56 protein-coding genes and 1 pseudogene (2 of these 57 running past the window's edge) are annotated in these 54,916 nt (G+C 69.8%); 32 read left to right on the top strand and 25 right to left on the bottom strand.

Annotated features, from left to right (window positions below; all coding sequences use genetic code 11):
* Both ABD164_RS01625 and ABD164_RS01620 read right to left on the bottom strand, forming a co-directional pair.
* A protein-coding gene (locus ABD164_RS01625; protein ID WP_425545880.1) for an MFS transporter crosses the window boundary here: on the bottom strand, positions 1 to 297 show its 5' end (the start). The gene continues 1,137 nt to the left of window position 1, outside the view; the window shows 297 of its 1,434 coding nt (coding positions 1-297); it begins with the start codon at positions 295 to 297; the stop codon falls past the left edge of the window.
* Between the two features lie 233 nt (positions 298 to 530).
* Positions 531 to 1,424, bottom strand: a complete 894-nt coding sequence (locus tag ABD164_RS01620; protein ID WP_344292733.1) for a serine protein kinase RIO — start codon at positions 1,422 to 1,424, stop codon at positions 531 to 533.
* A 289-nt stretch (positions 1,425 to 1,713) separates the two neighbouring features.
* Here ABD164_RS01620 and ABD164_RS01615 point away from each other — a divergent pair, with 289 nt between their 5' ends.
* From ABD164_RS01615 to pdxY, 4 genes and pseudogenes are all read left to right on the top strand, one after another.
* Positions 1,714 to 3,297 (top strand): MFS transporter, encoded by a 1,584-nt coding sequence (locus tag ABD164_RS01615; protein ID WP_344292731.1) that lies wholly within the window; start codon positions 1,714 to 1,716, stop codon positions 3,295 to 3,297.
* Positions 3,298 to 3,346: 49 nt separating this feature from the next.
* Positions 3,347 to 3,598, top strand: a complete 252-nt coding sequence (locus ABD164_RS01610; protein WP_344292729.1) for a type II toxin-antitoxin system Phd/YefM family antitoxin — start codon at positions 3,347 to 3,349, stop codon at positions 3,596 to 3,598.
* Entirely contained in the window at positions 3,583 to 3,990 is a 408-nt protein-coding gene (locus ABD164_RS01605; protein WP_344292727.1) for a PIN domain-containing protein, read from the top strand. The genes ABD164_RS01610 and ABD164_RS01605 overlap by 16 nt, the downstream gene beginning before the upstream one ends.
* A 26-nt stretch (positions 3,991 to 4,016) precedes the next feature.
* Positions 4,017 to 4,866, top strand: a pseudogene (gene pdxY, locus ABD164_RS01600) (pyridoxal kinase PdxY).
* Positions 4,867 to 4,982: 116 nt separating this feature from the next.
* Here the strand turns inward: pdxY and ABD164_RS01595 are convergent.
* Positions 4,983 to 5,489, bottom strand: a complete 507-nt coding sequence (locus ABD164_RS01595) for a MarR family winged helix-turn-helix transcriptional regulator (protein WP_344292725.1) — start codon at positions 5,487 to 5,489, stop codon at positions 4,983 to 4,985.
* Between the two features lie 143 nt (positions 5,490 to 5,632).
* Between ABD164_RS01595 and ABD164_RS01590 the strand changes: the two genes are divergently transcribed.
* Complete coding sequence (locus ABD164_RS01590; protein ID WP_344292723.1) at positions 5,633 to 7,018, top strand: MFS transporter; 1,386 nt, start codon at positions 5,633 to 5,635, stop codon at positions 7,016 to 7,018.
* A gap of 57 nt (positions 7,019 to 7,075) precedes the next feature.
* On the opposite strand, the gene ABD164_RS01585 is transcribed toward ABD164_RS01590, so the two are convergent.
* Positions 7,076 to 7,630, bottom strand: coding sequence for a hypothetical protein (locus ABD164_RS01585; protein ID WP_344292721.1), 555 nt, complete (start codon positions 7,628 to 7,630; stop codon positions 7,076 to 7,078).
* Between the two features lie 284 nt (positions 7,631 to 7,914).
* Between ABD164_RS01585 and dnaK the strand changes: the two genes are divergently transcribed.
* The 5 genes from dnaK to ABD164_RS01560 all read left to right on the top strand — a co-directional run bounded on the left by dnaK (position 7,915) and on the right by ABD164_RS01560 (position 13,691).
* Positions 7,915 to 9,795, top strand: a complete 1,881-nt coding sequence (gene dnaK / locus ABD164_RS01580) for a molecular chaperone DnaK (protein ID WP_344292719.1) — start codon at positions 7,915 to 7,917, stop codon at positions 9,793 to 9,795.
* Positions 9,792 to 10,481, top strand: a complete 690-nt coding sequence (locus tag ABD164_RS01575; protein WP_344292717.1) for a nucleotide exchange factor GrpE — start codon at positions 9,792 to 9,794, stop codon at positions 10,479 to 10,481. Before dnaK ends, ABD164_RS01575 begins: the two co-directional genes overlap by 4 nt.
* A 122-nt stretch (positions 10,482 to 10,603) precedes the next feature.
* A complete protein-coding gene (locus ABD164_RS01570) occupies positions 10,604 to 11,596 on the top strand; it encodes a DnaJ C-terminal domain-containing protein (RefSeq protein WP_344292715.1) in 993 nt (330 codons plus the stop codon).
* Positions 11,597 to 11,605: 9 nt separating this feature from the next.
* Positions 11,606 to 12,019 (top strand): heat shock protein transcriptional repressor HspR, encoded by a 414-nt coding sequence (locus tag ABD164_RS01565; RefSeq protein ID WP_231045547.1) that lies wholly within the window; start codon positions 11,606 to 11,608, stop codon positions 12,017 to 12,019.
* Positions 12,020 to 12,233: 214 nt separating this feature from the next.
* Positions 12,234 to 13,691: an HNH endonuclease signature motif containing protein gene (locus ABD164_RS01560; RefSeq protein WP_344292712.1), complete on the top strand. Its 1,458-nt coding sequence runs from the start codon at positions 12,234 to 12,236 to the stop codon at positions 13,689 to 13,691.
* 65 nt (positions 13,692 to 13,756) lie between these two features.
* Here the strand turns inward: ABD164_RS01560 and ABD164_RS01555 are convergent, their stop codons facing one another.
* Together ABD164_RS01555 and ABD164_RS01550 are read right to left on the bottom strand one after the other, a co-directional pair.
* The gene (locus ABD164_RS01555) at positions 13,757 to 14,485 is read right to left on the bottom strand and encodes a DUF4232 domain-containing protein (protein ID WP_344292710.1); all 729 of its coding nucleotides are present in this window, start codon (positions 14,483 to 14,485) and stop codon (positions 13,757 to 13,759) included.
* A 123-nt stretch (positions 14,486 to 14,608) separates the two neighbouring features.
* On the bottom strand, positions 14,609 to 15,286 hold the full coding sequence (locus ABD164_RS01550) for a hypothetical protein (protein WP_344292708.1): 678 nt from the start codon (positions 15,284 to 15,286) through the stop codon (positions 14,609 to 14,611).
* 201 nt (positions 15,287 to 15,487) lie between these two features.
* Here ABD164_RS01550 and ABD164_RS01545 point away from each other — a divergent pair, with 201 nt between their 5' ends.
* The 4 genes from ABD164_RS01545 to ABD164_RS01530 all read left to right on the top strand — a co-directional run bounded on the left by ABD164_RS01545 (position 15,488) and on the right by ABD164_RS01530 (position 18,805).
* A complete protein-coding gene (locus ABD164_RS01545) occupies positions 15,488 to 16,687 on the top strand; it encodes a class I SAM-dependent methyltransferase (RefSeq protein WP_344292706.1) in 1,200 nt (399 codons plus the stop codon).
* Positions 16,688 to 16,732: 45 nt separating this feature from the next.
* A complete protein-coding gene (clpS, locus tag ABD164_RS01540; protein WP_425545879.1) occupies positions 16,733 to 17,026 on the top strand; it encodes an ATP-dependent Clp protease adapter ClpS in 294 nt (97 codons plus the stop codon).
* The gene (locus ABD164_RS01535) at positions 17,023 to 17,517 is read left to right on the top strand and encodes a DUF2017 family protein (RefSeq protein WP_344292704.1); all 495 of its coding nucleotides are present in this window, start codon (positions 17,023 to 17,025) and stop codon (positions 17,515 to 17,517) included. The genes clpS and ABD164_RS01535 overlap by 4 nt, the downstream gene beginning before the upstream one ends.
* Before the next feature lie 139 nt (positions 17,518 to 17,656).
* Positions 17,657 to 18,805, top strand: coding sequence for a DUF998 domain-containing protein (locus ABD164_RS01530; RefSeq protein ID WP_344292702.1), 1,149 nt, complete (start codon positions 17,657 to 17,659; stop codon positions 18,803 to 18,805).
* A 68-nt stretch (positions 18,806 to 18,873) separates the two neighbouring features.
* Here ABD164_RS01530 and ABD164_RS01525 read toward each other — a convergent pair whose 3' ends face one another.
* A complete protein-coding gene (locus ABD164_RS01525; RefSeq protein WP_344292700.1) occupies positions 18,874 to 19,272 on the bottom strand; it encodes an SHOCT domain-containing protein in 399 nt (132 codons plus the stop codon).
* A gap of 197 nt (positions 19,273 to 19,469) precedes the next feature.
* On the opposite strand from ABD164_RS01525, the gene ABD164_RS01520 reads away from it, so the two are divergent.
* Genes ABD164_RS01520 through ABD164_RS01485 form a run of 8 tightly spaced genes read left to right on the top strand, consistent with a single transcriptional unit; the run spans position 19,470 to position 26,423 of the window.
* Positions 19,470 to 20,768: an ion channel protein gene (locus ABD164_RS01520; protein ID WP_344292698.1), complete on the top strand. Its 1,299-nt coding sequence runs from the start codon at positions 19,470 to 19,472 to the stop codon at positions 20,766 to 20,768.
* A 7-nt stretch (positions 20,769 to 20,775) separates the two neighbouring features.
* Positions 20,776 to 21,447, top strand: coding sequence for a GAP family protein (locus tag ABD164_RS01515; protein ID WP_344292696.1), 672 nt, complete (start codon positions 20,776 to 20,778; stop codon positions 21,445 to 21,447).
* Positions 21,447 to 22,535 (top strand): AI-2E family transporter, encoded by a 1,089-nt coding sequence (locus tag ABD164_RS01510; RefSeq protein WP_344292695.1) that lies wholly within the window; start codon positions 21,447 to 21,449, stop codon positions 22,533 to 22,535. The genes ABD164_RS01515 and ABD164_RS01510 overlap by 1 nt, the downstream gene beginning before the upstream one ends.
* A 31-nt stretch (positions 22,536 to 22,566) precedes the next feature.
* Positions 22,567 to 22,995: a DUF6325 family protein gene (locus tag ABD164_RS01505; protein ID WP_344292692.1), complete on the top strand. Its 429-nt coding sequence runs from the start codon at positions 22,567 to 22,569 to the stop codon at positions 22,993 to 22,995.
* Positions 22,996 to 22,999: 4 nt separating this feature from the next.
* Complete coding sequence (locus ABD164_RS01500) at positions 23,000 to 23,365, top strand: SHOCT domain-containing protein (RefSeq protein ID WP_344292690.1); 366 nt, start codon at positions 23,000 to 23,002, stop codon at positions 23,363 to 23,365.
* 20 nt (positions 23,366 to 23,385) lie between these two features.
* Positions 23,386 to 24,528: a type III polyketide synthase gene (locus ABD164_RS01495; protein WP_344292688.1), complete on the top strand. Its 1,143-nt coding sequence runs from the start codon at positions 23,386 to 23,388 to the stop codon at positions 24,526 to 24,528.
* Position 24,529: 1 nt separating this feature from the next.
* Entirely contained in the window at positions 24,530 to 25,255 is a 726-nt protein-coding gene (locus tag ABD164_RS01490; RefSeq protein ID WP_344292686.1) for a methyltransferase domain-containing protein, read from the top strand.
* A complete protein-coding gene (locus ABD164_RS01485; protein ID WP_344292684.1) occupies positions 25,248 to 26,423 on the top strand; it encodes an FAD-dependent oxidoreductase in 1,176 nt (391 codons plus the stop codon). Before ABD164_RS01490 ends, ABD164_RS01485 begins: the two co-directional genes overlap by 8 nt.
* Before the next feature lie 21 nt (positions 26,424 to 26,444).
* Here the strand turns inward: ABD164_RS01485 and ABD164_RS01480 are convergent, their stop codons facing one another.
* Positions 26,445 to 26,885, bottom strand: coding sequence for a nitroreductase family deazaflavin-dependent oxidoreductase (locus ABD164_RS01480; protein WP_344292683.1), 441 nt, complete (start codon positions 26,883 to 26,885; stop codon positions 26,445 to 26,447).
* Positions 26,886 to 27,040: 155 nt separating this feature from the next.
* On the opposite strand from ABD164_RS01480, the gene ABD164_RS01475 reads away from it, so the two are divergent.
* On the top strand, positions 27,041 to 29,257 hold the full coding sequence (locus ABD164_RS01475) for an ATP-dependent Clp protease ATP-binding subunit (RefSeq protein WP_344293367.1): 2,217 nt from the start codon (positions 27,041 to 27,043) through the stop codon (positions 29,255 to 29,257).
* Positions 29,258 to 29,344: 87 nt separating this feature from the next.
* Here ABD164_RS01475 and ABD164_RS01470 read toward each other — a convergent pair whose 3' ends face one another.
* From ABD164_RS01470 to ABD164_RS01460, 3 genes are all read right to left on the bottom strand, one after another.
* Positions 29,345 to 30,634 (bottom strand): MFS transporter, encoded by a 1,290-nt coding sequence (locus ABD164_RS01470; protein ID WP_344293365.1) that lies wholly within the window; start codon positions 30,632 to 30,634, stop codon positions 29,345 to 29,347.
* Positions 30,635 to 30,754: 120 nt separating this feature from the next.
* Positions 30,755 to 31,159 carry a PIN domain-containing protein gene (locus tag ABD164_RS01465; RefSeq protein ID WP_344292681.1) on the bottom strand — a complete coding sequence of 135 codons (405 nt, stop codon included), beginning with the start codon at positions 31,157 to 31,159 and terminating at the stop codon, positions 30,755 to 30,757.
* Positions 31,156 to 31,434, bottom strand: coding sequence for a type II toxin-antitoxin system Phd/YefM family antitoxin (locus ABD164_RS01460; protein WP_344292679.1), 279 nt, complete (start codon positions 31,432 to 31,434; stop codon positions 31,156 to 31,158). Before ABD164_RS01460 ends, ABD164_RS01465 begins: the two co-directional genes overlap by 4 nt.
* Before the next feature lie 75 nt (positions 31,435 to 31,509).
* On the opposite strand from ABD164_RS01460, the gene ABD164_RS01455 reads away from it, so the two are divergent.
* A complete protein-coding gene (locus ABD164_RS01455) occupies positions 31,510 to 32,559 on the top strand; it encodes a zinc-dependent alcohol dehydrogenase family protein (RefSeq protein WP_344292676.1) in 1,050 nt (349 codons plus the stop codon).
* 15 nt (positions 32,560 to 32,574) lie between these two features.
* Here ABD164_RS01455 and ABD164_RS01450 read toward each other — a convergent pair whose 3' ends face one another.
* The 6 genes from ABD164_RS01450 to ABD164_RS01425 form a co-directional block, all read right to left on the bottom strand.
* Complete coding sequence (locus tag ABD164_RS01450; RefSeq protein ID WP_344292674.1) at positions 32,575 to 33,651, bottom strand: threonine aldolase family protein; 1,077 nt, start codon at positions 33,649 to 33,651, stop codon at positions 32,575 to 32,577.
* A 131-nt stretch (positions 33,652 to 33,782) separates the two neighbouring features.
* The gene (locus ABD164_RS01445) at positions 33,783 to 34,973 is read right to left on the bottom strand and encodes an ABC transporter permease (RefSeq protein ID WP_344292672.1); all 1,191 of its coding nucleotides are present in this window, start codon (positions 34,971 to 34,973) and stop codon (positions 33,783 to 33,785) included.
* The gene (locus tag ABD164_RS01440) at positions 34,970 to 35,854 is read right to left on the bottom strand and encodes an ABC transporter ATP-binding protein (protein ID WP_344292670.1); all 885 of its coding nucleotides are present in this window, start codon (positions 35,852 to 35,854) and stop codon (positions 34,970 to 34,972) included. Before ABD164_RS01440 ends, ABD164_RS01445 begins: the two co-directional genes overlap by 4 nt.
* 107 nt (positions 35,855 to 35,961) lie before the next feature.
* Complete coding sequence (locus tag ABD164_RS01435; protein ID WP_344292667.1) at positions 35,962 to 36,540, bottom strand: dihydrofolate reductase family protein; 579 nt, start codon at positions 36,538 to 36,540, stop codon at positions 35,962 to 35,964.
* Complete coding sequence (locus ABD164_RS01430) at positions 36,540 to 37,025, bottom strand: SRPBCC family protein (RefSeq protein ID WP_344292666.1); 486 nt, start codon at positions 37,023 to 37,025, stop codon at positions 36,540 to 36,542. Before ABD164_RS01430 ends, ABD164_RS01435 begins: the two co-directional genes overlap by 1 nt.
* Positions 37,022 to 37,393, bottom strand: a complete 372-nt coding sequence (locus tag ABD164_RS01425) for an ArsR/SmtB family transcription factor (protein ID WP_344292664.1) — start codon at positions 37,391 to 37,393, stop codon at positions 37,022 to 37,024. Before ABD164_RS01425 ends, ABD164_RS01430 begins: the two co-directional genes overlap by 4 nt.
* A 140-nt stretch (positions 37,394 to 37,533) precedes the next feature.
* Here ABD164_RS01425 and ABD164_RS01420 point away from each other — a divergent pair, with 140 nt between their 5' ends.
* The gene (locus ABD164_RS01420) at positions 37,534 to 37,911 is read left to right on the top strand and encodes a cupin domain-containing protein (protein ID WP_344292662.1); all 378 of its coding nucleotides are present in this window, start codon (positions 37,534 to 37,536) and stop codon (positions 37,909 to 37,911) included.
* 123 nt (positions 37,912 to 38,034) lie between these two features.
* On the opposite strand, the gene ABD164_RS01415 is transcribed toward ABD164_RS01420, so the two are convergent.
* The 3 genes from ABD164_RS01415 to ABD164_RS01405 all read right to left on the bottom strand — a co-directional run bounded on the left by ABD164_RS01415 (position 38,035) and on the right by ABD164_RS01405 (position 41,666).
* Positions 38,035 to 39,297, bottom strand: coding sequence for an HNH endonuclease signature motif containing protein (locus ABD164_RS01415; RefSeq protein ID WP_344292660.1), 1,263 nt, complete (start codon positions 39,295 to 39,297; stop codon positions 38,035 to 38,037).
* Between the two features lie 186 nt (positions 39,298 to 39,483).
* Positions 39,484 to 40,281, bottom strand: coding sequence for a response regulator (locus tag ABD164_RS01410; RefSeq protein ID WP_344292658.1), 798 nt, complete (start codon positions 40,279 to 40,281; stop codon positions 39,484 to 39,486).
* Complete coding sequence (locus tag ABD164_RS01405; protein WP_344292656.1) at positions 40,278 to 41,666, bottom strand: histidine kinase; 1,389 nt, start codon at positions 41,664 to 41,666, stop codon at positions 40,278 to 40,280. The genes ABD164_RS01410 and ABD164_RS01405 overlap by 4 nt, the downstream gene beginning before the upstream one ends.
* 123 nt (positions 41,667 to 41,789) lie before the next feature.
* On the opposite strand from ABD164_RS01405, the gene ABD164_RS01400 reads away from it, so the two are divergent.
* A complete protein-coding gene (locus ABD164_RS01400) occupies positions 41,790 to 43,499 on the top strand; it encodes a SulP family inorganic anion transporter (RefSeq protein ID WP_344292654.1) in 1,710 nt (569 codons plus the stop codon).
* A gap of 38 nt (positions 43,500 to 43,537) precedes the next feature.
* Here ABD164_RS01400 and ABD164_RS01395 read toward each other — a convergent pair whose 3' ends face one another.
* Both ABD164_RS01395 and ABD164_RS01390 read right to left on the bottom strand, forming a co-directional pair.
* A complete protein-coding gene (locus ABD164_RS01395) occupies positions 43,538 to 44,392 on the bottom strand; it encodes a PIG-L deacetylase family protein (RefSeq protein WP_344292652.1) in 855 nt (284 codons plus the stop codon).
* Between the two features lie 148 nt (positions 44,393 to 44,540).
* Positions 44,541 to 44,924: a hypothetical protein gene (locus ABD164_RS01390; RefSeq protein WP_344292650.1), complete on the bottom strand. Its 384-nt coding sequence runs from the start codon at positions 44,922 to 44,924 to the stop codon at positions 44,541 to 44,543.
* Positions 44,925 to 45,059: 135 nt separating this feature from the next.
* Here ABD164_RS01390 and ABD164_RS01385 point away from each other — a divergent pair, with 135 nt between their 5' ends.
* Together ABD164_RS01385 and ABD164_RS01380 are read left to right on the top strand one after the other, a co-directional pair.
* A complete protein-coding gene (locus tag ABD164_RS01385) occupies positions 45,060 to 46,358 on the top strand; it encodes an MFS transporter (RefSeq protein WP_425545894.1) in 1,299 nt (432 codons plus the stop codon).
* A 50-nt stretch (positions 46,359 to 46,408) separates the two neighbouring features.
* Positions 46,409 to 47,104 carry a hypothetical protein gene (locus ABD164_RS01380; RefSeq protein ID WP_344292646.1) on the top strand — a complete coding sequence of 232 codons (696 nt, stop codon included), beginning with the start codon at positions 46,409 to 46,411 and terminating at the stop codon, positions 47,102 to 47,104.
* A 163-nt stretch (positions 47,105 to 47,267) separates the two neighbouring features.
* Here ABD164_RS01380 and ABD164_RS01375 read toward each other — a convergent pair whose 3' ends face one another.
* Both ABD164_RS01375 and ABD164_RS01370 read right to left on the bottom strand, forming a co-directional pair.
* Positions 47,268 to 47,921 (bottom strand): SDR family NAD(P)-dependent oxidoreductase, encoded by a 654-nt coding sequence (locus tag ABD164_RS01375; protein WP_344292644.1) that lies wholly within the window; start codon positions 47,919 to 47,921, stop codon positions 47,268 to 47,270.
* Positions 47,922 to 48,050: 129 nt separating this feature from the next.
* The gene (locus ABD164_RS01370) at positions 48,051 to 49,532 is read right to left on the bottom strand and encodes a DUF6421 family protein (RefSeq protein WP_344292642.1); all 1,482 of its coding nucleotides are present in this window, start codon (positions 49,530 to 49,532) and stop codon (positions 48,051 to 48,053) included.
* Between the two features lie 357 nt (positions 49,533 to 49,889).
* Between ABD164_RS01370 and ABD164_RS01365 the strand changes: the two genes are divergently transcribed.
* Together ABD164_RS01365 and ABD164_RS01360 are read left to right on the top strand one after the other, a co-directional pair.
* Entirely contained in the window at positions 49,890 to 50,435 is a 546-nt protein-coding gene (locus tag ABD164_RS01365) for a hypothetical protein (protein ID WP_344292640.1), read from the top strand.
* A gap of 106 nt (positions 50,436 to 50,541) precedes the next feature.
* Complete coding sequence (locus ABD164_RS01360; protein WP_344292638.1) at positions 50,542 to 51,306, top strand: DNA alkylation repair protein; 765 nt, start codon at positions 50,542 to 50,544, stop codon at positions 51,304 to 51,306.
* Between the two features lie 3 nt (positions 51,307 to 51,309).
* On the opposite strand, the gene ABD164_RS01355 is transcribed toward ABD164_RS01360, so the two are convergent.
* Complete coding sequence (locus ABD164_RS01355; protein ID WP_344292636.1) at positions 51,310 to 52,827, bottom strand: DHA2 family efflux MFS transporter permease subunit; 1,518 nt, start codon at positions 52,825 to 52,827, stop codon at positions 51,310 to 51,312.
* Between the two features lie 58 nt (positions 52,828 to 52,885).
* On the opposite strand from ABD164_RS01355, the gene ABD164_RS01350 reads away from it, so the two are divergent.
* On the top strand, positions 52,886 to 53,506 hold the full coding sequence (locus ABD164_RS01350) for a TetR/AcrR family transcriptional regulator (protein ID WP_344292634.1): 621 nt from the start codon (positions 52,886 to 52,888) through the stop codon (positions 53,504 to 53,506).
* 216 nt (positions 53,507 to 53,722) lie between these two features.
* A protein-coding gene (locus ABD164_RS01345) for a polysaccharide deacetylase family protein (protein ID WP_344292632.1) crosses the window boundary here: on the top strand, positions 53,723 to 54,916 show its 5' portion. The gene runs 264 nt beyond the window's last position; 1,194 of the gene's 1,458 nt are visible here — the first part of the coding sequence; its start codon is at positions 53,723 to 53,725; the stop codon falls past the right edge of the window.

Here is a 54,916-nt window from a genome sequence, read left to right as displayed (position 1 = left end):
GAGTGCGCGCTCGTACGCCGGGTCCCCTTCGCCGAGGGCGGCGACAGCCGGGTCGAGGAACGTGTCGCTCGTCAGGTAGAGCGCCGTGAAGACGAACGTGAGGATGACCGAGTTGAACGGCTGCGTCGCCCAGTCCCATAGCGCCCACGAGAACACCTGCCGCCTCGGGATGACCCGACCACCCTGCAACTGCAGGCCCATCACCCTGATGGCGCCGCTGTGGGCGGTGGGCGGAGGCGTGGGCACGCCGCTGCCCTCGGCGGAGGTTTCGGCGGGCGGCCGAGGGGGAACGGTCATGTGGCAAGCCTCGTTCGGTCGGGTGAACGGAAAGTGACGAGTACGACCGGGGCGGGACATCCGCTCGATCGTCGCTGATCTTGGGTGCACTGTAGCGCCGAATCGCGCACCCGGAGGACTCTTCGTGCCATTGCCCCGCCCGACTCCGACACTGATGCCAGAAACGCATCAGTGCCGGAGCCGCCAGATCGCAGGGGTCGCGTGGTCACCACCAGGTCGCATGGGTGGCGTGGTCACCACCCGACCACGCCCACCAACTCGCCGAAGAGCTGCTCGGCGTCGCACTCGAGCCGCTGCCGGGTGAACCAGTCGCACACGTTGACACAATCGCGGTGCAGCAGGTCGAACCCCTGCGGGTTCGCCACAACATCGACGACCTGCGGCAGGTCGATCGCGACGACGCGGCCCCGATGCACGAGCAGGTTATAGGGCGAGAGGTCGCCGTGCGCGAGTCCGGCGCACGCGAGGGTGTGCATGAAATCGACGACCTGCTGGAACAGTTCGCGCAGCTCGTCGGGCGTCGCCCGCACCTGCGCGAGCCGGGGCGCCGCCACGCGCCCGTCGCCGATGAACTCCATCAGCACCTCGGTCTCGCTCACCTGCACGGGATAAGGAACGGATGCTCCGAGCTCGGTCAGCCTGGCGAGGGCCTCGAACTCGGCGCTCGCCCACTGCACCCGGGCGACGGCGCGGCCGAAGGTCGACCGGTTGTCGACCGCGCGCTGGTCGCGGCTGCGCCGGGTGCCGCGGCCCTCGGTGTAGATCGTCGAACGATGGAAATCGGAATGCTCGCCCGACCGGTATCGCTTCGCTGCGAGCAGCACGTGGTTGCCCGGCACGTCGGTCGGAGCATCCGGAATCGCGCGCTCGATGAGGTACAGATCGGCCTCCTTTCCGGTCTTCACGACACCGAGTTCGGTGTCGATGGCTGCGGCCGAGGTCACGAGCCAGTCGGGGCGCGGCTGCGGGCCGCGCTCCGAGGGAAGGGTCGCCGGCCAGGTCGACCAGCGTTGGTCGTCGCCGGGCTCTGCCGCCTGGAAGGCGAGGTGGGCGACGTCAGCGCCGAACAGCGCGACGGAGGTGTCGTCGATCGCGTCGGGCGAGTCGAGTGACGAGAGGAAATGCACGGTGGTTTCTCCGAGAGATCACGGAGGCCACCGAACGCCGGCGCCGATGCGCTACGGGCGGGCGGCCTCACAGGGAAGGGTGTCTGCGATGCGCGCGACAATGACGGTGTTCATCGTTCTCTCCCTTCGTCTCGGCATTCAGTGCGAGCGGATGCCGCGTGGTGCGGTCCGCCCGTGAGCATACGCCCTGTGCGGCGTGGTGTCCATGGGTGGGCGCGGTGGTAGGGGCGAAGTGACTTCACGCGATCTGGGTGTATCGCCCCGGCGCCGCAGTGTGATTGGCTGAGCCATGAGCACGGACAGGGGTGCTGCGGCGCCGTTCAACGGGCGCCTTGCGATGCTGCTCGCGATGGCCATGTTCGTGCTCGTCGTCGACACGTCGCTGATGAACGTGTCGATCTCGGCCGTGGTGCGTGACCTCGACACGACCGTGAGCGGCGTGCAGGGCGCGATCGCGCTCGAGGCGCTCGTCTCGGCGGCGTTCATCCTCATCGGTGGCAAGGCGGGCGACCTCATCGGGCGCAAGCTCGCCTACGTGCTCGGCTTGCTCGGCTACGCGATCGGCGCGATCGCGATGGTGTTCGCGCAGGACCTCGGGGCGATCATCCTGTTCTGGGCGGTGATCGGCGGCATCGGCGCCTCGCTCCTGCTGCCGGCGATGCAATCGCTCATCCACGGCAACTTCGAGGGGGCCCAGCAGAAGCGGGTCTACGCCCTCGTCGGGGCATCCGCTGCCATCGCGGCCGCCGTGGGCCCCCTTCTCGGCGGATTCATCACCACCTTCCTCTCATGGCGGGTCGGCTTCGCACTCGAAGCCGTCATCATCGCGCTCGTGCTCTTGGGCATCGGCCTCGTCAAGGACGTGCCGTACCACGGCGAGCGGTCGATCGACCTCGTCGGAGGGCTGCTGTCGATCGTCGGTATGGGCGGTGTCGTGACCGGCATCCTCGTGTGGCAGGAGGGCGGCGGGTACGTCGGCCTGATCATTGCAATCGGTGTGCTCGGACTCGGCCTGCTCGTGTTCTGGCTGCGCGGCCGCAAGCGTCGCGGAAAGCCCACGCTGCTCGACCCGACGCTGTTCGAGTCGAAGATGTTCCGAGCCGGGGCCAGCGGCCAGCTGCTGCAGCAGGTCGCGCTCGGCGGCACCATGATCGTGCTGCCGATCTACCTGCAGATGGTGTTCGAGTACAACGCGCTTCAGGCCGGCCTCTCGATCGCGCCGCTGTCGCTGAGCATGTTCGTCGTCGCGCTGCTGGCCGGCCGCGGCCTGAAACGCCGCCCCGCGAACATCATCATGTGGGGGTTCGTGGCCACACTGGCCGGCCTGGTGATCCTCGTGCCGCTCGTGCCGATCGCCGACTCGGGCTGGTACCTGCTGGTGCCGCTCATCATCTCGGGCTGCGGCCTCGGCCTGCTCGTCTCGCAGCTGAACAACTACACCCTCTCGCCGATCTCCGATGAGCGGGTCAGCGAGGCGGCCGGCGTCAACTCGGCCGCGGGCTCGTTCGGCCTCTCGTTCGGGCTCGCGTTCGCTGGGGCCATCATGCTCGCGACGCTCGCCTTCACCTTCACCGCGAGCGCCGATGCGAGCACGGTGCTCTCACCCGAAGAGCAGCAGCAGGTCGCGACCGTGCTCGAGGAGGACGCCGAGATCATGACCAACACCGGTCTCGAGGAGCTGCTCGCCGACGAGACGCCCGAGGTGCAGGCCGAGGTCATCCGCATCAACACCGATTCCCGCGTCATCGCGCTGCAGGTCGCGCTGCTCGTGCCGATCCTCGCCGGCCTGCTCGGCGTGCTCAATGCACTGCGCATGCGACGTCTGCCCGATCCGAAGCCGTCGGCAGCGGCCGAGGGCACGATGCTGGGCTGAGCGCGGTTCGCAGCCCAGCTGGGGGGATGATATCTGATAATCTGATTCCATGCGAACCATGACCGCGACCGAGGCGAGCCGGGCGTTCGCCGCGCTGCTCGACGGCGCCGAGCGCGGCGAGACGGTCATCATCACACGCGGCGGGCGGCGCATCGCCGAGATCGGTCCTGCGGCGGCCGGCAACGGGCGCGCCTTCGCCGACCTCATCGTTCCGGGCATCGTCGATGTCGAGTTCGGTGACGACGTGCGGGCGGCTCGATCGGCCGTCGAACTCGGTGGGCCGGCATGGCCCGCCGTCTGATCGTCGACACCGGCGTGCTCGTCGCCTCCGAGCGCGAGCGCAGGGCGGTCGGCACCGACATCCGCCCTGACGACGACCTCGTGATCGCCGCGGCGACCGTCGCCGAGTTGCGCACCGGCATCGAGCTCGCGAGCGACGCGCTGCGCGCGGCACGCGCCGAGTTCCTCGTCGGCGTGCTCGAGACACTGCCCGTGGTGCCGTACGACATCCCGGTGGCCGAGGCGCACGGGCGCCTGCTCGCTCACGTGCACCGTGAAGGTCGGCCGCGCGGCGCGCACGACCTCATCATCGCCGCGACCGCGGTCGCAACCGACCGCACCGTGCTCACGACCGACCGTGCCGCACGGTTCGACGAACTCCCGGGAGTGCGTGCGCATCTCATCAGCGTGTGAGCCGCCGCGCATGCGAGGATTCCGGGGTGAAGGTCCTCAGCATCCAGTCGTCGGTCGCCTACGGCCACGTCGGCAACTCGGCCGCCGTGTTCCCCCTGCAGCGCCTCGGCGTCGAGGTGTGGCCCGTGTTCACCGTGCACTTCTCGAACCACACGGGCTACGGCGCGTGGCGGGGCCCGATGTTCTCGGCCGACGACGTGCGCGAGGTCATCACCGGCATCGACGAGCGCGGAGTGCTCGGCGAGGTCGACGCCGTGCTCTCGGGCTACCAGGGCGGCGAGCAGATCGGCGGCGTCATCCTCGATGCGGTCGCGCGGGTGAAGGCCGCGAACCCTGCGGCAACCTACACGTGCGATCCGGTGATGGGCAATGCGAAATCCGGATGCTTCGTGCACGAGGCCATTCCGCCGTTGCTGCGCGAGCGCGTGGTTCCGGCGGCCGACCTGATCACGCCGAACCAGTTCGAGCTCGGCTTTCTCACCGGCACCGAACCGCACCCTCGACGAGACCCTCGCCTCGGTCGACCTCGCGCGGGCGATGGGCCCGTCGACCGTGCTCGTCACGAGCGTCGAGCGGCCCGACGCCCCGGCCGACACGATCGAGATGCTCGCCGTCGACGACGAGGGCGCGTGGATCGTGCAGACCCCGCGGTTGCCGATCAAGGCCAACGGTTCGGGCGACGTGACGGCGGCGCTCTTCACGGCGCACCGCCACCTCACGGGCTCGAGCGAAGGCGCGCTCGCCCGCACCGCGAGCAGCGTCTTCGACCTGCTCGCGAACACGCTCGAGTCGGGCGATCGCGAGCTCGCCCTCGTCTCGTCGCAGCAGGCGTTCGCGCACCCCCGGATGCAGTTCGAGGTCACGCGCGTGCGCTGATCGCCGCCCAACCTCTGCGCCATTTCGCCGCCCTCCGCGCCATCCGAACTGGCGCAGTTGCCGCCCAAGTGGCGCAGTGCCGTGATGGACGCGGCGGTCGCCGCAGCGAGCGGAGCTCAGGCGTCGATGTCGTCGAGGCGGGCGATGACGACCTCGAGCAGGCGCGCGAGTTCGCCGCGCTCGGCGTCGCTCAGGTCTTGCAGCACATCGGACTCGACGACGTCTGAGCCGCGGATCGCCACGCTGAACAGCTGCCACCCCGCGTCGGTGAGACTCACGAAGATGCGGGTGCGGTTCTCGGCGTCGGGGGAGCGTTCGACGAGCCCTCGTTCGGCGAGCTTGTCGAGCCGATGCGTCATCGACGACGGGGCGACGTTCGTGAGCTCAGCGAGCTGGGTGGGCGTGAGCGACTCGCCGGCCTTCGCGAGCGAGGTGACGACGGCCCACTCGCCGGCGGTCAACTCGAGGTCGACGAGCTGGCGCGCGTACCACTGGTCGAGCTTCTTCGTGAGGCCCTGCACGGCCGTGATCACCCGCTGCACCGACTCTTCGCCGCCGGCCTTGACGTAGGTCGCGACGGCGCGCCGATGGAGCTCCTGCGCGCTCGGGGTGCGTTCAGCCATATGGGAATTGTCGCACGCATCTTTCGGTTGCTAATATTTCGATATCGAATACTTCGCATTCGAAGGGTAGCGGATGCCTCGCGGCCGGCTTCGGCCGCGAGGCATCCCTCTGCTCGTCGAGACCTCGGGAGGAGGACACAATCATGCGTGCACGACTGCTCATCCTGGCCAGTGCCATCGGTTCGCTCGGGTGGGGGGCGGTGCTGCCCTACCAGTACGCCTACGCCGCCGACACCCGCGACTGGGGCGCCCTCGTCGCCGCGGGCGCGTCGTCGCTGTTCTCGATCGGGGCCCTCGTCGCCGCGCCGCTCGCCGGTCGCCTCGCCGACCGCTTCGACCCCGTGCACGTGGCGGTCATCGCCCAGCTGCTGGGTGCGGCCGGCGTCGCCTCGCTCGTGTTCGCCGACGTTCCGGGGCTGTTCCTCGCCGGCATGCTCGTGTTCGGACTCGGCCTCTCGGCCGCGGTGCCCGCCAAGCAGGTGCTCGCGCTCAATTGGTCGTCGAGCGACGACCGTCGCAAGGTGTTCGCCTACAAGTTCACGGGCGAGGCTCTCGGCATGGCGGCGGGTGCGTTCCTCGCGGGGCTCGTCGTCGACCTCGACCGCGCCGACGGGCTCGACATCGGCTTCGTCATGGCCGCCGGCGGGTTCGTGCTGTCGTCGGCGATCATCGCGCTCGCCGGGCGGTTGCGGCTTCCGGCGCGCGTCGCCCCGGCCGACGTCTCGGGCGGCCGGGCCATGTCGACCGCGACCGGCGCGTTCGGTGCCGTCGACGCCGCGACCGGGGCGATCGCCGTGGTCGACCTCGACGGCGATGGGCGCCCCGACGGAGCTGCAGGCTCGCGCGGCGCGCTTCGGGTGATCTTCGCCCAGCCTGCCATGCGCTGGACGGTCGTCGTCACGATCGCCCTCGCGCTCGGCTTCTACGCCCAGTTCGAGTCGGGCCTGCCGGCGTACGGCATCACCGTGCTCGACGTCGACCCAGCCGCCATCGGCATCGCTGCGGCGATCAACTGCGTCGTCATCGTGGCGCTGCAGGTCATCGTCGTGAAGCTCACCGCGAAGCGCAGCGCCCCGGCCCTGCTCATGGCGGTCGGCTCGATCTGGGTGGTGTCCTGGCTCATCCTCTCGGCGGCGCAGTTCTCACCGGGCATCGCCACGGCGCTGTTCGTCATGACCTACGGCATCTTCGCCGTCGGCGAGACGATCTACAGCCCGGTGCTGAACCCGCTGACGGCGCAGCTCGCGCCCAAGGGCATGGTCGGGCAGACCCTCGGCACGATCGCCGCGCTACAGACCGCATTCTCGGCGGCCGGCCCCCTCGTCGCGGGGGTGCTGCTCGGCGCCGGCCTCACCGACGTGTTCCTCGGCATGCACGTCGCGGTGAGCGTCATCGCCGTGTTCGCGGCCTGGCGCATCAAGCGGGCGCTCGCCGCATCGGGCTCGCCCGCGAGGGCGGACGCAGTGGAACCGACACCGGCGCCGCGCGTCCGCGAGGAGCCGCCGACGGCCTCGGTGCCGATCACCTGAGCGAGCGAGGGCCGCTGGGTGAGGCGGGGCGAGGCTGAACGCCCCGCCCCGCGCTCGTCATTGCAGGTCGGCGACCGACTCGAGCAGGTCTGCGTAACTCACGAAGATGGTGACGCCATCGGCGTGGTACATCGACGGCTGGTAGTTCGCGTCGTAGTCGGCAGGTGCGAGCAGGGTGCCGGCCAGAGGGTCGTCGGAGACGGTCCAACCGGCGGCCGTCAACTCGGCGCTTCGGGCGGCCCAGGCGGTGTCGTCTTCAGGAAGCCGGGCGAACCAGACCGCGACGTCGCTGGTCGGCTTCGACCACTGGCAGGTGAGGGCGCCGTCGGCGGCGAGGTCGGTGAAGGCGGGCCCGAGGTCGAAGGTGCTGTCGGTGTTGAGCGTCAATCCGTCTTCAGCGAACGACGCGTACTCGGTGTCGGTGAACACCTCGTCGCACGTCGGGTCGTCAGCGGTCGACTCCTCCGTCGGCTCGGCACCGGTGTCGGAGGTCGCGGTCGGCGCGGCCGACGGCTCCGTCGTCTGGGCTGGCACGGCGGCGGTGCAGCCGCTGAGGAACAGGATGGCTAGGGTGCTTGCGGCGATGGCGCCGAACAAGGGACGTTTGGTCATTCTCCGCACACTACCGCCTGAGAACGGGCGGCTTATCGGGGTTGTCCCCGATGTGCTCCGCCCCGGAATACTGGGCGCATGCTGTGAGTTGAGCCAAGTGCACTCAAGTTTCGCCCGCTCAACTTGACACGAAAAGTCGGCACTGCGAAGCTTGAGTCGGCGAGGCTCAAGTCTCGTCACCCCGTACTTCGGTTGCGGGCCAGAACGGCCGAACCGGTATCCCGGCAATGGTCTCGATACGCGCTGCGCGCTACTCGACCGGCGAGGGGAAGAAGGAGAAACACATGTCACGTGCAGTAGGAATCGACCTCGGCACGACCAACTCGGTCGTCTCGGTCCTCGAGGGCGGCGAGCCCACCGTCATCGCCAACGCCGAGGGCTTTCGCACGACCCCGTCGGTCGTCGCGTTCACGAAAGACGGCGAGGTGCTCGTCGGCGAGACCGCGAAGCGTCAGGCCGTCACCAACGTCGACCGCACCATCGCGTCGGTCAAGCGCCACATGGGCACCGACTGGAAGTCGCCTGAGGTCGACGGCAAGCAGTACACGCCGCAAGAGATCTCGGCGCGCATCCTGCAGAAGCTGAAGCGCGACGCCGAGCAGTACCTCGGCGATACCGTCACCGACGCGGTCATCACCGTTCCCGCGTACTTCAACGACGCCGAGCGCCAGGCCACCAAAGAGGCGGGTGAGATCGCGGGCCTCAACGTGCTGCGCATCATCAACGAGCCCACGGCGGCCGCGCTCGCGTACGGCCTTGACAAGGGCAAGGAAGACGAGCTCATCCTGGTCTTCGACCTCGGTGGCGGCACGTTCGACGTCTCGCTGCTCGAGGTGGGCAAAGACGACGACTTCTCGACCATCCAGGTGCGCGCCACCTCGGGCGACAACCGCCTCGGCGGCGACGACTGGGACCAGCGCGTCGTCGACTGGCTCATCAAGCGCTTCAAGAACTCGACGGGCGTCGACGTCTCGAACGACAAGATCGCCCTGCAGCGCCTCAAGGAGGCCGCCGAGCAGGCGAAGAAGGAGCTCTCGTCGGGTCTGAAGGCCTCGATCCAGCTGCCCTACCTCTCGCTCACCGAGAACGGCCCGGCCAACCTCGACGAGACGCTCACGCGCGCAGAGTTCGAGAACATGACGAGCGACCTGCTCGACCGCACGAAGAAGCCCTTCGAAGACGTCATCCGCGAGGCGGGCATCAAGCTGTCGGATGTCGCGCACGTCGTGCTCGTCGGCGGCTCGACCCGCATGCCCTCCGTCAGCGACCTCGTGAAGCAAGAGACGGGGCAGGAGCCCAACAAGGGCGTCAACCCCGACGAGGTCGTCGCCGTCGGCGCAGCCCTGCAGGCCGGCGTGCTCAAGGGCGAGCGCAAGGACGTGCTGCTCATCGACGTGACCCCCCTCAGCCTCGGCATCGAGACCAAGGGCGGCATCATGACGAAGCTCATCGAGCGCAACACGGCGATCCCCACCAAGCGCAGCGAGACCTTCACGACCGCCGACGACAACCAGCCGTCGGTCGCCATCCAGGTCTTCCAGGGCGAGCGCGAGTTCACGCGCGACAACAAGCCGCTCGGCACGTTCGAGCTCACCGGCATCGCGCCGGCTCCCCGCGGCATCCCCCAGATCGAGGTCACGTTCGACATCGACGCCAACGGCATCGTGCACGTGTCGGCGAAAGACAAGGGCACCGGCAAAGAGCAGCGCATGACGATCTCGGGCGGCTCGTCGCTGCCCAAGGACGACATCGAGCGCATGGTGCGCGAGGCCGAAGAGCACGCAGCCGAAGACAAGGCGCGCCGTGAGTCGGCCGAGACGCGCAACCAGGCCGAGCAGCTCGCCTACTCGATCGAGAAGCTCATCAAGGACAACGACGACAAGCTGCCTGCCGACGTCAAGTCCGAGGTGCAGGGCGACGTCGACGCGCTCAAGTCGGCGCTCGCCGGCGACGACGACGCGGCCGTGAAGACCGCGTTCGAGAAGCTCACGCAGTCGCAGGGCAAGCTCGGCGAGGCGATCTACGCCCAGTCGCAGCAGGCCGACGCCGCTGCCGCCGGTGGCGAAGACGCTTCGGCGTCGGGCCCCGCCGCAGATGACTCGTCCGATGAGGACGTGGTCGACGCCGAAGTGGTCGACGACGAGGACGAGAAGAAGACGTCATGACCGACGAGCAGAACCAGAACCACGAGGAGCCGGTGATCCGCGACAAACGCCGCATCGACCCCGAGACCGGCGAGGTTCGGCACGCCCACGCCTCCGATGCCGACGGGGCGCCCGCCGAGGGCGCCCCCGAGGCGGCCGGTGCCGAGGCGGGTGCCGGTTCCGACACCGACGCAGCGGGCGAAGCCGGTGCCGAGGCATCCGACCTCGCCGAAGACGAGTACGAGCTCACGGTCGACGACATCCTGAACGCGGCCAACGCCGAGGTGCAGGAGCCGAGCGACGAGCACCTCGCCGACCTCAAGCGGGTCACCGCCGAGTATGCGAACTACCGCAAGCGCACCGAGGCCAACCGCGAGCTCGAGCGCGAGCGTGCGGTCGGTGCCGCCGTCGCGGTGCTGCTGCCCGTGCTCGACGACCTCGACCGGGCTGAGAAGCACGGCGACCTCGAGGGCGACACGCCCTTCGCGACGATCGCGGCGAAGCTTCGCGCTCAGGTCGAGAAGCTCGGGCTCACCTCGTTCGGCGAGGTCGGCGAGCCGTTCGACCCGCAGCATCACGAGGCGATCTTCCAGCAGCAGAGCGACGAGGTCGAGGTCGACACGGTCGCCGACGTCGTCGAGACCGGCTACAACCTGGGCAGCGTGCAGCTGCGCCCGGCGAAGGTCGTCGTCAAGACGCCGCAGTAGCCCATCGTCGGTCGAGTAGGCGCGCCAGCGCCGTATCGAGACCACCCAGAAGTCTCGATACGGCCTCCGGCCTACTCGACCGACGATCCCGCTTCAGACAGACTCAGACAGAGGAGGTGCCGGTGGCCAGTCAGGATTGGTTCGACAAGGACTTCTACCAGGTGCTCGGCGTCTCCAAAGACGCGAGCGACGCCGACATCAAGAAGGCGTACCGCAAGCTCGCGCGCAAGTTCCACCCCGACCAGAACCCGGGCGACTCAGCCGCAGAGGCGAAGTTCAAGGACATCAGCGAGGCGAACTCGGTGCTCTCCGACGCCGAGCAGCGCAAAGAGTACGACGCGATCCGCGCCATGGGATCGGGTGCCCGATTCACCGCGCCCGGCGGCGGCGGTGCCGGTGGCGGCTTCGAAGACGTCTTCGGCGGCATGTTCGGCCAGGGCGGCGGGCGTCAGTCGTACACGTTCCAGCAGGGCGGCGGCGAGTACGACGATCTACTCGGCGGCCTCTTCGGCGGTGGCCGGTTCGGCCAGCCCAGCGGCGGCTACCGAGGGTTCGGCGGTCCCTCGCGCGGCCGCGACGTCACGGCGACGACCACGCTCGACTTCATCACCGCGACCAAGGGCGAGCAGATCACGCTGCAGACGGCCGAGGGCAAGCCGATCACCGTGCGCATTCCCGCGGGCGTGGCCGACGGCCAGAAGATCCGGCTGCGTGGCAAAGGGCATCCCTCGCCCGACGGCGGCGAGTCCGGCGACATCATCCTCACCGTCAATGTGCGCAAGCACCCCGTGTTCGAGCGCGACGGGCTCAACCTGCGTGTCACCGTTCCGGTCACGTTCGCCGAGGCGGCGCTCGGCGCGACCATCCAGGTGCCCACCCTCGGCGGCGATCCCGTGAAGCTGCGGGTCGCGCCCGGCACGCCCAGCGGTCGCGTGCTGCGGGTCAAGGGCCGCGGCGTCGTGACGTCGAAGGGCACGGGCGACCTGCTCGCGGTCGTGCAGATCGCCGTACCGTCGCACCTGTCGGGCGACGCCGAAGAGAAGCTCAAGGCGTTCGCGGCCGAGCTGCCCGACGAGAACCCGCGCGACGACCTCATCGCCAAGGCGCGAGGCTAGGCGATGGACATGAACGAGATGAGCCCGCTGTTCGTCATCTCGGTCGCCGCCGAACTCGCCGGCATGCACCCGCAGACGCTGCGCCAGTACGACCGCATGGGCCTCGTGTCGCCGACTCGTACGGCCGGTAAGTCGCGCCGGTACTCGATGCGCGATGTGGCGCAGCTGCGCGAGATCGCCCAGCTCTCGAGCGAGGGCGTGAGCCTCGAGGGCATCCGCCGGGTGCTCGGCCTCGAAGACGAGGTGGCGACGCTGCGGGCGAGAGTGCGCGAACTCGAGGCGGCGCTCGCCGACGAGATGCTCAACCGGCCCGGTCGGCGCGTGTTCGCGGCCGGGTCTGCCGGCGAGGTCGTCACATTGCGTGCCGGCACCCGCGTGCGTCGCGAGAACGCCGTCGTCGTCTGGCGGCCGCTCGAGCGCTGATCGAGGGTCGCTCCGACCCTGCGACCTCACGCTCACCCTCGGCTCCCGCTATTCGCCGCCGAGCGTGCATTCGATGCCCGCTGGGGGGCGTTGAGTGCACGTTCGGCCGCGTCCGATTCCCGCTGTCGCGATCGACCGTGCATGGTGGGTTTGCAGTGCTGACCGGATGTTTCGTGCGCGGTCCGATGTCGGTGGGTCACGGCAGAATCGGGGTATGGCCAGCCTCCACGAGACCTTCGAGCAACTCCGCTCGCAGGTCGCGGGTGTGCTCTCGTTCGACGATGCAACGCCGCTCGGCGACGACGATCTGCTGCTGGCGATGGGCGCGCTCGAAGGGCTCGGCAGGGTCGTCGACGGCTATCGGGTCGTGCTCGCGGGCGAGGTCGCCGAGCGCAGCTCGCTCGAGTCGGGTCGCGAGCGTCGCTTGTCGGTCATGAAAGGGTGCAGGTCGGCGTCAGAGCTCATCGAGCGGGTCACCCAGGCTTCGGGTGCAGAGGCGCGCCGTCGGGTTTCGCTCGGCGAGGCGACGCGTGCGCGCGCGCCGTTGACCGGTGAGCCCCTGTGCGCCGAGTTCCCCCGTGTCGCCGAAGCGCTCGCGGCCGGCGAACTGGGTGTCGATGCGGCCGGTGTGATCGTGCATGCGCTGAGCCGGGCACGCCACGTGGCCGATCCCGCGAAATTCGACACGGCCGAGCGCGGGCTGGTTGCGCAGGCCGTGGGCGCCGACGAGGCAGCTCCGGTGCGGTGCAGCTCCGATGAGGTCGCCGTGCAGGCGCGAGCATGGGCGCTCTTCCTCGACCAAGACGGGCCAGAGCCCGACGACGAGCGAGCGATGCGCAGGCGGGGCCTGCGACTCGGGCAAGCACGTGACGGGCTGATCCCGGTGCAGGGCGCACTGATGCCCGAGGTGGCCGCGAAACTGACGCGGCTGTTCGACGCGCACCTCTCGCCGCGCAGCGGCGACGTGTTCGGCGCCGGCGACGACCTCGCCGAGCACGCAGTGCCCGCCGAGACGCGCACGAGCGGTCAGCAGCGTCACGACGTGCTCGCGGCGATCATCGACACTGCCGCGCGGTCGGGTGAGCACCCGAGCATCGGCGGCGCGGCTCCGACCGTGCTCGTCAGCGTGCGAGAGTCCGATCTGGTGGCCGGTCGCGGCGTGGGCCACGCCGACGGCGTCGAGGTGCCGGTCGCGCTGCGTGCGGTACAGCACATGATCTGCACCGGCGGCACCCAGCGGGTCGTGTTCGACGATCGCGGACGAATCATCGAGCTCGGCTCGCCTGAGCGGTGCTTCACGCCGCACCAGCGACGCGCGATCACGCTGCGCGATGGTGGATGCCTCATCCCAGGCTGCACGGTGCCTGCAGCCTGGTGTGAAATCCATCATGTGATCCCCGACGTCGACGGCGGGCCGACCCATCCCGACAACGGAGTGCTCGTCTGCTGGTTCCACCACCGCACGATCGACACGTCGGGTTGGGGCATCCGAATGCGGCACGGCGTGCCCGAGGTGCGCCCGCCGAAGTGGCTCGATCCCAGCGGCACCTGGCGGCGCCCCACGACGTCACCGACCCGAATCGCCGATCGCATCGACCGTCGCGAGCGCAGCAGACGACGGTCGAGTCGACCCGCAGGGCGCAGCGATCCTCCCGAACGCCGAACTGGTTGAGGTGTCGCGATGCGAGCGTGCGATCACGGCAGCCGAAAGGGCGCGCAGTCGGCGCGCAGAGGGCGTCAGCCCGCGACGAGCGACCCGATTCCGAGCGTCGCCGTGCGGTCGGAGCACACGGGAATCGCCTGTGTCACCGCGATGCCCGGTCCGGCGCCGTCAGACGTGATGTAGGCGCGCAGCGTCGCCGATGTCGTCGCCGGGCAGTCGAACACGCCCGGGTTGTTGCCGTGCAGGTTCGCCGTGGCGACGCCCCCGCCGGCCGACAGCACGACGGTCTGGGATGTCGCACCCTCGGCGCGTGCCGGGGCCCCGAGTTGCACACCGTCGGCATTCTGGGCGATCAGCCCGGGCCACCCGTCGAACGAGCAGTCGGTCGCCGACACGTTCGTGAAGACAAGATCCCCGTAGAAGCTGCCCGCACCGGAATCCTGCGGTCGGGCCTGATAGGTCAGAACCAGTTGCTCGTCGACGCAGTGCGGTGCCGTCACCGGTGCCGTCACCGGTGCCGTCACCGGTGCCGTCACTGGAGCAGCACCGCTCGACCCGCTCGCCGTACCCGTCGGCGGCTCGACGATCTCACCGAGCCGAAGGTTCGTCGACTCCGCGTCTGAGTTCGAGGCTCCCTGAGCAGTGCTGCCGGGCGTCGGCGTCGGCGGCGTCGTCGCCGTGCGCGTGTGCGTCGTCGGGGTGGGCGTCGCGTCGCGACTCGCGAGGGCAGCGGGCGCGCAGCCGGCGAGGGCGATGGCGCAGACCACCGCCACGATCAGTGCGCCGTGTTCGGCCTTGCTCATGGCGAGCCTCTCTCCTCCATGCGCCATGCACGGTTCGACACATGTTAGCGAGGCGGGTCGGCCCCGTCACGAGGGTCTGCCCTGATCTGTCGAACACCACTGGGCCGACAACGCGGCGGTGTCTCACCAGGCCGAGGCGGGCGCATCGACCACGGGAACCGGCGAGGTCGACCAGTGCGCGCCGTTGCCGTAGTGGCTCGTCGCCCATGGCGACTGCCAGATCGCGGCCGCGGTCGTCGCGGCGGGTGCGCTGGCGTCGAGCCCGGCCTCGATCGCGTCGTAGAACGACAGGCGCCGCAGGCTGTCGGCCGCGTACTCGGCGCCGACCTGCAGGGTGGCATAGCTGCCGAGCCCCGAGCCGCCTCCCGACCCGTTGCCGTTGTTGAGCGGGTTGTTGCGGTTCCACCAGTTGTCGGGGCCGTTCTCCTCGCGCATCCACTGCGTGATGACCACCACGTTCTCGTCGGTGACGGGGAATCCGCCGAAGACGAGCACGAGCTTCGCCCAGTCGTGGTTCGTGCCGCCGGCGACGAGCGTCTGCGGCCCCGTGGCGGCGGTATACGACTCGTGCGAGATGGCGGGGGCAGCGACATCCGCTGCGACTTCGACCCGTTGCGTGTCACCGGCGTGCGGCGAATCCGCCGACGCCGCGTACGCCGGCTCCCCGGCGTCAGGACGCGTGAGCGGTGCCAGCGCGAGCGTGGCGATCAGGCCCAGCACGGCCGTGACCGAGAGCACGCCGGCGAAGCGGCGAACGAATCGCTCGCCGCTTCTCGCTCCCCCGTGCCGTGCGTGCCGCATGCGGCACCGAGGGTAGCAAAGTCGCATGGGCGCCGCACCCAGGTTTCGCGGGTCGCGCCTGTCGCGCCTGTCGCGCCGAACGTAGGAACTTCTGACACCGGTGCGGGGTGTTGCGCGGCGACACGCCGCGACTGCGAAGGTTCTTCCTGCAGAGCCCGGCGTCCGCACCCGGTACGCGCCCCCCGCGCGTACGCTTGGCGAATGCCCTTCGACTTCGGTGCGTTGCGCCGCTCCCCCGACGTCGAGGGGCCGGGTCTCGAAGCATCGGATGCCGCTGACCGGCTGATTCTCGACGAAGCGGCCGCACTCATCGCGGCGGCCGGGCCGGGCGAGGTCGTCGTCATCGACGATGCCTATGGCGCGATCGCGCTGGGGGCGGCCTCGCTCGGTGCAGCGCATGCGGGGGCACGCGACATCCGGGTGCACCAGGATCTCGTGACCGGCGAGCGCGCGCTCGCCGAGAACGCCTCGCGCATGCACTTCGGCGGCACGGTGCGGTCGATGCCGCTCGTGCCCGGGCTGGTTGCGGGCGCTCGGCTCGTGCTGATGCGCCTGCCGCGCTCGCTCGACCGGCTCGACGAGGTGGCCGCGCTCGTCTCCGCGCACGCGCACCCCGAGGTCGTGCTCGTCGCGGGCGGGCGCATCAAGCACATGTCGCTCGCGATGAACGACGTGCTGCGCCTTCACTTCGAGAGGCTCGACGTGTCGCATGCGCGGCAGAAGTCGCGGGTGCTGACGGCGCAAGGTCTCGAGACGCGTCCTCCTTCGTCGGGCGCTCCTCGACCAGCAGTGTGGGGTCCTCCTTCGTCGGGCGCTCCTCGACCAGCAGGTCCGTGGCCGCGGCGCGAGCGGCACGACGACCTCGGCCTCACTGTCGTCGCCCACGGCGGCGTCTTCGCCGGCACGGGCGTCGACATCGGCACGCGGTTCCTGCTGGCCCACCTCGCCGACGCGGTTCCAGATGCCGCGACGGCCGTCGACCTCGCCTGCGGCTCCGGCGTCGTGGCGACGTGGCTCGCGCGCGAGCGCGCCGGGCTGCGGGTCACCGCGACCGATCGCTCGGCCTCGGCAGCGGCATCCGCTCGACTGACAGCCGACGCGAACGGCGTCGCCGACCGCGTGCGCGTGGCACAGGCCGACGGGCTCGAGCTGCTCACCGACGCCAGCGAGCGGCTGGTGGTGCTGAATCCGCCGTTCCATTCCGACGCCGCGCTGCACACCGGCATCGCCGCGCACCTGTTCGCCGATGCATCCCGGGTGCTCGCGCCGGGCGGCGAGCTGTGGTGCGTGTGGAACTCGCATCTGCGCTACCGACCGCTGCTCGAACGCACGATCGGGCCGACCCGGCAGATCGCGCGCAACGCGAAGTTCACCGTGACCGCCTCGACGAAAGCGGCGTGACGGTTCGAGGTTCCGTCGCGCGCGAGGTCGTGTCAGGCTTGGAGCGTGAGCACGTCGACCCTCGAGCAGCACGACACCGAACTCCGCGACCGTGTCGCGGCCGACGTGCCGTGGCAGGCGATCGTGTGGGACGACCCGGTGAACCTCATGACCTACGTGACCTACGTGTTCCGCAGCTACTTCGGGTTTCCGCGCGACAAGGCCGAGCGTCTCATGATGCAGGTGCACACCGAGGGTCGGGCTGTCGTCGCCAGCGGCAGACGCGAGCAGATGGAACACCATGTGCAGGCCATGCACGGCTACGGTCTGCAGGCCACCGTCGCGAGGGCCGAGACGTGATCGTCGCCGGACTCGGCGGGGGCGAGGGCATCCGCATCGTGCTCGAGACCGAAGAGGCGATGCTGCTCTCAGAACTCGCCGACCAGGTCGACTCGGTACTGCTGCTCGGCGAGGCCGACGACCCCGCGCTCGGCCGGCTGCTGCCGAACGCCTACCCCGAAGACCTCGAGGCGTCAGAGGAGTTCACCCGCTACACCCGCGAGAGCCTCGTCGACGGCAAGCGTCAGGCCGCGCAATCGGTGCGCGACGCGACCGCGGTCGAGCATCCCGACGAGGGCGTCGTTCAGATCGAGCTCGATCAGGCGCAGGCGTGGGGGTGGCTGACATTCCTCACCGACCTGCGACTCATCCTCGCCGAGCGGGTCGGCCTCGACGACGACGAGGCCGACGCCGACGTCGAGACCCGCGACGACTACCTGCGTGCCGCCTACGAGTGGGCCGGGTTCGTGCAGGGGTCGATGCTCGAGGTGCTCGACCCGATCAAGCCCTGAGCGCGACGGTTCGTGAGGCGTCGAAGCGGCGATCGGATGCCCCGTCCGCGCGCCGCGCCCGCGTGCGCGCACCCGGTGCTGGCATGCTGATGCCGAACACCGACGCCGGCGCCGGCGCCGCACGACGACAGGAGAGCCAGTGAGTCGAACCGCCACCGCACCTGCGACGGACGCCGCAGCGTCGGTCGCCCGCGAGCCATCGTCGATCCTGCGGGTGCTTCGCAATCCGGCCGCCACGGCCGAGTCGCTGGAGTCCGCCGCACTCGTCCTCGGCGCAGCCGTGTTCGTCGTCGGCGGGGTGGTCGCGTGGATCTCGTTCCTCGGTCGTGACCTGCCGATCGCGGGGGAGGGGTCGCTCGGCCAGTACGTGGCCATCGGCGCGGTCGTCGTGACCTTCGTCGCGTTCGTCATCGGGCGCATCGCGCTGCGCCGTCGCGCGCACGAGCGGGAGGCATCGCCTGAGGCGCTCCCAGGCCTCGAGTCGCCGGGCGTGAGGGTGCACTGGTTCGACCTCACGGCCATCGCCGTCGCCCACGCGGTCATCGCGCTGCTCGGCTGGATCGGCCTCTCGGACCTGCTCGAGCAGAGCTTCCAGGGCGCCGTGGTGTTCACCCTGCCGGGCGCGGTGCTCGCGGGCGTCGGCTTCGCCGTCACCGCGTACGCGGTGTTCCTGTCGTCGGCCCACCTCACTCCGATGCTGCTCTCGTTCGTGCTCGCGCTGTTCCTCGTCGTCGGCGCGCTCGCGAGCATGCTGAGTGCGAGCGACCCGCAGTGGTGGCAGGAGAACCTGAGCGCGCTCGGCATGACCGACGACATCTCGGCGCTCGCCTTCAACCTCACCCTGATCATCGCCGGCGCCATCGTGACGACCATCGCCCGTTACGCGACCGCGTCGGTGCCGGTCACCACCGCGGCCGAGGTGAGGGGCCGCAATGTCGTGCGCGTCGGCCTCATCCTCATCGGGATCTTCCTCGCCTGCGTCGGCGTCTTCCCGGTCGATCGGTTCTTCCTCGTGCACAACACCGTCGCGACCGGCATGGCCGTGGTCTTCGCCGTCGTTGTCATCGGCCTGCGCTGGTTCATCCCGTCGATGCCGCGCGTCTTCATCCTGCTCGGATACGTCTACGTTGGCGTCATCGTGATGCTCGGCGTGTTCTTCGCGACGGGCTACTACAACCTGACCGCCGTCGAACTCGTCGCGGGAGTGCTGATCTTCAGCTGGATCATCGTGTTCCTGCGAAGCTCGGGCGCGATGCACGCACCGCGACCTGACGTCGTCGCGCCCTGAGTGCGCCACGACCTGAACGAAACGAGGGGCGGATGTCGCGACATCCGCCCCTCGTTTCTCGTGCCTGACTACGCGCTGTGCGAGAGCGCCTTCGCCTTGAGCTGGTCGTACTCGGCCTGGCTGATGGTGCCCGAGTCGAGCAGCGCCTTGGCCTTCGCGATCTCGTCGGAGGGGCTCGATGCCCCCGCGGTCTGACGGATGTACTCGTCGGTGGCCGCCTGGTACTGCTTCGCCTCTTTCTGCGAACGCTCGGCCATGCCGTTGCCGCGCGCGATCAGGTACACCAGTGCCGTCAGGAACGGCACGAAGATCAGGAAGAGGATCCACACCGCCTTCCACCAGCCGTTGAGCTTGTGGTCGCGGAACAGGTCGCCGATGATCGCGAACAACGCGAACAGGTAGGCGATGAAGACGAACGCCCAGAGGAACCACCAGATCAGGTCCCAGAAGTTGTTCCAGAAGGTCATGTGGAGCCTTTCGCTGTGTGAGCGCTCCCCCATAGAGCGCCGCTGAGGTGAACCTATCGCGCGGCATGCGGGGACGTCCACATTCACACGCCGCGCCAGCGCTACTCTCGACGCGGGCGGGCGCATTCGGCAGAGTGGCTGCACGCCCTCGTGTTCGACGGCGCATCCGCCCACGAACTCGGCAGACGGGACCTGAGATGACGCTCGCGATACCACCGAGAGATGCGGATGTCACACCGCGCCGCCTGATTCTGCTGTCGGTGCCTGCACTGCTCATCGGCGTGGTGGCGGCGCTCGTGCTCTGGGCGCTGAGCGCCCTGTCGGAGGCGTTCTCGTCGGTGCTCTACGACCTGCTCCCCGATGCGCTCGGGGTCGATTCGGCGGGGTGGTGGACCGTGCTGGTGCTCACGGTCACCGGTCTCGCCGTGGGGTTCGTGCTCGTGATCGCACCGGGCCACGGGGGGCCCGACTCGGCGACGACCGAGTTCGCCGAACCGCCCCAGCCGCTGCGCAACCTGCCCGGCCTCGCTATCGTGACCCTGCTCTCGCTCGCAGGTGGCGTCAGCCTCGGGCCCGAGAACCCGATCATCGCGATCAACGTCGCCCTGGTCGTCGCCGCCATCGCCCGGTTCATGCCGGGGGTGCCGCCGCAGCTGTCGGCCGCGCTCGCCGTGGCCGCGACCATCGGAGCGCTCTTCGACACGCCGGTCGCCGCGGCGCTGCTGTTCACCGGCATCGTCGCGGCGCTGAAGACGGGCGGGGCGCTCTGGGACCGCCTCTTCCTTCCGCTGGTCGCGGCGGGCACGGGCGCCGTCACGATGCACCTGCTGGGAGCGCAATCATTCGCGTTCGGCCTGCCCGCGTACGAAGGGCCGCGACCCATCGACCTGTTGACGGGTGTGATCGTCGCGGTCGGCGCGACGGTCATCGCGCTGGCGATGCTCGCGGCGTTCCCCCTCGTCTACCGCGCGATGCACGCGCTGAAGAACCGGGTGCTCATCGCGACCGCGGGCGGCCTGCTGCTCGGCCTGCTCGGATGGCTCGGCGGGCCGATCACGATGTTCAAGGGGCTCGACCAGACCGGCGAGTTGATCGCGAACGTGGATGAATACGACCCTGCGCAACTCGCCGCGCTCGCCGGAATCAAGATCGTCGCCCTGCTCATCGCCGCGAGTTCGCTGTTCCGCGGCGGCCGCGTCTTCCCTTCGGTGTTCATCGGCGTCGCACTCGGGCTGCTCGGCGCCGCGCTCATCCCCGGAATGCCGGTTGCGCTCGCCGTCGCCGCCGCGGTGCTCGGGGTCGTGCTCGTCGTCACCCGCGACGGCTGGATGGCGATCTTCGTCGCCGTGGCCGTCGCCGGCGATGTCGCGGTGCTGCCGGTGCTCTGCGCGATCGTTCTGCCCGCCTGGCTGCTCGTGACCGGCGCGCCAGAGTTCCGCATCGCGCCACCGGCGCCGAAGATCGAATCGAACGCGGTACACACCGCAGAGAGCTGAGGCACACATGGGTTCAGTCATCGGGGACGTCCTCCCCCTCGCGCTCGGCATCGCGATCAGCCCGATCCCGATCATCGCCGCGATCCTGATGCTGCTCTCGCCGAAGGCGAAGGGCACGAGCCTGGGCTTCCTGCTCGGCTGGGTGCTCGGCATCGTCGTCGCGGTCGTCGTGTTCACGCTGCTCGGGTCGATCATCCCCGAGCAGGATCCCGACGCGTCGAAGCCGATCGCCGGGGTGATCAAGATCCTGCTCGGCGCAGGGCTGCTGTTCCTCGCCCTGCGGCAGTGGCGCAGTCGTCCGGGGCCCGGTGAGACTGCGGCGCTGCCGAAGTGGATGGCCGCGATCGACACCATGACCGCCGGTAAGGGACTCGTGCTCGGCTTCCTGCTCTCGGCGGTGAACCCGAAGAACCTGCTCATGGCAGCGGGCGCCGGAGTCGTCATCGGCACGTCCGGCCTCACGGGTGGCGAGATCACCCTCGCGATCGTCGTCTTCGTGATCATCGCGGCGTGCTCGGTGGCGGTGCCCGTGATCGCCTACCTGGTCGCGTCGAAGCGCATGGCCGGCCCCCTCGAGTCGCTTCGGGGCTGGCTCGTGCACAACAACGCGACGGTCATGGCGGTGCTGCTGCTCGTGATCGGCGTCGTACTGGTCGGCAAGGGCATCGGCAGCTTCTGATGACGGATGCCGCGGGCTCGGGTTCGAGGGCACCGCTCGGCCACGGCACGCGAGTGCTGCTGACGCTCGCGGCCGCGGTCGTCGTCTTCGTCGGCATCTGGCTCGCTCGCGACATCGTCGCACCCGCCGCGCTCGCCGCCGTGGTGGTGATCATCGCGAACCCCGTTCGCCGGCCGCTCGAGAACCGGGGATGGCCGAAGTGGCTCGCGACGACCGCGGTCATCGCGGTGGCCTACCTCATTCTGCTGGCGGTCGCGGCGCTCGTCGTCGTGGCGTTCGCGCAGTTCATCGCGATGCTGCCCGATTACGCCGACGAGCTACAGGCCACCGCACGCAGCGTGGCCGCCTGGATCGAGTCACTCGGGCTCAGCCAGGCGACGGCCGACGCCACGAGCGCCGCCCTCGACCCGGCGACGATCGTGCCGATCGTGACCGCGCTCGGTGAATCGGTGCTCGGCATCGCGACCGCGTTCTTCTTCGTGCTCGCCTACGCGATCTTCATGGCGGCCGACGCCGCACGCGTGGCGCGCTCGGGCCTGATGTTCGGCTCGGCGGCGGCCGACGCGATCGGCCTGCGCTACTTCAGCGGGGTTCGCCGGTACTACGTCGTGAACGCCACGTTCGGCGCCATCGTCGCGGTGATCGACGGTCTGCTGCTGTGGGCGCTCGGTGTGCCCGTGCCCGTCGTCTGGGCCATTCTGGCGTTCGTGACGAACTTCGTGCCGAACATCGGGTTCGTGCTCGGGCTCATTCCGCCCGCAGTGCTCGCCCTCGTGGTCGGGGGCTGGCAGCTCGCCCTGGTCGTCGTGCTCGCGTACAGCGTCATCAACGTCGTGCTGCAGGTGCTGGTGCAGCCGAAGTTCGTGAGCGACGCGGTGTCGCTCAGCCTCACGATCACGTTCGTGTCGGTCGTCTTCTGGACGCTCGTGATCGGGCCCGTGGGCGCGATCCTCTCGATCCCGCTGACCCTGCTCGTGCGGGCGCTCGTGCTCGAGCCGGATGACCGGGCGGTGACCCTTCGTCGACTATCCGGCGAATCCCCTGAATCACGCGAATCGCGTGTAGCGCCGCCACTCGCTCGGGGATAGTCTGCAGACACACACGTGAAGGGGAACCACGATGGCGGAATTCGAGTACGGTCCGGTCGATCTCTATCTCGTCGGATTCGAGGGCGATCGCCCCGACGAGGGTACGCTCGAGGCGATCAGGGAGCTCGTCGCAGGCGGTGAGATCAGGCTGCTCGACTTCCTCGTGGTGTCGAGAGAGTCAGACGGCTCGCTGCAGGTCTCGGAGTTCGAGGAGATCGCCGACGACTACGGGTTCGGGGTCACCGAGCTCGAGACCATCGGTCTCGTGGGCGATGAAGACGTCGAGGAGTTCGCCGAACAGATCCCGCTCGGAACGTCGGCGGCGCTGCTCGCGATCGAGCTCGTCTGGGCCAAGAGGCTCGCCTCCCGATTCGCCCAGTCGGGCGGCGTCGTGCTGTCGGCCGAGCGCATTCCCGCCACGGTCGTGAACGCCGTGCTCGAAGAAGCTGAAGAGGAGTAGGAACATGCCGTTCAGAAGAATGGGACGCCCCGGGCTGGTCGGCATGGCCGCCCGCACCGCCGTCGTCGCGGGAACCGCCACCGCGGTCAGCGGCGGCATGCAGCGCCGCCAGCAAGACAAGGCCAACCAGCAGTACGAGGCCCAGCAGTTCGAGGCGCAGCAACAGCAGGCGCAGATCGACGCGGCTGCCCAGCAGGCGGTGGCGCAGCAGCAGGCGGCAGCCGCCGCCGCTGCAGCTCCGGCCCCCGCAGCAGCACCCGCCGCCGGCGTCGACGTCGTCGCCGAGCTGCAGAAGCTCGCCGCCCTCAAAGAGCAGGGCATTCTCGACGACGCCGAGTTCGCGGCGGCGAAGGCGAAGCTGCTCGGCTGACGCCCGGCCGCCACCACGTCATGGCCGTCACCCTACGAGCGGTTGCGACCGCTGTTCCGCCGACCGTGCTGGTGCAGGCAGAAGTGCGCGACGTGTTCGCGGCGCAGCCGGGTCTCAGCCGCCTCGCGCAGCGCATCATCGGCACAGCCTTCGACGTATCGGGCATCGCAACGCGCCACACCGTGCTCGATGAGCTGAGCTGGGGGGCGCGCCCCGACGAGCCCGTGTTCTTCGACATCGAGTCGCGAGAGCTGTTGCTGCCGGGCACCAAGGCCCGCAACGAGATCTACGCGGTCGAGGCGACGCGCCTGTACCTCGAGGCCGCGCGGGCCGCGCTCGCGGCGTGTGCGGGGGTCGAGGCATCCGATATCACGCACGTCGTGACCGTCTCGTGCACCGGGTTCTACGCACCCGGCCCCGACTTCATGCTCGCCCGCGACCTCGGGCTCGACCCGGGCGTCGAGCGTTACCACCTGGGGTTCATGGGCTGTTACGCGTCGATTCCGGCGCTGCGCATCGCGAAGCAGTTGTGCGAAGCCGATGACTCGTCGGTCGTGCTCGTGGTCAGCGCCGAACTGTGCACCCTGCACCTGCGGTCGTCGAACGACCCCGACACGATCGTCGCGTCGTCGTTGTTCGCCGATGGTGCCGCCGCGGGAATCGTGTCTTCGCGACCGGCCGAGCCGGGCGAGAAGGCGTTCGACCTCGACGGGTTCGCCACCCGTGTGACACCCGAGGGCGAGGGCGACATGGCGTGGAAGATCGGCGACCACGGCTTCGAGATGGTGCTCTCGAATGCCATTCCGGCGATCATCGACGACCACATCACGGGTGCGCTCGAACCGCTGTTCGCCACCGAGCCCGAGCTCGCCGCGGCACTGGCCGACGACACCGCCTCGGCCGCGGTCGAGCACTGGGCGATCCACCCGGGCGGGCGCAGCATTCTCGACAAGGTCGAGTCGCGGCTCGTGCTCACCGAGGCGCAGCTCGTGCCGGCGCGCGAGACGTTGCACGACTTCGGCAACATGTCGAGCGCCACGGTGCTGTTCGTGCTGAAGCGCATTCTCGAGTCGCAGGCGGCCGTCGACGGCGACCGGGTGGCCGCGATGGCGTTCGGACCGGGACTCACGGTCGAATCGGCGCTGCTGACCGTGCGGGCGTAGCGTGCGACATCCGTTCGCCGCGCTCGCGACCCGCGACGAACGGGCGCGCGAACAGATGGACGCGCCCGACGCCGACCCGCGCGTGCTGGCGAAGACCTACGCGCGGTTCCGGCTCGTGAACGCGATCGTGTCGGGCGAACGCGCGGTGTACCGGCGCTGGGTTCGGCCGCGCCTCTCGCCGGTGTGGGGCACGCGGCTGCTCGACGTGGGCACGGGCAGCGCCGACCTGCCCCGCCGCATGCTGCGCTGGGCGCACGCCGACGGGCTGCGGCTCGACATCACGGCCATCGACCCCGACGCCCGGGCGATCGCCTGGGCGATGGCTCAGCCCCACGCTCGCGGACTGGCGGTTCGGCAGGTCGCCACCCGCGACCTCGTCGCGGCCGGCGAGCGGTTCCAGATCGTGCTGTCGAACCACGTGCTGCACCACCTCGACGGTCGCGAGACGGGCGCGCTGCTCGCCGACTGCGAGCGGCTGGTCGGGCCGGGCGGCATCGCGGTGCTCGGCGACATCGAGCGCAGTCGCTGGGGCTACGCGGGGTTCTGGCTCGGCACGCTGCCGTTCGCCGGCAACCTGCTCGCCGGTACGTACATTCGCGGTGACGGGCTCGCATCGATCCGACGCAGCCATACCGCGGCCGAGCTCGCCGCGGTGTTGCCGCCCGGGTGGCGGGTACGGCGGGCGTTCCCCTCGCGACTCGAGGTGGCGTGGGGGTCGGATGCCTGAGTCACGGGCCGTCGCGGTCAGGCCCATCCACGACGTGGTCGTCGTGGGCGGCGGCCCCGTGGGCATGCTGCTCGGTTGCCTGATCGCGTTGCGCGGGCGAGACGTCGTGGTGCTCGAACGGCGGCGTGAGCGGTCGGGGCGGTCGCGCGCGATCGGCATCCACCCGCCCGGGCTGAAGGCACTCGCCCACGTCGGGCTCGAACCTGCCGTGCGTGCGGCCGCGGCCGAGATCTCGGGCGGGCGGGTCATCTGCGAAGGCCGTGTGCTCGGCGGGATGTCGTTCACGGGCGCGGGCGCCGTGCTCTCGCTGCCGCAACTCGAGACCGAGCGACTGCTCGAAGCGCGGCTCGACGAGCTTCGGCCGGGCGCGCTGCGGCGCGGCGTCGAGGTGCGCAACGTGCGCGATCGCGGCACCCACGTCGTGGTCGACGCGGTCGATGTCGGTGAGGGCGGCCGCGCCACGGGGCTGGTCTCGGTGCGCGCGCGGTATGCGATTGCGGCCGACGGGGTGCGCAGCGCGCTGCGCGACCAGCTCGGCATCGACTGGTTGCGCCACGCCGGCCACGCCCACTACATGATGGGCGACACCCGCGACGACACCGGCGAGTCCGATCAGGCGCTGTTGCACTTCGAGCCCGCGGGCGTCGTGGAGTCGTTCCCCATGCCGGGCGGCCTGCGGCGCTGGGTCGCGTGGGTGCGGCGCCCGCCCGCCACGACGACGGCCGAACAACTCGCGACGATCGTGCGGTCGCGCACGTCGGGCGCGTTCGACGTCGACGTCGCCTCCGAGCCGAGCGCGTTCGAGGCGCGGCAGCACCTCGCCTCGCGCCTCGCGCACGGCCGGGTCGCGCTCGTCGGCGATGCCGCGCATGAGATCAGCCCCATCGGCGGGCAGGGCATGAACCTCGGCTGGCTCGACGCCATGCGGCTCGACCACGATCTCGAGTCCGCGCTCACGGTAGGGGCACCCTTCGAGGCGTTCGAGGCCTACGACCGGTTGCGTCGCGCGGCCGCGGCACGGGCCATCCGTCAGGCGGCGTTCAACATGGCGATGGGCGCACCCGCGTCGGGCGTGCGACTGCGGCTGCGCAACGGCGCCGTGCGCGTGCTCGCGGTGCCGCCGTTCAAGGTGCTGCTCGCACGCGCGTTCACCATGCGGTGGTTGTGACGCCGGCGTGCCGCGGTCGGCTCAGAGCACGATGCGTTTGAGCGCGAACACCGGGATCAGGCGGTCGGTCCTCAGCTGGTAGTCGGCATACGGCGGATACGCCTCGACCGCGCGCGCCCACCAGGTCGCCCGCTCGTCGCCCTCGAGCTCACGGGCCTCGTAGTCGTGCTTCTCGGCGCCGTCCTGCAGTTCGACGTGCGGGTGGGCGACGATGTTGTAGTACCAGAGCGGGTGCTTCGGGGCGCCGCCGATCGACGCGACGACGGCGTATTCGCCGTCGTGCTCGACGCGCATCAGGGCGGTCTTGCGCAGCTTGCCCGACTTCGCGCCGACGGTCGTGAGCACGATGATCGGCATGCCGCGCAGCGTGTTCGACGTCGCGCCGGCCGACGCCTCGAAGGCCTCGGCCTGCTTGCGCGCCCAGCCCGACGTGCCCGGTGCGTATTCGCCCTCGAGTGGCATGCGGTCTCCACCTTCTTCTGCTTGTGCCTGTTTCGGCCCCTCCTTCGACCGTACCCCGCCGGGGAGGTCGGTGGATCGCCCGGGAATACGGGCTACCACTTGAAAGTTGAGTTGGTTAGACTCAAGTTTGAACGAAGGGAGTGCCTGTGGCCAACATGCAGGGCGCGCCGAGCTCGCAGGAAGAGCAGAAGTCGGCGCTCGAACAGTTCGGTATCAACCTCACCGAGATCGCGAAAGCAGGAAAGCTCGACCCCGTCATCGGGCGCGACGCCGAGATCCGCCGAGTCAGCCAGGTGCTCACTCGGCGCACGAAGAACAACCCCGTGCTCATCGGCGAGCCCGGTGTCGGCAAGACCGCCGTCGTCGAGGGGCTCGCGCAGCGCATCGTCGCTGGCGACGTCGCCGAGTCGTTGAAGAACAAGCAGCTCATCACGCTCGACATCTCGGCGCTCGTCGCGGGCGCGATGTACCGCGGGCAGTTCGAGGAACGCCTGAAGGCCGTGCTCAAAGAGATCAACGACGCCGAGGGGCGCATCATCACGTTCGTCGACGAGCTTCACCTGCTCATGGGTGCGGGCGGCGGCGAGGGTTCGGTCGCGGCATCCAACATGCTGAAGCCGATGCTCGCCCGCGGCGAGCTGCGGCTCATCGGCGCGACCACGCTCAACGAGTACCGCGAGTACATCGAGAAAGATGCCGCGCTCGAGCGCCGCTTCCAGCAGGTGTACGTCGGCGAGCCGTCGGTCGAAGACACCGTCGCGATCCTGCGCGGACTCAAGGGTCGCTACGAGGCGCACCACGGGGTCACCATCAGCGACGCGGCGCTCGTCGCCGCGGCATCCCTCTCGAATCGATACATCTCGGCCCGGCAACTGCCCGACAAGGCCATCGACCTCGTCGACGAGGCCATGTCGCGACTCAAGATGGAGATCGACTCGAGCCCCGTCGAGATCGACCAGCTCAAGCGGCAGGTCGACCGGCTCAAGCTCGAGGAGCTCGCGCTCAAGAAGGAGAAGGACGACGCGTCGAAAGAACGGCTCGCCAAGCTTCGCGAGACGCTGGTCGACCATGAGCGCGAGCTCGCCCAGCTGGAAGAGCGCTGGGCACGCGAACGGATGTCACTGAATCGCGTCGGCGACCTGAAGAAGCAGCTCGACGAGGCGATCACCCAGCGCGACCGTGCGATGCGCGAGGCGGATTACGCACGTGCCTCGAAGCTCGAATACGAGACGATCAAGCGGCTCGAGCGAGACCTCGCCGAGGCCGAGCAGGCCGAGGCCGCACCCGACGAGCCGCGCATGGTGAACGAGCAGGTCACCGAAGAGGACATCGCGCAGGTCATCGCCGCGTGGACGGGCATTCCCGTCGGCCGGCTGCTGCAGGGCGAGACCGAGAAGCTGCTGCACCTCGAGACCGAGCTCGGCAAGCGGCTCATCGGGCAGAAGCGCGCCGTCGCCGCGGTCGCCGACTCGGTTCGCCGCTCGCGCGCCGGCATCAGCGACCCGAACCGGCCGACCGGCTCGTTCCTGTTCCTCGGTCCGACCGGTGTCGGCAAGACCGAGCTCGCCAAGGCCCTCGCCGAGTTCCTGTTCGACGACGAGCACGCCATGGTGCGCATCGACATGTCGGAGTACGGCGAGAAGTTCTCGGTCTCGCGGCTCGTCGGCGCCCCTCCGGGGTATGTCGGCTACGACCAGGGCGGCCAGCTCACCGAAGCGGTGCGACGCCGGCCCTACTCGGTGATCCTCTTCGACGAGGTCGAGAAGGCGCACCCCGAGGTGTTCGACGTGTTGCTGCAGGTGCTCGACGACGGCCGCCTGACCGACGGCCAGGGCCGCACGGTCGACTTCCGCAACACGATCCTCATCCTCACGTCGAACCTCGGGTCGCAGTACCTGATCGACCCGTCGCTCAGCTGGGACGAGAAGGAGCAGGCCGTGCTCGCCGCCGTGCGGCAGGCGTTCAAGCCCGAGTTCGTGAACCGGCTCGACGACATCGTCGTCTTCTCTTCGCTCTCGCAAGAGGAGCTCGCCGAGATCGTGAACCTCTACATCGACCGGCTGTCGCTGCGCTTGCACGAGCGCCGGCTCGAACTCGGGGTCACGCCCGACGCGCGGGCCTGGCTCGCCGAGCGCGGCCACGACCCGCTCTACGGGGCGCGGCCGCTGCGCCGGCTCATGCAGCACGAGATCGACGACCGCCTCGCGCGCGCGCTGCTCACCGGCGCCGTGCGCGACGGCGACACGGTCGTCGTGGGGCTCGACGCCGACGGCGAGTCGCTCACGGTCGCACGGGCCGATGCCCCTGTCCCCGGTGGGGCTGGGTTCGACGACGACGTGATCGACGCCGAGATCATCGACGACGAGCAGTAGCACCAGTCTGACTCCGACACTGATGCTGTGTGGCATCAGTGTCGGAGTCATGGCCAGCCACGCACCGGGTAGCCGGCGGTGACGCTGTCAGTCGTCGACGGGCTCGGACGCGGGTTCGGACCCCGACACGGGCTCGGGTTCGTGCTCGCGCACGCCGTTGGCGCTCGCCGGAATGCGGCGCTCGAGCGCGGCGGCGAGCACCCCGATGCCGAGGCAGCCCGCCACCATCACGGCGATGTACAGTACCGACAGCCCCTGGTCGAGCAATAGGCCCGCGGCGATCGGCCCGGCGATCGCGCCACCCTGGAAGGCAGCCGAGTTGATGGCGTTGTAGCGGCCCCGGTTGTGATCGGAGGCGAGGTCGTTGTAGATCGCCGGCACGGTGGGCTGCAGCAGGGTCTCGCCGAATGCGAACACCCCCATGAACGCGAGCACGCCGATCGCCGCGGCGAGCGTGTCGGGCAGCAGCCCTGCGGCGCCGAGGATGAGCCACGAGCCGGCCCACACGAGCGCCATGACCCACATGACGCGGGTGCGACGTCGACCGCTGATGCGGGCGAGCACGGCGAACTGCAGCAGCACGATGACCGCGGTGTTGACGGCGAACGACAGGCCGATGACGCGCGTCGAGACCTCGGCGACCTGGCGGGCGTAGGCCGGGAACCCCGCCTCCATCTGGCCGTAGCCGATGAACATCGCGAGGAAGGTGAGCAGGGTCAGCCACAGCACCGCGGGCTGGCGCAGGATCTGGCGATAGCCGACGCCCGTCGCGGCGTCGTCGGAGGGCTCGGACTGCGTGCGCACGTGCCGCAGCGGCCCGAGCAGCAATGCCACCGGGATGAGGCAGCTGATGGCGTCGACGAGGAAGATGACCGTGAAGGTCTCGGGGGAGTCGACGTCGACGTAGAACCCGCCGATGATGCCGCCGATGCCGATTCCGAGGTTGACGAGCGCGAAGTTGACGCCGAAGTACTGCTGGCGCAGGTCGCCCTCGACGACCGCGGCGATGAGGGCGTTGAACCCCGGCCACGAGACGCCGAAGTTGACGCCGATGAGCACGAGCGCCACGGCCGCGACCGCCGGGTGCGTCGCGTAGGCGAGCAGGGTGCAGCCGGCGATCATGCACGCGAGCCCCGCGAGCAGGATCTTGCGGGCACCGAAGCGGTCGATGAGCGTGCCGCCCGGGCCTGTCACCACGAGCCCGACGATGGCGATCAGGCTCATCAGGGCGCCCGAGAGCCCGAGGTCGAAGCCACGCACCTCGTGCAGGTAGATGATCGTGAACGGCAGGGTCAGCCCGCGGCCGAGGGTCTGGATGGCGACCGTCGACAGCAGCCAACGCCCCTCGACGGGGAGCGCGCCCCAGAACCCTCTCATGCCACTCACCAGAGAATCTTGGCGTACGCCACCGACATCGCGCGACCCGGAGTTCACCTCCTGGCCCTACGCTGCCGTCATGCCGGTGCGCGGCGACATCACGCGACCTCGTGGTCGGGGCTATCGCTCGCCGGCCACCCGACCGGGGTCGATGATCTGCACGATGCTCGAGATCGGCGCGAAGTCGGCGATCTTGCGGGTCAGCAGGGGTACGCCGGCCGCATACGCCTGGGCGGCGATGAACGTGTCGGTCTTGCGGGCACGCACCTTGGCGCCGTCGCGATGCATGGCTGCCGCGAGGTACCCGTAGGCGCGCGAGGCGTCGGCATCGAACGGCAACCAGTCGATGAAGCGGTCGAGCGCGGCGAGATACTGCTCGCGCGCGAGTGCGACGGCGTCGTTCTTCGCGGTCCTCACCCCGAACTCGAGCTCTGCCCGGCTGAGGATGCTCGCCCCGAGGGTCTCGTCGCCGAGCGTGTCGTCGTCGGGCAGGTCGATGAGCACGTTCGTGTCGAGCAGCATCATTCGGCGTCGTCCCACGGGTCGTGAAGCGGCTCTGCGTCGCGCAGCGCGTCGAGATCGCGCAGCAGGTCGTCGACATTCTCGCGAGGCAACCGGGGGACTGCGGCGCGCAGTGCGGCTGCTGGCACCCACCGGCGTGGGCCGGGGTGGTCGGGCACGAGCTTCACGCCGACGCTCGCGCCGTGGGAGGTGATGACATGCTCTTCACCGCTCGCGAGCACGCGGCGGTACACCTCACCGGGGTTCTGCTTGAGCTCACGCGACGTGATGGTTCGCATGCGTCCAGTCTCGCACCTGATGTAGACGTGCGTCTACAGCATCGTCGGGTGGGCCCGCGCGCGTAGGCTCGAAACATGCTCGCCACCGTCATCCACGCCGCCCGCGACATCCGCGTCGAGAACGTGCCCGATCCGGTGCTGTCGACCGGCGGCGACGCGATCGTGCGGGTTGTCGCGGCGTGCGTGTGCGGCTCCGACCTGTGGCCCTATCGCGGCGTCACGCCGACGCACGCGCCGCACCGCATCGGGCACGAGTTCGTGGGCGTGGTCGAGGCCGTCGGCGATGCAGTGGCGAAGGTCGCAGTGGGCGACTTCGTGATCGCCCCGTTCTACGTGTGCGACAACACGTGCATCAACTGCCGCAACGGGGTTTCGACGTCATGCCTGCACGGCGGCTGGTGGGGCAGCGACGACCGGTTCGGCGGCTTCGCCGACGGCGGGCAGGGCGAGCTCGTGCGCGCGCCGCTCGCCGACGGCGGCCTCGCCGTCGTTCCCGGCGCGGTCACCGACGACGAGATCCCCGGGCTGCTCACGCTCTCCGACGTCATGGGCACCGGACACCACGCCGCCGTCTCGGCCGGAGTCGGCCCCGGTGACTCGGTCGCGGTCGTCGGCGACGGAGCGGTCGGACTCTGCGCGATCATCGCGGCGCGACGGCTCGGCGCGTCGACGATCATCGCGATGTCGCGGCATCCGCAGCGTCAAGAACTCGCCCGCGACTTCGGCGCGACGCACATCGTCGCCGAGCGCGGCGACATCGGCGTGAAGGCCGTGCAGGAGATCACCGGCGGAGTCGGCGCCGACCGGGTGCTCGAGTGCGTCGGCACGAAGCAGTCGATGGACCAGGCGATCCGCTCGACCCGTCCGGGCGGCATGGTCGGGTACGTGGGGGCGCCGAACGGCGGGCCCGAGCTTCCGGTGCGACCGCTCTTCAACCGCAATGTCGGGGTCAACGGCGGCGTCGCGCCCGTGCGCGGGTACATCGAGCGGCTGCTGCCCGACGTGCGGTCGGGTGCGATCGCGCCGGGCCGCGTGTTCGATCTCGAGCTGCCGCTGCGCGAGGCCGCCGCGGCGTACGCCGCCATGGACGAGCGGCGCGCAGTCAAGGTGCTGCTGCGCCCCTGAACGCCGCTGGGCCCGCTACGCCGCCGCGAGCTCGTCGCGGATGCCGGCGACGAACGCGTCGATGTCGGCCTCGCTCGTGTCGAACGAGCACATCCAGCGCACCTCGCCCTTGGCGGCGTCCCAGTCGTAGAACTTGAAGCCGCGATCGCGCAGCCGGTCGGCGACACCCATGGGAAGCACCGCGAAGACTCCGTTCGACTGCGTGGGCTGCGAGAACCCGAGGCCGGGCAGCTCGCTCGCGGCGATGCCCGCGTCGAGCGCGCCGCGCAGCCGTGCGGCCATCTGGTTCGCGTGCGCGGCGTTGCGCAGCCACAGGTCGCCCTCGTAGAGCGCGATGAGCTGCGCAGACACGAAGCGCATCTTCGATGCGAGCTGCATGTTGAGCTTGCGCAGGTACTTCAGGCCTTCGGATGCCTCGGGGTTCAGCACCACGATCGCCTCGGCGCCGAGGCATCCGTTCTTGGTGCCACCGACGCTCAGCAGGTCGACGCCGGCGTCGCGCGTGAACGCACGCAGCGGCAGGCCGAGCGACGCGCCGGCGTTGCCCAGACGCGCGCCGTCGAGGTGCAGCTTCATGCCGTGCCCGTGAGCGTGGTCGGCAATGGCGCGGATCTCGTCTGCCGTGTACGCCGTGCCGAGCTCGGTGGTCTGCGTGATCGACACGACGAGCGGCTGCGCGCGGTGCTCGTCGCCCCAGCCCCACGCCTCGCGGTCGATGAGTTCGGGGGTGAGCTTGCCGTCGGGCGCGTCGACCGTGAGCAGCTTGATGCCGCCGACCCGCTCGGGCGCCCCGCCCTCGTCGGAGTTGATGTGCGCGGTCTTCGCCGAGATCACGGCACCCCAGCGCGGCAGCATCGACTGCAGCGCGGTGACGTTCGCCCCCGTGCCGTTGAACACCGGGTAGGCCTCGATGCCCTCGCCGAAGTGCTGGGCGAACACGTGCTGCAGGCGGTCGGTGTAGACGTCTTCGCCGTAGGCGACCTGGTGGCCGTCGTTCGCGGCGCTGATCGCGGCGAGGATCTCGGGGTGCACGCCCGAGTAGTTGTCTGAGGCGAAGCCGCGGAAGGAGGTGTCGTGGAGCTGCTGGGTCACCGCACCATCTTGCCACCCCTCAGCGGCGCAGCGCCGGTCGAGTAGCGCGTCGCGAAGCGGCACGCGTATCGAGACCTCCGCACCGGATCTCGATACGCGGCTTCGCCGCTACTCGATCGACGAGGTGAGCCTCAGCCCCGCAGCGCCTCCCCGAGCGGCACCCTCGCACCGGTCATCAGCAGCGAGTTGCGGTAGATGCGCTCGCCGACCAGCACCGCGAGCGCGGTCGTCGTCAGCAGGATCGCGAGCGAGACGAACGGCTCCCACCACTCGGCGGTTCCGAGGAACACCCGCATCGGCATGCCGACCGGCGCCGAGAACGGCACGTAGCTCATGATCGCGAGCACCGTGGGGTTGTCATTGAAGAAGATCACCAAGAAGTAGGGGATCATCACGAGCATCGTCACCGGGGTCGTGACCGAGCCGATGTCTTCGGCACGCGACACCATGGCCGCCGTCGCCGCGAACAGCGCGGCGAGCATCACGAACCCGATGGCGAAGAACACGATGAACCAGATCACCGAGCTGCCGAGCCCCCCGAGCAGCACCCGCTGTCCGGTGAGCATGAGCCCCAGAATCGCGAGCGCGGCGATCGCGAGGATCTGGCCGAACGCGAGCACGCTGTTGCCGATCACCTTGCCCGTGAGCAGCGCGCGGGCCGTCGTGGTCGAGAGCAGGATCTCGACCACGCGCGTCTGCTTCTCTTCGACGACCGACTGGGCGATGGTCGTGCCGAACGTGAGCGCCGACATGAAGAACACGATGCCGAACCCGAAGGCCACGAGGTAGGCGAGCGTCGGGTCGACCGCGGCGGGTTCGAGCAGCTCGATGGTGGGCTGCACCGACAGCGCCCGCGCCACATCGGTCGGCGGGGAGTCGAGGCCGGTCACGATGATGCCGAGCGGTTCGGATGCCGCGGGCGCGACGATCGCGTCGACCTCGCCGTCGCGCAACAGCTGCTCGGCGGCAGTTTCGTCGGCGACAGGCACTGCCTCGAGCGCCTCGTTGCCGTCGACGACCGCGGTCGCGCCGGCGACCACCGCGACCTTGGTCGTCTCGGTCTGCCCGCCGAAGATGCTGCCGAGCACCACCGATGCGAGCACGGCGAGCATGAGCACGCCCGTCGAGATGACGAACGCCTTGCTGCGCAGCCGCATCGTGATCTCGCGCCCGGCGATCAGCGACACGCTGTCGACGAAGCTCGGCTCGGTCGGTCGAGGAGCACCCGACGAAGGAGGGCGCGTATCGAGACCACGCGACGGGTCTCGATACGGCGCTGGCGCGCCTACTCGACCGGCGGACTTGTCGGATGTGGTGCTCATCGCACGACCTCCTTGAAGATCTGGGCGAGCGTCGTGTGCTCACGGGTGAAGCTGACGACCTCGCCGCGGGCGACCGCCTCGGCGAGCACCGCCTGGCGAGCGGCATCCGATTGGGCCTCGAAGACGGCCCACCCACCGTCGAACTCGACCACCTCGATTCCGGGCTGCTGGCGCAGCCAGCCGGCGTCACCCGCGGTGAGCAGCTCCCAGCGCTCGGAGCCGTGCTCGGCGCGTAGGGCGTCGCCCGCGCCGGCGGCGGCGATGCGCCCGCCGGCGATGATGACGAGGTCGTCGCAGAGCCGCTCGACGATGTCGAGCTGGTGCGACGAGAACAGCACGGGGGAGCCCGCGGCGGCGACGTCGGCGAGCACGCCCTGCACCGTCTCGACGGCCATCGGGTCGAGGCCCGAGAACGGCTCGTCGAGCACGAGCACCTCGGGTTTGTGCACGAGCGCGGCCGCGATCTGGGCCCGCTGCTGGTTGCCGAGCGAGAGCGACTCGATCGTGTCGTTCGTGCGCTCGCCGAGGCCCAGGCGCTCGAGCAGTTCGAGCGCGTTGCGGTGTGCGGCGGCGGGTGCCCAGCCGTGCAGGCGCGCCAGGTAGACGGTCTGTTCGAGCACCTTCATCTTGGGGTAGAGGCCCCGCTCCTCGGGCATGTACCCCATGCGGCGGCGATCGCCCTCGGTGATCGGCGCGCCGCCGAGTGTGACCGTGCCGCCGTCGGCGGCCAGCACACCCAGGATGATGCGCATCGTGGTGGTCTTGCCGGCGCCGTTGCCGCCGACGAAGCCCGTGAGGCGGCCGTCGCCGACGGTGAAGCTCACCTGATCGAGCGCGAGGCGGTCGCCGTAGCGTTTGCTGACGTTGCTGAGTTCGAGCATGCCCTCACGCTACGGATGTCGCGTGCCAGGGTCATCCGTCGCACGAGGGGTCTTCGCGCTCCGCCGTGCGGGGGAGGGAGTTGGGGAGGTCGGAGGTTCTCGCCGGCTCAGGCGACGGAGTACCGCAGACTGACGACGCCGCCCGCCTTGGGCGTGATGCCGGCGAGTTCGAGCTGACGGTCGCCGAGGTCGCTCGGGGTGAACGAGCGGCCGGCGCCGAGCAGCACGGGAACGACGCGCAGATGCAGTTCGTCGACGAGGCCGGCCGTGAACAGCGCGTCGGTGAGCACAAGACTGCCCCAGACGATGACCGTGCCGAAGCGCTCCTTCAGGGCGGCGGCCTGTTCGGCGCCATCACCCGGGAGGATCTCGATGCGGCCGTCGCCCCAGGGCGCCTCGGTGAGCGTGTTCGACACGACGAACTTCGGCAGTCGGTTGACGAGCTCACCGACGTGCTCGACCTCGGGGTCGACGCCGGGCCAGTAGTCGGCGAACATCCGATAGGTCGTGGCGCCGAAGAGGATGGCGTCGGCCTGCGAGACGTAGGCGAGCTGCTCGGCGTCGTTGAGGTCGACGTGGCCGTGCTCGTCGGGTCGCAGGAGTGCCTCGAAGAATCCGATGCCACCGTCGGGGTCGGCCGCATAACCGTCGGCCGTCACCACTTGCTCGACGATGAGGCGGCCCATCAGCGAGCCCCGCTCGCAGTGCCGGTCGTCGCCAGCTGCTCGGCGAGCATGTCGAACGCGGAGTACCACCCGTCGTAGACGTTCTCGTCGCCGGGCGCGCCGTCGATGCCCACGAGGTGGAACAGCATCTCGGTGCGGTCGTCGGGCAGCTCGCGCAGCTCGACCGTGATCACCGGCGCCTGGTCGTCAGCGTCGCCGGGAGACCCCCAGGTGTACACGAGCCGCTCGGGAGGGGTGACCTCGCGGTAGACGCCGGCCGTCGGGTACTCCTGCCCGTCGGCGGGGTTCACCATCGTGTAGGCGTAGCGGCCGCCGACGCGGGCGTCGACCGAGACGCTGCCCGGCTTGATCTCGATGCCGCGCGGGTGCCACCATTCGGCGGCGTCGGCCTCGGTCGTCCATGCTTGCCACACGAGGTCGCGGGGAGCGTCGAAGACGCGGGTGATCGTGAACTGCTTGCGTGTGGTGGCGGTCTGCTCAGTCATCGGTCTGTCCTTTCAGTTCGCGGAGTTGACGCAGTCGGCGCCGTCTTCAGTTGACGCAGTCGCTGATCGAGCAGGTCGAAGCGCTGGTTCCACTCGTTGCGGTGCCGGTCGACCCAGGCGGATGCCTCGTCGAGCGGTTCGGTGCGAAGGGTGCAGCGGCGCCATTGCGCGTCGGCGGTGCGCTCGATGAGCCCGGCGCGCTCGAGCACCTTGAGGTGCTGCGAGATCGCGGGTCGGCTCATCGCGAACGGCTCGGCCAGCTCTCCGACAGTCGTCGGACCGCTGCGCAGGCGCGAGATGATCGCGCGTCGCGTCGGGTCGGCGAGCGCCTGGAACACGAGGCTGAGCTCGTCCGGGGCATCCGTCAAGGTAAGTAACTCCTTAATTAATGATGTGCTTAACTGTAGGTCGGATGCGCCGTCGCGTCAACCCTTGATCGCGCAATGCAGGAATCTCGGTCCGCCACGTCGCCCTCGGCTTCGGCCGCGACATCCGGAATGATCGGAACATGGCAGATCCGGTCCGCAACATCTACGCCGCCCTCGATTCGTTCTCTCAGCCCTGGTCGCCGCGCCGCCTGGCCAGTGTGAACGACTACGACGTGAAGCTCTTCAAGGCGCAAGGCGAGTTCACCTGGCACAGCCACCCCGACACCGACGAGCTGTTCCTGGTGATCTCGGGCCGGCTCGTGATCCAGATGCACGACGCCGACGGTGGCGACATGGAACTTGGGCCGGGCGACGTCTATGTCGTCCCGCGTGGCGTGGAGCACTGCCCGCGCGCCGACGGTGAGGTGTCGGCGCTGCTCATCGAGCCGCAGGGAACCGTGAACACGGGTGACACCCCCAGTGAGCGCACCGCCGACCTGCGCGAGCTCGAGGGCTGATTCGCGGGAGGACTGATTCTCGGGACGGCTGAGTCTCGGGATTACTGATTCGCGAGAGGACTCTGATTCTCGGGACGGCTGATTCTCGGGATTACTGATTCGCGAGAGGCTCCGGCGAAGCTGTCAGAACGGCGCCGCTTCGGGAAGGGCGGCCGGCTCGGCGATCGCGGTGAATCCTGTCGGTGTGGTGATCGAGACCCTTCGCTTGGGCAGCTTCTTGTATGCGACGCGGCTGAGGTTCTTGCGGCGGTTGCCGTTCTCGCAGAGGGGGAACAGGTTGTCGGCATCGGTGCGCCCGTTGTCGCGCACCCACTCCTCGAGGTGGTCGACGTCGGAGTCGTAGGCCGAGCGCGAGCATGTGGGATCGATGCACTCCTCGAACCGCATCGCGATCCAGTCGCGTTGCGCCTTCGTGGGCCGATACCGCGTGCGGTCGTATTCGAGGATCTCGCCGGTGAACGGGTCGGTGGCGACGCGCCGGAACGATGGTGCCTTCGCGAACAGGCTCGCGGCCGACACGCGATCGATGGTGCCGTAGCCGGGCAGTTCGACCGGCTGGTCGCTTTTGCCGATCAGGGAGAGCAGCGGAACGAGCAGCACCGGTCGAACCTTCGCGGCGGTCGGAGTGCCGTCGCCCGCGAGCCAGGCGACGGCGAGGTCGGCACGGATCTGATCGCGCGAACGCCAACCGGGCTCACCCGACGGGGTCCGCTTCTGTTCGGCCCGGGCGGTGGCGTTCAGCCGCTCGATGATGCGAACGGCATCGGGCGCGGCAACGAGCGCGTGGATATAGGTCATTCCGTCGTCGGCCGGCTCGACCCATATGCGCCGATCGGCGAAGGCTCGTGCGTGGCGGACCTCGGCGGATTCGTGCAGCAACCGCTGCTTCAGGCGGCGCGCCCGCCCTCGGAACGCCGCGACCGTCGTGTTCGCCGCCGCCTGCGCCAGCTTCTCGTCGAACTCGCGCAGGCCCTCGTCATCGTCGTTCCATGCGAAGACGAGGTCGACCGCTGCACCGACATGATCGACCGTTGCCTGGCCGGCTGCGAATGCGGCATGCAGCGCAGGCAGGCGGTCTTCGAGAACCTGCGCGCTGTGCGCGATCGAGCGCACCTGGTTGGTCGAGAGTCGCAGACGCAGCCCGACGTCGAACGCTGCCGCATCTTCAGCGAACTCCAGTGCGTCGGCCCTGGCCATGCCCTCGGGGCGCAGGTACACATGGGGGTTCGCGCGAGCGAGTCGCATCAGTTCGGCCAACGCGGTCCACTGCCGAGCATGAGCCCGGTTGATCTCGATCTGCGCGGCCTCGACTTCGCGCAATCGATCGAAGATGAGGTCGAGCCCGGTCGCCAACGTCTTGCCCGGCGTGGTCGTGCCCGGCGTCATCGTGGTCGCGAGGTTTCGTGCGGGAATGGGTGCATGACTGTCTCCAGTTCGTTCACTCCGGCACGAGGTACCCACAAGTGTAGCACATATATACGAATGTGAGCGCACTACAGATCAACAACCATAGAAGAAAATCACGAGTATTGCGGGGACCGCAGAGAGAGGCGTGATGGTGCGAGAGGAGGGTCAGCCTTGCGGCCGCACGACTCCGTTCTCGTACGCGTAGACCACCGCGTGCACGCGGTCGCGCAGGCCGAGCTTCATGAGCACCTTCGAGACGTGCGTCTTCACGGTAGCCTCACCGACCCACATGCGCTGCGCGATCTCGGCGTTCGAGATGCCCTCGGCGAGCAGCTCGAGCACCTCGCGCTCGCGGTCGGTGAGCGTGGCGAGTTCCGCCGTCATTTCTGCCGCTTCTTCTGTACCGAAAACAGGAGCTCGGGCCGCCGGGTCGTCTCTGGTTCCTGCTTTCGGCACCGGCTCGGCGTGTCTTCCTGTTTCCGGAACGGTGAGGGGATCCGGGGTCTCGAGATGGCGCTGCGGGCCTGCTCGACCGACCGGCCGGGCGACGGCCTCGATGACGCGGCGGGTGACGTCGGGCGAGAGCAGCGCATCGCCTCGGGCAACGACCTGAACCGCCTCGATGAGCTGCTCGGGGCTCGAGTTCTTCAGCAGGAACCCGCTGGCTCCCGCTTCGAGCGCCGCGAACAGGTAGTCCTCGCGGTTGAAGGTGGTGAGCACCAAGACGGCGGCAGCGGATGTCCCATCGCCGGTGATGCGGCGCGTCGCCTCGAGCCCGTCCATGCCCGGCATCTGCACGTCCATGCACACGACGTCGGGCGCGAACTCCGCGACCGCGGCGATCGCGGCGGTACCGTCGGCGGCCTCGGCGACGACCTCGATCCCCTCCTCCGAGTCGAGAATGGTTCGGAACCCCGCGCGCACGAGGCTCTGGTCGTCGACGACGAGCACGCGAATACTCACCCGCGCACCTCCTCGACCCGCCGCAACGGGAAGCGCGCCCGCACGAGATACCCGCCACGGGCCCGGGGCCCGAGCTCGACCGTGCCGCCGGCCGCGGCCACGCGCTCACGCATTCCGAGCTGCCCGAGGCCCGTGTCCGGGACATCCGCCGCCCCTTGCGCGACCGCGCGCGTGACCGTACCCGTGTTCGTCACCTCGATCTCGAGCGACTCGGCCGACCAGCGCACGCGCACGTCGGCGGTGGCCGCCGCGCCCGCGTGCTTGCGCACGTTCGTGAGCGCCTCCTGCGCGATGCGGTAGGCGCTGAGCCCGACGACCGGCGACACCGGGTGCGGGTCGCCGACGATCGCGAGGGTGGTCGGCAGGCCGCTCGCCATCGATTCGGCGACGAGTTCGTCGATGCGGTCGATGCCACGGGTCGACGTGCTCGTGATCGCGGGCTCGTCGAACTCGGCGAGCCCGAGCCCCAGCCCGAGCCCGGGCGCGACCGCGAACTCGTCGTCGCCGCCGGGGTCGGCTGCGTCTGCCGTGCCGCGCAGCGTGCCGAGCAGCCGATGCAGCTCGTCGACGGCGTCACGCGCGCTCGTCTCGATCGCCGAGAGCGACGCCGTCGCGGCGTCGGGATCCTTCGCGAGCACCCGCCGCGCCGCACCCGCCTGCACCCCGATCACCGAGACGTGGTGGGCGACCACGTCGTGCAGTTCGCGGGCGATGCGCAACCGCTCGATGGCGACGGCCTGCACGCGAGTGCGCTCGCGTTCGGCGGCGAGTTCGGCGGTGCGCTGCTCGAGTTCGGCCCGCGAACGCGCCGAGCGGTAGGCGTTGTCGCCGAAGTACCACGCGCCGCCGAAGTACAGCAGGTTCGTGAGCACGTTGATGAGTCCGTAGGCGACATACGGCGACAACGCGCCTTCGCGCGGCAGGTCGGGCAGGTAGTCCTGCACGGCCGAGTAGTAGATGAGATTCCAGAACAGCCACCCGAACATGCCGAGCACGATCACGCCGCGCACGATCGTCGCGCGCCGCCGACCGCGGCCCCACGCGCCGACGGTGTAGATCGCGATGAAGAGGCAGATATTGCTGAAGAGCGCCTCGCCGGCCATGGTGACCGAGCCGACGATGAAGGCGACGGATGCCGCGACCGCGACGATCTCGGGCTGCAGGCGCCGCGCGGCGAGGGGAAGCGACATGGCCGGCACCCAGATGGCCGACGCCCACCACGGCGCGTCTTCGCCCCAGCCGGTGATGCGGTACAGCACGACGCTCGCCGAGAGCCCGACCAGCAGCACCAGCGCGAGCACGACGTCGTTGCGCAGCCCGCTGCGGTCGGGCCGCGGGCGTACCCACTCGACGCCGTCGATGACGGGCGGGGCGGTGGTGCTCATCCCCCAACGCTAGCGAGCAGGTCGGGCAGGGTCATCCGTCGTGCGGTGGAGTTGCGGGCACGGTGCACGCGGCACGTGACGACCTTTCACCGGTCTCCGCGTGCAGGTCCTAGGCTCTGCCCTATGAACCTCGCCGCGCGCTGGCGCCGCATCCGCGGCGTGTTCCGCCGCGAGACGCTCGGCAAAGACGCCCTGGCAGGCACGATCCTCGGCGTCGAGAGCGTGCCCGACGGGCTCGCGATCGGCCTGCTCGCCGGAGTCAACCCGGTGGCGGGTATCTACGCGTTCATGTTCGGCATGGCCGGAGCCGCCCTGTTCACGAGCAGTACGTTCATGGCGGTGCAGGCCACGGGGGCGATGGCGCTCATCGTGTCCGACACCGACCTCGGCGCGACCCGCGATCCCGATCGGGCGCTGTTCACCCTCGCCATGCTCACCGGCGTGATCATGGTCGTCGCGGGGCTGCTCAAGGCGGGCCGCATGCTGCGGTTCGTGCCCACCGCCGTGATGGTCGGGTTCGTCACGGCGGTCGGCGTCAACATCGTGCTGGGGCAGCTCACGAACTTCACCGGCTACGCGGGCAGTGGCCCGAACCGGTTGTTCAGGGCGATCGACACGTTCGCGCACTTCTGGCTGTTCGACCTGCCCACGCTCACCGTCGGCCTGGTCACGATCATGCTCATCGTGGTGCTCACCCGAACCCCGTTGCGCTCTCTCGGCCTCGTCGTCGCCATCATCGCGGGGTCGGCGCTCGCCGCGCTCTTCACGTTCGTGTTCGATTGGCCGGTGCTCATGGTCGGCGATGTCGCCGACGTGCCGACGGGGCTTCCGGTGCCCGTGCTGCCGAGCCTCGGCGACCTCGCGTACCTCGCCCTACCGGCGACCTCACTCGCGTTCGTGGGCCTCGTGCAGGGCGCCGCGGTCGCCGGCGGCGTGCCGAACGCCGACGGCAAGCCGGCCGGCGCCGACCGCAACTTCATCGGGCAGGGCGTCGGCAGCATCGTCTCGGGACTCTTCCGAGGCATGCCCGTCGGCGGGTCGATGTCGGCGTCGGCGCTGATCGTCGCGGCCGGCGCCCGCACGCGCCTCGCGCTCTTCATCGCCGCGGCGGTGATGGCGCTCGTCATCCTGGTCGCCTCGGGCGTCGTCTCACTCGTCGCGATGCCCGCGCTCGCCGGGCTGCTCATCGTCGTCGGCGTGCAGGCGGTCAAGCCCGCACGCATCAGGTCGGTGGCGAAGACAGGAGCGCTGCAGACGGCGATCATGGCCGTGACCTTCGGGTTGACGCTCATCATCCCGCTGCAGTTCGCCGTGATCGTGGGCGTCGGCCTCGGCGTGCTGCTGTTCGTGGCCCAGCAGTCGAACCGCCTGCGGGTGCGCCAACTCGAGTTCCACGACGGCGCCCGCATGCGCGAGCGGGATCCGGTGGGGGCCGTGCCGCCGCACGAGGTCGTCGTGCTGCAGCCCTACGGCAACCTCTTCTACGCGAGCGCCCCCGTGTTCGAGGCGCAGCTGCCGACGGTGACCGACGACTCCCGCGGCTCGGTCGTCATCGTGCGACTGCGGGGGGTCGACGAGCTCGGCCTCTCATCGATCGCGGTGCTCGCCCGCTACCTCGACGACCTCGAACGGCAGGGTTCGACGCTCTGGCTGGTCATCGTCGGCGACCGGGTGCGCCACCAGCTCTCGGCGGGCGGGCTGCTCGAGCGCCTCGGACCCGATGGCGTCTACACCGGCACCGAGTGGATCGGCGAGGCGGTGCATCACGCGCACCGCGACGCGCGCGAGTGGGTGCGGCGGCACGCCGCGAGCCCCGACGAGGCAACCGACTGATTCGCGCAGAGTCGGCGCTGCGGCATCCGCTCGCCCGCTCAGCCTCGCGAGGTGAAGGGCTCGGCCTCGAGGTCGCGCACGTGGTAGAACTCCTGGTCCCACAGCGAGTAGACGAGCCAGGTGGGCAGGATGTACGCCTCGGGCAGGAAATTCGCCTGCGACGCGTGGATGGTCCAGCCCTCGTGCTTCTTCGCCACTTCGGCGGCCATCGCGTACTCGGGTTTCGGCTGGTTCGCGACGACGAACGCCCCCGTCTCACCGCCGAAGGCGGCGAGCGCGCCCGACGGGCTGATCGTATAGACGACGTGGTGGGGCCCGGTATACGAGCCGTCGGATGCCGCGAGCTCGGCGATCGCGAGTTCGGTGATGTGTCCCATCTGCATGTGGTCGGGGTGGCCCGTGGCGCCGGATTCGGGCCAGAACGCGACGACCACATCGGGGCGCACGCGCCGCATCTCGTCGACGACGCGAGCGACGAGCTCGTCTTCGTCGGCGTCGGGCACGCCGCCGTCGGGGTAGTCCCACACGACGTGGCGGTCGACGCCGAGGTTGAAGCTGTTCTTCAGCGCCTCGGCCTTGCGGATGTCGCCGAGGTCCTCCTGCCGCGCGACCACGGGCGTCTGGTGGCCGGCCTCGCCCTGTGTCGCCGTGATCATGGCGGTGTAGGCGCCGTCGCGCTGCTTGGCGCGGAAGAAGAGTCCGTTCACGGTCTGCTCGTCGTCGGGGTGGGCGAAGACACCGAGCACCCGGGTGCCGCCGAGTTCGCCGATGACCGAGTCGACCCCCTTCGCGGTGGGCTCGTAGAAGAGGTGTCGGCCCGCCCAGTACGCCCCGCCGACGAGGGCGAGCAGGACGGCGGCGACGACGATGAGCGCGACGGTGCGCTTGCGCATGGTGGTGGTGCTTTCGGGTTCAGGATGCCGCGGGGTCGCGGTTTCGGGTGCGGAGCATGCTAACCCGGCTGCTGCACGAGACCGAATCCCGCCCGATTCGAAACCGGGTGTCGCGTGGCGCCCGTTCTCTGCAGAGAGCGCCGCCCGCTCAGCCCTGCTTCTTCGGCGCGATGCGCGGCAGCAGGTACTTGCCCGAGAGCCAGCCGGCCAGGGCGGTGATGAGCCAGACCACGACGGCCGCGAGCACCCACGCGGCGACGCCGTCGAAGTTGATGCCGTCGCCGAGCGAGGCCACGAACAGGGCCGCCGCTGTCGAGAGCAGGCCGGCGACGCCCGCGACCGCCGGCGCCCCGCGGCGGAACACCGCCTCGACGAGCCACTCGAAGAAGGTCTGCACCGCGGCGAACACGACGATCGCGACGAGGAACCCCTGCCACTGCAGGTGCATTCCCGGCACGAGCAGCGATGTGACGAGCAGGGCGATGGCGGCGAGCGCGAGGGACACGCCGAGACGAATGAGGAAGCGCACCATGCGGCGAGCGTATCGCCCACCCACGGGGAGCCACGCGGCGGCGCGCGGTCGTCTGCTGCCGGCGGTGCAGACATCCTTGCACTACCGGACGCGCGCACGCCGGAGGAAGATGGGCGGGTGAGTGACGCGGCGACGGTGAACCACGCGGCACGGCGGGTGCAGGCCGTGTACTTCACGCTGCTCACCGGCAACACGCTCGCCGCGTCGCTGATCTGGGGCGTCAATACACTGTTCCTCCTCGACGCCGGGCTCACGAACCTCGAGGCGTTCGCGGCGAACGCGTTCTTCTCGCTCGGCATGGTCATCTTCGAGGTGCCCACGGGCGTCGTGGCCGACACGCTCGGGCGCCGCATGTCGTACCTGCTCGGCACCGTCACCCTCGCGGTGACGACGGCGCTCTACTACATGCTCTGGGTCATGCACTCGCCGTTCTGGGCGTGGGCGATCGTGTCGGTGCTGCTCGGCCTCGGGTTCACGTTCTTCTCGGGCGCGGTCGAGGCGTGGCTCGTCGATGCGCTCACCGCGACAGGGTACACAGGCAGCCTCGAGCGGGTCTTCGGCCGGGGCATGGCGGTGTCGGGCGCGGCGATGTTCATTGGCTCACTCGGGGGAGGCGCGATCGCGCAGCTCACCGATCTGGGGGTGCCGTTCGTGCTGCGCGCGGTCATCCTCATGCTCATGTTCATCGTGGCGGCCTTCGTGATGCGCGACCTGGGCTTCACCCCGGCCGGCCGCGCGCACCCGTGGCAGGCCACGAAACGGGTCATGCGGGAGTCGGTGAAGTACGGTGTGCGCCGCCCCGCAGTGCGATTCGTCATGTTCGCCTCGTTCTTCACGACCGGCGTCGGGTTCTACGTCTTCTATGCGCTGCAGCCGTACCTCGTCGAACTCTGGGGTGACCCGAACGCCTACACGATCGCCGGGCTCGCAGCGGCGATCCTGTCCGGTTCGCAGGTGCTCGGTGGACTGATCGCGCCGTGGGTGCGCGCTCGATTCCGCAGGCGCACGACCACGATCATGCTCAGCCTGGTCGTCAGCAGCCTCGTGCTCGTCGCCTTCGGCATCACCCGCAGCTTCTGGGTCGCGTTCGTACTCCTCATCGTCTGGGGTCTCGTCGACGCGGCCTCGGGACCGGTGCAGCGCGCCTACCTCAATGACATGATCCCGTCTGCCCAGCGTGCGACGGTGCTCTCGTTCGACTCGCTGCTCGGCAGCGCCGGCGGTGCGGTGATCCAGCCGGTGCTCGGCCGCTCGGCCGACATCTGGGGCTACCCCGGCTCACTCATCCTGAGCGGCGGCATCCAGATTCTCGCCGCCCCGTTCCTCTGGCTGAGCCGCCGGCAGCATCCCGCGGCCGACGTCGCCGGCGATCTGCAACCGTCGGCAGACGCCCCGGCCGACATCCCGCTTTCCGGCGAGGGTGATCGCGGTTAGCATGTCCGGATAGGTCGAGTACGCGATGACACCGATTCGGGGGGTGTGACATGCGCAAGAAGCTCCTGGTGCTGGGCGGCGGTGTCGCGATCGCCCTTGTTGCGGCGATCTTCGCCGGGGCCGCGGCGGCGATGACCGGGGCTCCCGTCTTCTACGATGCCCGGCTGCCGCACACCGCGCCGAACGCCCCGGGCGAGTTCCAGGTGAGCGAGGGCGAGGCGCCCGAGTCGCCGGCCACCGACGTTCCCGAGGGCGGTGCCGTCGACGAGCCGATCACCCCGCCCGACCCCGCACCGCAGCCGGCAGTGCCGTCGCCCCGATCGACCGCGCCCGCGACGCCGGCCCCGGCTCCGCCCGCCGGCACTGGAACCCCGACTCCTACGCCCATTCCCGACGACCCGGCCGCCGGGCACCCGGCGCCGGGCGGGCCCGACTCGGTCGAGCGGAGCCCCGACGGCACCCTGGCCCCGCCCCCGCCCGAGAAGCGCCGGCAGTGGCTCGCGTTCCAGCAGATCGTGCGCGAATGCATGGCCGACGCCGGCCATGAGTACCTCTACTGGGAATGGTGGAACGCGAGCTCGGCGAAGTCCAATCGATTCCCGCCGCTGCCGGCCGACCTCACCGGCGACGAGTACTCCGCCTGGCAGTTCGCCCTCTACGGCGACTCGCCCCTCGGTGACGACTACGACTGGCAGCGGGCCGGCTGCTGGGGTTACGCGGTGCACCTCACCGGCGGCACGAACTGACGCACGCCCGCGACCGCGCCGTGCGACCAGCTGCAGGCCTGGGTCGACGAGACCGATCTCGACGGGTTCAACCTCGCTGCGCCAGAAGCTGCACGGCCGCGGCGACCGCCTGCCCGACGAGCACCGCGGCGCCGCGTACAGGCTGGCGCCGGTGCGCTGAGGGTCAGGGGCGCAGTTCGATGACAGAACCGTTCAGTCCCGGGTCATCCGTTCGCCAGAGATCGACGACCGATGCCGCGAGCCGATCTTCGAGACCCGCGAGCGAGGTGACCCGGAACGTGACGGCGGCGGCCGGCGACTCGGCCTTGCCGATGCCCTGGGCGAGCGAGCGCATCCACGACTCGCTCGCCGCCTTCACGGCGGTGTAGTTCGCGCCGCCGGCCGTGGGCTTCTCGACCGTGGTCGACGAGACCATCGCGATGCGGCCCGCGGGTGAGGCGAGCAGGTCGTCCCAGAACGCTCGGCTCACGTAGCGAAGCGCGGTGAACGAGCGCTCGAGCACCCGGTAGTCCTCTTCGGTCTGACCTGGGATGCCGCCGCCGCCGCGCCACCCGCCGACCAGGTGGATGACGCCGTCGACGTCGCCGACTCGTGCATGCACGCGCATCGCGAGTTCGAGCACGTCGTCGCCGTCGGTGAGGTCGGCTCGTTCGCCGAGGGTGCCCGGCAGCTCGGCCTCGAGCGCCTCGATACGACCCTGGTCGCTGCCGACGGCGATCACCCGGGCGCCCGCGTCGAGCAGGGCCCGCGCAACCGCCCGGCCCGAGACGCTCGTCGCTCCCGCGATGAGCACGGTCTTGCCTGCGAGTTCAGCCATCGTGACTCTCCATCGTTCTCCCGATACCGCTATGACAAGCGAATCACCCCGAACGGTCGGTCGGAAGGGTGTCCCGGCGACCATTCGGGGTGATTCGGCGAAGGGTGGTGCGGTAAAGCGTGCCGCAGGTCAGGCGTCGGCGGCCGTGATGCCGACCGTCGACTCGATGACCGGCTTCATCTTCTTGTCGAGGGCCTCGAAGAACATCGACAGCGGGAACTCGTCGTCCATCACGAGGTCGGTGTAGCCCTTGGGCGGGCCGGCGAGCACCTCGCGCGGCAGACCCTCGGCCCACACCGACGCCGGGTTCGGCGTGAGCACGCTGCGCACGAGTTCGTACGCGGCGAGCCAGTGCGCCGTCTTCGGCCGGTCGATCGACTTCCAGTACAGCTCGTCGATGGCGTCGCCGAGTTCGACGACCGCGTCGGGCACGGCCGCCCAGTCGAAGCTGAGCGAGACGTCGGTCCACTCGAGCACGTGCTTCTGGTGCAGCCACGCGAACAGCAGCTGGCCGCCGAGCCCGTCGTAGTTGCGCACCCGCGAGCCCGTGATGGCGAACCGGAAGATGCGGTCGAAGATCACCGCGTACTGCACGAGCTTCGCGTGTTCGAGGGTCTGCGCCTCGACCTCGGTGAGGGGCTCGGCCGAGTCATCCGCTTCGCTGGTCTCGATACGCTTCGCTACTCGACCGGCGAGCTCGCGCTCGATCTTGACCGACTCGCGGAACGCCGTGAGGTCGCACCGCAGCTCTTCGAGCGAGTACAGGAAGAACGGCATGCGCTGCTTGATCATGAACGGGTCGAACGGCAGGTCGCCGCGCATGTGCGTGCGGTCGTGGATGATGTCCCACATCACGAACGTGCGCTCGGCCAGCTGCTGGTCGTCGAGCAGCGACGCCGCGTCGGCGGGCAGCTCGAGCTTCGTGATCTCGGACGCCGCGCGCACGACCCTGCGGTAACGGGCCGCCTCGCGGTCTTGGAAGATGGCGCCCCACGTGAACGTGGGGATCTCGCGCATCGCGACCGTCTCGGGGAACAGCACCGCCGAGTTCGTGTCGTACCCGGGGGTGAAGTCCACGAGCCGCAGCGAGACGAACAGCTTGTTCGAGTAGTCGCCCGCCTCGAGGGCGGCGATGAACTCGGGCCAGATCGTCTCGACCACGAGCGCTTCGACGTGCCGGTCGGTCGAGCCGTTCTGCGTGTACATGGGGAACACGACCAGGTGACGGATGCCGTCGACGCGGTGGCGCTGCGGCTGGAACGCCACGAGCGAGTCGAGGAAGTCGGGTACGCCGAGCCCCTCGCCCTGCCACTTGCGGAAGTCGGCCTGCAGCGCCTCGAGATACGCCGCCTCATGCGGGAACCGCGGGGCGAGTGCGGCGACCGACTCGACGATGATGTCGACGAGCGCGGATGCCCCGGGCCGGGCCTGCTCGTCGGGGACGGAGCCGTCCTTCACCTGCAGCGACTGCAGGTCGGTGGCCGCCTGCTTGAGCGCGAGCCACGCGGGATCGGTCTCGACGCCGGCTGCGAGTGCGATCTGGGCCGCGGTGATCTCGTCTTCGAGGACCTCGGGTTCGCCGACGACGGCGTCGATGATGGTGTTCGACATGTGAACCTCCGTTCCTCGTTTGAGGGGATCTGGTGTTGGTGTGGTCGCGGCGCGATTCGCCGCACCCTTCAAGGCTACGAGCGATCCCTGTGCGATTGCTTGCGGTGCGGCGCGGGAATGCTGCGTGAGCGCAAGAATCCGCGCCACGGATCGCCATCCGAGCGAATGTCCCTGCGCGCCATTCGGCTGGAATCACCTCAGCGCTGCCACGGGTCGTGCTCCGTGCCAACACCACTGACGGGGCGTGGCTGTCCCTACAACGATCCCGGTGCCGGTCCCGATGACGCACGATTCCTGCCCGCATAACTTGAGGCTTGTTCAGTTCTCAGAACCCCCAACACAGAACAGGAGAGAGCAATGAACACCAAGAAGGTCGGCGCAGTCTCACTCAGCGCCGTGGCACTCATCGTGCTGGTCAGCGGTTGCGCTGGAGTACGCGGGCAGGTCGACGCAGGTTCCGGGCAGTCGAGCATCACCTCGCTGCAGAACCAGGCCGACACCCAGCGTCGCGAGATGGCCGAGCTGCGTGCTCGCCAGCACTCCGTGCCGCTCGATGCCGGCAAGCTCGCCGCCAACGAGGCGATCCGTGCCGACAAGCAGGCATCGGTCGCGACCCGTGCCGGCGGCTCGGTGAGCAGCGTGCACGAGGCGATCCGCGCCGACAAGCAGGCGTCCGCATCGACGCAGAGCCAGCTCTCTGCAGCCGACGCGCAGGGCATGCGCCTCACCAAGCAGGCCGAGGCATACCGCGCACAGATCGAGGAAGACGCTCTGAAGCGCGTCGCCGACGAAGAGCGCCGTGCCCAGCACCCTGAGCAGACCGCCCCTCCGAGCGAGACGACCCTGAGGCAGCTCGAAGAGGAGGAGCGCCGCGCTCAGCACCCTGAGCAGGTTCAGCAGTGACCCCAGCTGCAAACCCGATGAGAAGCGGGACCGAGCCTTTGGCCCGGTCCCGCTTCTCGTCTGCGGTCGCCGCCCACCACCGCGAGTCGGTCGGTAGAGTGCGGTTGTGGCAGCGGCATCCGATTCGCCCGACCTGACTGCGCGCTCACTCGCCGCAGCGATCGACGCCGCAGGCGACGCGCACGACGCCCGGTTCCTGCAACGGTTCTTCAAGACGGGCGCGGGCGAGTACGCAGCGGGCGACGTCTTCGTCGGCGTTCGCGTGCCCGCGACGCGGGCGATCGCCAGGCGATTCGAGCGGATGCCCCTCGCTGAGGCATCGGCCCTGCTCGAGAGCCCCGTGCACGAGCACCGGCTGGCCGCACTGCTCGTCATGGTGCGGCAGTTCCGCGTCGCGAGCGCGTCGCGGACTCGCGACGACGCGGCACGGGCGGCCCTGCACGAGGCATACCTCGCCGCGGTGCGCCGGGGCCGCGTGAACAACTGGGATCTCGTCGACGCGACGGCCGATTCGCTCGTGGGGGAGTTCCTGCGCGAGTCGGGGCGGGGCGATGACACGCTGCTCGACGAGCTCGCGGCATCCGACTCGCTCTGGCAGCGGCGCGTGGCCGTGCTCGCGACGTTCGCCTTCACCAAGGCCGGCGACGGCGCGCCCATCGTGCGACTCGCACCGCGCCTGCTCGACGACCGCGAAGACCTCATGCACAAGGCCGTCGGCTGGATGCTGCGCGAGCTCGGCAAGCGCGTCGCGCGGAGCGCACTCACCGGATTCCTCGACGAGTACGCCCCGCGCATGCCGCGCACGATGTTGAGTTATGCCACCGAGCACCTCACGCCCGCCGAGCGCGCTGCGTACCGTGCGATGCGGTAGCCGTCAGCGAACCTCGGCGAGCTCGAGGTCGGATACCGCGTCATCGGCGGGAGTCGGAGCACTGGCGGTCGCTGTCGCCCGGCCGGTCGGCAGCAGCAGGGCCACGAGTGCCGTCGCGATGAGCACCGCGGCGCCGACGAGCACCGCCGGCTCGGCCCCCGCGCTGTACTCCGTCGGGGTGAGTTCGCCGCCGGCGCCGGTGAAGACCGCCGTCGACACGGCGATGCCGAGCGCGACGCCCACCTCGCGCAGCATCGAGTTGGTGCCACTCGCCTTGGCGTGGTCGTCGGGCGCCATCGTCGCGAGCACGGCGGTCGACGACGGCGCGAACACGAGACCCATGCCGACGCCCGCGACGATGAACGGCGCGACGTAGGCGGAGTATGCGGTGCCCGGATCGAGCAGGGTGGTCAGCCAGAACAACGCCACGCCGAGGAACGTGAGGCCCGCGACGATCAGCGCTCTCGTGCCGACGCGCGGCGCGATCAATCCGGCCAGCGGGGCGACGACCATGGGCGCGAGGGTCCACGGCGAGGTCTGCCAGGCGGCCTCGAGCGGAGTCGAGCCCTGCACGACCTGCAGGAACTGGATGAGGATGAACACCGACCCGAACGCCCCGAAGCTGAACCCGATCCCGACGACGTTCGCGATCGTGAAGCTGCGATCGCGGAAGAGCCGCAGCGGCAGCAGCGGAGACGACGCCCGCCACTCCCACAACACGAACGCCACGAGCAGCACGCCGCCCGCCATCAGCGCGCCGAGCACCTCGATGCTGTCCCAGCCGGCCTCGTTGCCCCGGACGATGCCGTAGACGAGCCCGAGCAGCCCGAGCCCCGAGAGTGCAAGGCCGACGATGTCGGCGCGCAGCCTCGCGCCGAAGCTGTTCGGAAGGGCGAGCAGGGCGAGGGCGATCGACACGACGCCCACCGGCACGTTGATCCAGAAGATCGCCTGCCAGGCCCAGCCCTCGATGACCGCGCCGCCGACCAGCGGGCCGGTGGCGACACCGAGGCCGGCGACGCCGCCCCAGATGCCGATCGCGAGCGGGCGCCGCGCGAGCGGCACGTTGCCGGCGAGCAGCGTGAGCGAGAGCGGCATGATCGCGGCGGCTCCGAAGCCCTGCAGCGCGCGAGCGGTGATGAGCTGGCCCGGGTCGGTCGCGAGGGCCGCGAACGCCGAGCTCAGGGTGAAGACGATGATGCCGATGAGAAAGAGCGTGCGTCGACCGAACCGGTCGCCGAGCGCGACAGCCATGAGGATCGTGCTCGCGAACGCGAGCGTGTACGCGTTCATGAACCACTGCAGTTCTTCGACGGATGCCCCGAACTCGGCGTGCAGCACGGGCAGGGCGTTGGTCATGACGAGGTTGTCGAGAGTCGCCATGAACATGGGCAGGGCCGTGGCGATGAGCACGAGCCAGAGCGGGCTCGTGCGGCGGGCGGCGCCGCGACCGAAGCCGCGACCGGAGCCGCGACCGGCGCGTGCCGGTGGGCGGGCGGCCGCTTCGAAGGTGGTGGACACGTCGTGCTCCTCGGTTGTTATCGGATGATAACTTGGAGAGTAGTAATCGACTGATAACATGTCAAGCATGACGATCGAAGAGGTTGCCACGGCCCCGCGCATGAAGGCCGCCGATCGCCGTGAGCAGATTCTCGAGGCGGCAACCGCGGTCTTCGGGGCGAAGACCTACGTGGGCACCACCACCGATGAGGTCGCGCGCGCCGCCGGGGTGAGCCAGCCCTACGTCGTGCGCCTCTTCGGCACCAAAGAGAAGCTCTTCATCGCGGTCATCGAGCGCGCCTACGCGCGAGTCATCGACGAGTTCCGGCAGGCGCTGCCCGGTGACGTCGAAGGCCGCAAGGAGCGCATGGGTGCGGCCTACACGAGCCTGCTGGCAGAGCGCGGCATGCTGCCGGTGATCGCGAACTCGATGAGCCTCGGGGGCGAGCCCGTCATCGGCCGGGTGGCACGTGCCGGGTTCAGCGACCTCTGGCGGTTCATCCGCGACGAGGCGGGGTTCTCAGCAGAAGAGGCGCGAGAGTTCATGGCCATCGGCATGCTCATCAACACGGTCATCGGCCTCCGCCTCACGGGCGACTACGGCAACGAGGTGTCGGCGACCGAGGTGCTCGACGCGTGCTTCCCCGACGCAGTGGCGAACGTGCGCACGCTCCTCCCCGACGCCGGTGAGCCCTGGTAGGCCGGCGCGTTTCGCCGATCTGCGCGTAGGCCGGCCGGGGCGGACCGGTCCTGAGGGATCGTCGCCTAAGGTGGCCGCATGGGGCGCGGTCGGCGAAGCCGGTGGCGTACGGGGATCGGACTCGTCGCCCTGCTCGCGCTCGCCGGTTGCGGCGTCGTCCCCCCGGGTGGCGACGACCCGGCGAGGAGCACGCCCGTGCCGAGTTCGGAGGCTGGTGTGTCAGCGAGGCCGAGCACCGGCGCGTCGGGCTCGGCAGGCGCATCGACACCGACAGTGCCGTCGCGGCCGCGTGCCGACCTCGGCTACCGACTTCCGAGGCTCGGGCCCGGCGAGGCACCCGGCATGGTCGCCCGGCTCGCGGCGATGGCGGCACCCGACCTCTCGGTCGTGGTGCGATGGGCGACCCCGGCGGGCGTCACCGCCTTCGGAGACGCGCTCGACGCCCGGTTCGCCGACCTCGCACGCGGCGCGGCCGCCGCGCACGGTGTGCCCTGGTCGCCCGGCGTCGACATCGCGCCCGGCGGCGTGGGGTCGGCGTGCGCGCAGCATCCGCTCACCGAACCGACCGGCGTGAGTCTCACCGTCGCCTGCCAGATCGTCGCCGCGGCAGGCTCGGTCGTCGGTGAGCGTCTCATCGTGCTGCGCCGCGACGGAACGGCGGCGGCACCACTCGAGCGCACCGTCTGGTACGCGGATGTCGCGACCGGCGAGATCGGCGACGGCTCGAGCCTGTATCGGCCGGGCGCCGAACAGCGCGTGCTCAGGCTTCTTGCCGAGGGGCTGCGTGCGGACGGGTTCGCGCCGGCGACATCCGACCCGTTCGCCGCCCTCGCTCCCGAGGCGGTTCACACGCTGCTCGCCGACACGGTCGTCACGGCCGACGATTTCGTGGTGCAGGTGCCGCTCGACCCGACGCCCAACGGGCTCGGGCGCCGGCTCGTGCCGGTGCTCGTGCCGGCGCGGCTGCTCACGCCGTTCCTCAGCCCGTTCGGAGCGGCCGTGCACGGAGTGGTCGCCGGGGGCGCGCCGTTCCGCATCGCCGACGCGCCGGCCGCGGCCGACCCGATCGACTGCACCCTTGTCGCGTGTGCATCGATCACGTTCGACGACGGGCCGACCTCGATGACGGACGAGCTGATCGGCCTGCTGCACGAGTGGCGCGCGCCGGCGACGTTCTACCTTCAGGGCATGAACGTCGAGCGACGCCCCGAGGTGGCCGCCGAGCTCGTCGCCGAGGGCCACGAGCTCGGCAACCACACCTGGAACCACCCGCAGCTCACCAAGCTGCCCGACCCCGAGGTGCGTTCGCAGGTGCGGCGCACGCAGGCCGCGATCTCGGCCGCGACGGGCGTGACGGCACGGTCGCTGCGTCCGCCGTATGGCGACGTCGACAAGCGGGTGCGCGGTGTC

Source organism: Agromyces neolithicus, assembly GCF_039529735.1.
GTDB lineage: Bacteria > Actinomycetota > Actinomycetes > Actinomycetales > Microbacteriaceae > Agromyces > Agromyces neolithicus.
This window is presented reverse-complemented; position numbering and strand designations above follow the sequence as displayed.

Excerpts from the sequence above, each read along its gene's own strand:
- ABD164_RS01615 (WP_344292731.1), top strand. The coding sequence starts at position 1,714 with ATGAGCACGGACAGGGGTGCTGCGGCGCCGTTCAACGGGCGCCTTGCG.
- ABD164_RS01610 (WP_344292729.1), top strand. The coding sequence starts at position 3,347 with ATGCGAACCATGACCGCGACCGAGGCGAGCCGGGCGTTCGCCGCGCTG.
- ABD164_RS01605 (WP_344292727.1), top strand. The coding sequence starts at position 3,583 with ATGGCCCGCCGTCTGATCGTCGACACCGGCGTGCTCGTCGCCTCCGAG.
- ABD164_RS01595 (WP_344292725.1), bottom strand. The coding sequence starts at position 5,489 with ATGGCTGAACGCACCCCGAGCGCGCAGGAGCTCCATCGGCGCGCCGTC.
- ABD164_RS01590 (WP_344292723.1), top strand. The coding sequence starts at position 5,633 with ATGCGTGCACGACTGCTCATCCTGGCCAGTGCCATCGGTTCGCTCGGG.
- ABD164_RS01585 (WP_344292721.1), bottom strand. The coding sequence starts at position 7,630 with ATGACCAAACGTCCCTTGTTCGGCGCCATCGCCGCAAGCACCCTAGCC.
- dnaK (WP_344292719.1), top strand. The coding sequence starts at position 7,915 with ATGTCACGTGCAGTAGGAATCGACCTCGGCACGACCAACTCGGTCGTC.
- ABD164_RS01575 (WP_344292717.1), top strand. The coding sequence starts at position 9,792 with ATGACCGACGAGCAGAACCAGAACCACGAGGAGCCGGTGATCCGCGAC.
- ABD164_RS01565 (WP_231045547.1), top strand. The coding sequence starts at position 11,606 with ATGAACGAGATGAGCCCGCTGTTCGTCATCTCGGTCGCCGCCGAACTC.
- ABD164_RS01560 (WP_344292712.1), top strand. The coding sequence starts at position 12,234 with ATGGCCAGCCTCCACGAGACCTTCGAGCAACTCCGCTCGCAGGTCGCG.
- ABD164_RS01555 (WP_344292710.1), bottom strand. The coding sequence starts at position 14,485 with ATGAGCAAGGCCGAACACGGCGCACTGATCGTGGCGGTGGTCTGCGCC.
- ABD164_RS01550 (WP_344292708.1), bottom strand. The coding sequence starts at position 15,286 with ATGCGGCACGCACGGCACGGGGGAGCGAGAAGCGGCGAGCGATTCGTT.
- ABD164_RS01545 (WP_344292706.1), top strand. The coding sequence starts at position 15,488 with ATGCCCTTCGACTTCGGTGCGTTGCGCCGCTCCCCCGACGTCGAGGGG.
- ABD164_RS01525 (WP_344292700.1), bottom strand. The coding sequence starts at position 19,272 with ATGACCTTCTGGAACAACTTCTGGGACCTGATCTGGTGGTTCCTCTGG.
- ABD164_RS01520 (WP_344292698.1), top strand. The coding sequence starts at position 19,470 with ATGACGCTCGCGATACCACCGAGAGATGCGGATGTCACACCGCGCCGC.
- ABD164_RS01515 (WP_344292696.1), top strand. The coding sequence starts at position 20,776 with ATGGGTTCAGTCATCGGGGACGTCCTCCCCCTCGCGCTCGGCATCGCG.
- ABD164_RS01510 (WP_344292695.1), top strand. The coding sequence starts at position 21,447 with ATGACGGATGCCGCGGGCTCGGGTTCGAGGGCACCGCTCGGCCACGGC.
- ABD164_RS01505 (WP_344292692.1), top strand. The coding sequence starts at position 22,567 with ATGGCGGAATTCGAGTACGGTCCGGTCGATCTCTATCTCGTCGGATTC.
- ABD164_RS01500 (WP_344292690.1), top strand. The coding sequence starts at position 23,000 with ATGCCGTTCAGAAGAATGGGACGCCCCGGGCTGGTCGGCATGGCCGCC.
- ABD164_RS01495 (WP_344292688.1), top strand. The coding sequence starts at position 23,386 with ATGGCCGTCACCCTACGAGCGGTTGCGACCGCTGTTCCGCCGACCGTG.
- ABD164_RS01485 (WP_344292684.1), top strand. The coding sequence starts at position 25,248 with ATGCCTGAGTCACGGGCCGTCGCGGTCAGGCCCATCCACGACGTGGTC.
- ABD164_RS01480 (WP_344292683.1), bottom strand. The coding sequence starts at position 26,885 with ATGCCACTCGAGGGCGAATACGCACCGGGCACGTCGGGCTGGGCGCGC.
- ABD164_RS01475 (WP_344293367.1), top strand. The coding sequence starts at position 27,041 with ATGCAGGGCGCGCCGAGCTCGCAGGAAGAGCAGAAGTCGGCGCTCGAA.
- ABD164_RS01470 (WP_344293365.1), bottom strand. The coding sequence starts at position 30,634 with ATGAGAGGGTTCTGGGGCGCGCTCCCCGTCGAGGGGCGTTGGCTGCTG.
- ABD164_RS01465 (WP_344292681.1), bottom strand. The coding sequence starts at position 31,159 with ATGATGCTGCTCGACACGAACGTGCTCATCGACCTGCCCGACGACGAC.
- ABD164_RS01460 (WP_344292679.1), bottom strand. The coding sequence starts at position 31,434 with ATGCGAACCATCACGTCGCGTGAGCTCAAGCAGAACCCCGGTGAGGTG.
- ABD164_RS01455 (WP_344292676.1), top strand. The coding sequence starts at position 31,510 with ATGCTCGCCACCGTCATCCACGCCGCCCGCGACATCCGCGTCGAGAAC.
- ABD164_RS01445 (WP_344292672.1), bottom strand. The coding sequence starts at position 34,973 with ATGAGCACCACATCCGACAAGTCCGCCGGTCGAGTAGGCGCGCCAGCG.
- ABD164_RS01440 (WP_344292670.1), bottom strand. The coding sequence starts at position 35,854 with ATGCTCGAACTCAGCAACGTCAGCAAACGCTACGGCGACCGCCTCGCG.
- ABD164_RS01435 (WP_344292667.1), bottom strand. The coding sequence starts at position 36,540 with ATGGGCCGCCTCATCGTCGAGCAAGTGGTGACGGCCGACGGTTATGCG.
- ABD164_RS01430 (WP_344292666.1), bottom strand. The coding sequence starts at position 37,025 with ATGACTGAGCAGACCGCCACCACACGCAAGCAGTTCACGATCACCCGC.
- ABD164_RS01420 (WP_344292662.1), top strand. The coding sequence starts at position 37,534 with ATGGCAGATCCGGTCCGCAACATCTACGCCGCCCTCGATTCGTTCTCT.
- ABD164_RS01415 (WP_344292660.1), bottom strand. The coding sequence starts at position 39,297 with ATGACGCCGGGCACGACCACGCCGGGCAAGACGTTGGCGACCGGGCTC.
- ABD164_RS01405 (WP_344292656.1), bottom strand. The coding sequence starts at position 41,666 with ATGAGCACCACCGCCCCGCCCGTCATCGACGGCGTCGAGTGGGTACGC.
- ABD164_RS01400 (WP_344292654.1), top strand. The coding sequence starts at position 41,790 with ATGAACCTCGCCGCGCGCTGGCGCCGCATCCGCGGCGTGTTCCGCCGC.
- ABD164_RS01395 (WP_344292652.1), bottom strand. The coding sequence starts at position 44,392 with ATGCGCAAGCGCACCGTCGCGCTCATCGTCGTCGCCGCCGTCCTGCTC.
- ABD164_RS01390 (WP_344292650.1), bottom strand. The coding sequence starts at position 44,924 with ATGGTGCGCTTCCTCATTCGTCTCGGCGTGTCCCTCGCGCTCGCCGCC.
- ABD164_RS01380 (WP_344292646.1), top strand. The coding sequence starts at position 46,409 with ATGCGCAAGAAGCTCCTGGTGCTGGGCGGCGGTGTCGCGATCGCCCTT.
- ABD164_RS01375 (WP_344292644.1), bottom strand. The coding sequence starts at position 47,921 with ATGGCTGAACTCGCAGGCAAGACCGTGCTCATCGCGGGAGCGACGAGC.
- ABD164_RS01370 (WP_344292642.1), bottom strand. The coding sequence starts at position 49,532 with ATGTCGAACACCATCATCGACGCCGTCGTCGGCGAACCCGAGGTCCTC.
- ABD164_RS01365 (WP_344292640.1), top strand. The coding sequence starts at position 49,890 with ATGAACACCAAGAAGGTCGGCGCAGTCTCACTCAGCGCCGTGGCACTC.
- ABD164_RS01350 (WP_344292634.1), top strand. The coding sequence starts at position 52,886 with ATGTCAAGCATGACGATCGAAGAGGTTGCCACGGCCCCGCGCATGAAG.